At 65.2% G+C, this 57,671-nt stretch carries 46 protein-coding genes and 1 pseudogene (1 of these 47 running past the window's edge); 19 read left to right on the top strand and 28 right to left on the bottom strand.

Annotation, left to right across the window (positions count from 1 at the left end):
- Window positions 1-246, top strand: the end of a protein-coding gene (locus tag AWB66_RS25200; protein WP_087632805.1) for a phosphatase PAP2 family protein. It extends 438 nt beyond the left edge of the window; only the last 246 of its 684 coding nucleotides appear in the window; its start codon lies beyond the left edge, outside the window; it ends in the stop codon at window positions 244-246.
- A 21-nt stretch (window positions 247-267) separates the two neighbouring features.
- Here the strand turns inward: AWB66_RS25200 and AWB66_RS25195 are convergent, their stop codons facing one another.
- Window positions 268-1,098, bottom strand: a complete 831-nt coding sequence (locus AWB66_RS25195; RefSeq protein ID WP_087632804.1) for a TOBE domain-containing protein — start codon at window positions 1,096-1,098, stop codon at window positions 268-270.
- An 87-nt stretch (window positions 1,099-1,185) separates the two neighbouring features.
- Window positions 1,186-2,661, bottom strand: a complete 1,476-nt coding sequence (locus AWB66_RS25190; RefSeq protein ID WP_087632803.1) for a CHAD domain-containing protein — start codon at window positions 2,659-2,661, stop codon at window positions 1,186-1,188.
- A 168-nt stretch (window positions 2,662-2,829) separates the two neighbouring features.
- Here AWB66_RS25190 and AWB66_RS25185 point away from each other — a divergent pair, with 168 nt between their 5' ends.
- The 3 genes from AWB66_RS25185 (at window position 2,830) to AWB66_RS25175 (ending at window position 5,799) form a co-directional block, all read left to right on the top strand.
- Window positions 2,830-4,416, top strand: coding sequence for an inorganic phosphate transporter (locus AWB66_RS25185; RefSeq protein ID WP_087632802.1), 1,587 nt, complete (start codon window positions 2,830-2,832; stop codon window positions 4,414-4,416).
- Window positions 4,417-4,715: 299 nt separating this feature from the next.
- Window positions 4,716-4,874 (top strand): DUF3309 family protein, encoded by a 159-nt coding sequence (locus AWB66_RS25180; protein WP_087134915.1) that lies wholly within the window; start codon window positions 4,716-4,718, stop codon window positions 4,872-4,874.
- Between the two features lie 136 nt (window positions 4,875-5,010).
- Window positions 5,011-5,799: an SDR family NAD(P)-dependent oxidoreductase gene (locus tag AWB66_RS25175; protein ID WP_087632834.1), complete on the top strand. Its 789-nt coding sequence runs from the start codon at window positions 5,011-5,013 to the stop codon at window positions 5,797-5,799.
- A gap of 72 nt (window positions 5,800-5,871) precedes the next feature.
- On the opposite strand, the gene AWB66_RS25170 is transcribed toward AWB66_RS25175, so the two are convergent.
- Window positions 5,872-6,210: a hypothetical protein gene (locus tag AWB66_RS25170; RefSeq protein WP_087632801.1), complete on the bottom strand. Its 339-nt coding sequence runs from the start codon at window positions 6,208-6,210 to the stop codon at window positions 5,872-5,874.
- Window positions 6,211-6,229: 19 nt separating this feature from the next.
- Window positions 6,230-6,406: a hypothetical protein gene (locus AWB66_RS25165; RefSeq protein WP_235021226.1), complete on the bottom strand. Its 177-nt coding sequence runs from the start codon at window positions 6,404-6,406 to the stop codon at window positions 6,230-6,232.
- A 307-nt stretch (window positions 6,407-6,713) separates the two neighbouring features.
- On the opposite strand from AWB66_RS25165, the gene AWB66_RS25160 reads away from it, so the two are divergent.
- The 3 genes from AWB66_RS25160 (at window position 6,714) to AWB66_RS25150 (ending at window position 8,226) form a co-directional block, all read left to right on the top strand.
- A complete protein-coding gene (locus AWB66_RS25160) occupies window positions 6,714-6,977 on the top strand; it encodes a DUF2866 domain-containing protein (protein WP_087632800.1) in 264 nt (87 codons plus the stop codon).
- A gap of 83 nt (window positions 6,978-7,060) precedes the next feature.
- Entirely contained in the window at window positions 7,061-7,498 is a 438-nt protein-coding gene (locus AWB66_RS25155) for an MbcA/ParS/Xre antitoxin family protein (RefSeq protein WP_087632799.1), read from the top strand.
- Window positions 7,489-8,226 (top strand): RES family NAD+ phosphorylase, encoded by a 738-nt coding sequence (locus AWB66_RS25150; RefSeq protein WP_087632798.1) that lies wholly within the window; start codon window positions 7,489-7,491, stop codon window positions 8,224-8,226. Before AWB66_RS25155 ends, AWB66_RS25150 begins: the two co-directional genes overlap by 10 nt.
- 9 nt (window positions 8,227-8,235) lie before the next feature.
- Here AWB66_RS25150 and AWB66_RS25145 read toward each other — a convergent pair whose 3' ends face one another.
- Window positions 8,236-9,543 carry a DNA topoisomerase IB gene (locus AWB66_RS25145; RefSeq protein WP_087632797.1) on the bottom strand — a complete coding sequence of 436 codons (1,308 nt, stop codon included), beginning with the start codon at window positions 9,541-9,543 and terminating at the stop codon, window positions 8,236-8,238.
- 89 nt (window positions 9,544-9,632) lie between these two features.
- Complete coding sequence (locus tag AWB66_RS25140; protein ID WP_087632832.1) at window positions 9,633-10,370, bottom strand: metallophosphoesterase; 738 nt, start codon at window positions 10,368-10,370, stop codon at window positions 9,633-9,635.
- Window positions 10,371-10,658: 288 nt separating this feature from the next.
- Here AWB66_RS25140 and AWB66_RS25135 point away from each other — a divergent pair, with 288 nt between their 5' ends.
- The 9 genes from AWB66_RS25135 (at window position 10,659) to treY (ending at window position 32,675) form a co-directional block, all read left to right on the top strand.
- Entirely contained in the window at window positions 10,659-11,318 is a 660-nt protein-coding gene (locus tag AWB66_RS25135; RefSeq protein WP_087632796.1) for a DUF1345 domain-containing protein, read from the top strand.
- A 331-nt stretch (window positions 11,319-11,649) separates the two neighbouring features.
- Entirely contained in the window at window positions 11,650-13,263 is a 1,614-nt protein-coding gene (glgA, locus tag AWB66_RS25130; RefSeq protein WP_087632795.1) for a glycogen synthase GlgA, read from the top strand.
- 332 nt (window positions 13,264-13,595) lie between these two features.
- On the top strand, window positions 13,596-16,988 hold the full coding sequence (locus AWB66_RS25125) for a maltotransferase domain-containing protein (protein WP_087632794.1): 3,393 nt from the start codon (window positions 13,596-13,598) through the stop codon (window positions 16,986-16,988).
- Between the two features lie 735 nt (window positions 16,989-17,723).
- Window positions 17,724-21,101: a maltose alpha-D-glucosyltransferase gene (treS, locus tag AWB66_RS25120; protein WP_087632793.1), complete on the top strand. Its 3,378-nt coding sequence runs from the start codon at window positions 17,724-17,726 to the stop codon at window positions 21,099-21,101.
- Window positions 21,094-23,310, top strand: a complete 2,217-nt coding sequence (gene glgB, locus AWB66_RS25115; protein ID WP_087632792.1) for a 1,4-alpha-glucan branching protein GlgB — start codon at window positions 21,094-21,096, stop codon at window positions 23,308-23,310. The genes treS and glgB overlap by 8 nt, the downstream gene beginning before the upstream one ends.
- An 88-nt stretch (window positions 23,311-23,398) precedes the next feature.
- Complete coding sequence (gene glgX / locus AWB66_RS25110) at window positions 23,399-25,660, top strand: glycogen debranching protein GlgX (RefSeq protein ID WP_087632791.1); 2,262 nt, start codon at window positions 23,399-23,401, stop codon at window positions 25,658-25,660.
- Window positions 25,661-25,708: 48 nt separating this feature from the next.
- The gene (gene treZ / locus AWB66_RS25105) at window positions 25,709-27,622 is read left to right on the top strand and encodes a malto-oligosyltrehalose trehalohydrolase (RefSeq protein WP_087632790.1); all 1,914 of its coding nucleotides are present in this window, start codon (window positions 25,709-25,711) and stop codon (window positions 27,620-27,622) included.
- Window positions 27,623-27,651: 29 nt separating this feature from the next.
- Window positions 27,652-29,805 carry a 4-alpha-glucanotransferase gene (gene malQ / locus AWB66_RS25100; RefSeq protein WP_087632789.1) on the top strand — a complete coding sequence of 718 codons (2,154 nt, stop codon included), beginning with the start codon at window positions 27,652-27,654 and terminating at the stop codon, window positions 29,803-29,805.
- Entirely contained in the window at window positions 29,802-32,675 is a 2,874-nt protein-coding gene (gene treY / locus AWB66_RS25095) for a malto-oligosyltrehalose synthase (RefSeq protein WP_087632788.1), read from the top strand. The genes malQ and treY overlap by 4 nt, the downstream gene beginning before the upstream one ends.
- Before the next feature lie 9 nt (window positions 32,676-32,684).
- Here treY and AWB66_RS25090 read toward each other — a convergent pair whose 3' ends face one another.
- Both AWB66_RS25090 and AWB66_RS25085 read right to left on the bottom strand, forming a co-directional pair.
- Complete coding sequence (locus tag AWB66_RS25090) at window positions 32,685-34,049, bottom strand: hemolysin family protein (RefSeq protein ID WP_087632787.1); 1,365 nt, start codon at window positions 34,047-34,049, stop codon at window positions 32,685-32,687.
- Window positions 34,050-34,161: 112 nt separating this feature from the next.
- On the bottom strand, window positions 34,162-35,286 hold the full coding sequence (locus AWB66_RS25085; RefSeq protein WP_327355345.1) for a sensor histidine kinase: 1,125 nt from the start codon (window positions 35,284-35,286) through the stop codon (window positions 34,162-34,164).
- Window positions 35,287-35,539: 253 nt separating this feature from the next.
- Here AWB66_RS25085 and AWB66_RS25080 point away from each other — a divergent pair, with 253 nt between their 5' ends.
- Window positions 35,540-35,881 (top strand): FKBP-type peptidyl-prolyl cis-trans isomerase, encoded by a 342-nt coding sequence (locus AWB66_RS25080; RefSeq protein WP_087632786.1) that lies wholly within the window; start codon window positions 35,540-35,542, stop codon window positions 35,879-35,881.
- A gap of 9 nt (window positions 35,882-35,890) precedes the next feature.
- Window positions 35,891-36,634, top strand: a complete 744-nt coding sequence (locus tag AWB66_RS25075) for an AraC family transcriptional regulator (RefSeq protein WP_087632785.1) — start codon at window positions 35,891-35,893, stop codon at window positions 36,632-36,634.
- Between the two features lie 17 nt (window positions 36,635-36,651).
- Here the strand turns inward: AWB66_RS25075 and AWB66_RS25070 are convergent, their stop codons facing one another.
- The 17 genes from AWB66_RS25070 to leuC all read right to left on the bottom strand — a co-directional run bounded on the left by AWB66_RS25070 (window position 36,652) and on the right by leuC (window position 55,038).
- A complete protein-coding gene (locus AWB66_RS25070; RefSeq protein ID WP_087632784.1) occupies window positions 36,652-37,842 on the bottom strand; it encodes an O-succinylhomoserine sulfhydrylase in 1,191 nt (396 codons plus the stop codon).
- Between the two features lie 255 nt (window positions 37,843-38,097).
- Window positions 38,098-39,645 carry an amidophosphoribosyltransferase gene (gene purF, locus AWB66_RS25065; protein WP_087632783.1) on the bottom strand — a complete coding sequence of 516 codons (1,548 nt, stop codon included), beginning with the start codon at window positions 39,643-39,645 and terminating at the stop codon, window positions 38,098-38,100.
- Window positions 39,646-39,779: 134 nt separating this feature from the next.
- Window positions 39,780-40,304, bottom strand: coding sequence for a CvpA family protein (locus AWB66_RS25060; protein ID WP_087632782.1), 525 nt, complete (start codon window positions 40,302-40,304; stop codon window positions 39,780-39,782).
- Between the two features lie 14 nt (window positions 40,305-40,318).
- The gene (locus AWB66_RS25055; protein WP_087632781.1) at window positions 40,319-41,173 is read right to left on the bottom strand and encodes an SPOR domain-containing protein; all 855 of its coding nucleotides are present in this window, start codon (window positions 41,171-41,173) and stop codon (window positions 40,319-40,321) included.
- A gap of 51 nt (window positions 41,174-41,224) precedes the next feature.
- Complete coding sequence (gene folC, locus AWB66_RS25050; RefSeq protein WP_087632780.1) at window positions 41,225-42,535, bottom strand: bifunctional tetrahydrofolate synthase/dihydrofolate synthase; 1,311 nt, start codon at window positions 42,533-42,535, stop codon at window positions 41,225-41,227.
- Window positions 42,536-42,623: 88 nt separating this feature from the next.
- On the bottom strand, window positions 42,624-43,496 hold the full coding sequence (gene accD / locus AWB66_RS25045) for an acetyl-CoA carboxylase, carboxyltransferase subunit beta (RefSeq protein ID WP_087632779.1): 873 nt from the start codon (window positions 43,494-43,496) through the stop codon (window positions 42,624-42,626).
- Window positions 43,497-43,551: 55 nt separating this feature from the next.
- Window positions 43,552-44,355: a tryptophan synthase subunit alpha gene (gene trpA / locus AWB66_RS25040; RefSeq protein WP_087632778.1), complete on the bottom strand. Its 804-nt coding sequence runs from the start codon at window positions 44,353-44,355 to the stop codon at window positions 43,552-43,554.
- A 78-nt stretch (window positions 44,356-44,433) separates the two neighbouring features.
- Window positions 44,434-45,315: a DNA-methyltransferase gene (locus tag AWB66_RS25035; protein WP_087632777.1), complete on the bottom strand. Its 882-nt coding sequence runs from the start codon at window positions 45,313-45,315 to the stop codon at window positions 44,434-44,436.
- 11 nt (window positions 45,316-45,326) lie between these two features.
- A complete protein-coding gene (gene trpB / locus AWB66_RS25030; RefSeq protein WP_087632776.1) occupies window positions 45,327-46,520 on the bottom strand; it encodes a tryptophan synthase subunit beta in 1,194 nt (397 codons plus the stop codon).
- 49 nt (window positions 46,521-46,569) lie between these two features.
- A complete protein-coding gene (locus AWB66_RS25025; protein WP_087632775.1) occupies window positions 46,570-47,238 on the bottom strand; it encodes a phosphoribosylanthranilate isomerase in 669 nt (222 codons plus the stop codon).
- Entirely contained in the window at window positions 47,235-48,038 is an 804-nt protein-coding gene (truA, locus tag AWB66_RS25020) for a tRNA pseudouridine(38-40) synthase TruA (protein ID WP_087632774.1), read from the bottom strand. Before truA ends, AWB66_RS25025 begins: the two co-directional genes overlap by 4 nt.
- Before the next feature lies 1 nt (window position 48,039).
- A complete protein-coding gene (locus AWB66_RS25015) occupies window positions 48,040-50,070 on the bottom strand; it encodes a motility hub landmark protein FimV (RefSeq protein ID WP_235021224.1) in 2,031 nt (676 codons plus the stop codon).
- A gap of 127 nt (window positions 50,071-50,197) precedes the next feature.
- Window positions 50,198-51,319, bottom strand: coding sequence for an aspartate-semialdehyde dehydrogenase (gene asd / locus AWB66_RS25010; protein WP_087632772.1), 1,122 nt, complete (start codon window positions 51,317-51,319; stop codon window positions 50,198-50,200).
- Between the two features lie 387 nt (window positions 51,320-51,706).
- A complete protein-coding gene (gene leuB, locus AWB66_RS25005) occupies window positions 51,707-52,774 on the bottom strand; it encodes a 3-isopropylmalate dehydrogenase (RefSeq protein WP_087632771.1) in 1,068 nt (355 codons plus the stop codon).
- A 26-nt stretch (window positions 52,775-52,800) separates the two neighbouring features.
- Window positions 52,801-53,451 (bottom strand): 3-isopropylmalate dehydratase small subunit, encoded by a 651-nt coding sequence (gene leuD, locus AWB66_RS25000; protein WP_087632770.1) that lies wholly within the window; start codon window positions 53,449-53,451, stop codon window positions 52,801-52,803.
- Window positions 53,452-53,477: 26 nt separating this feature from the next.
- Window positions 53,478-53,600 (bottom strand): entericidin A/B family lipoprotein, encoded by a 123-nt coding sequence (locus AWB66_RS24995; RefSeq protein WP_087632769.1) that lies wholly within the window; start codon window positions 53,598-53,600, stop codon window positions 53,478-53,480.
- 28 nt (window positions 53,601-53,628) lie between these two features.
- The gene (leuC, locus tag AWB66_RS24990; protein WP_087632768.1) at window positions 53,629-55,038 is read right to left on the bottom strand and encodes a 3-isopropylmalate dehydratase large subunit; all 1,410 of its coding nucleotides are present in this window, start codon (window positions 55,036-55,038) and stop codon (window positions 53,629-53,631) included.
- 323 nt (window positions 55,039-55,361) lie between these two features.
- Here leuC and AWB66_RS24985 point away from each other — a divergent pair, with 323 nt between their 5' ends.
- Window positions 55,362-55,838, top strand: coding sequence for a mechanosensitive ion channel family protein (locus AWB66_RS24985; RefSeq protein ID WP_087632767.1), 477 nt, complete (start codon window positions 55,362-55,364; stop codon window positions 55,836-55,838).
- A gap of 63 nt (window positions 55,839-55,901) precedes the next feature.
- On the opposite strand, the gene gltA is transcribed toward AWB66_RS24985, so the two are convergent.
- The 3 genes and pseudogenes from gltA to sdhB form a co-directional block, all read right to left on the bottom strand.
- A complete protein-coding gene (gene gltA / locus AWB66_RS24980; protein WP_087632766.1) occupies window positions 55,902-57,203 on the bottom strand; it encodes a citrate synthase in 1,302 nt (433 codons plus the stop codon).
- A gap of 104 nt (window positions 57,204-57,307) precedes the next feature.
- Window positions 57,308-57,580, bottom strand: coding sequence for an FAD assembly factor SdhE (locus AWB66_RS24975; protein WP_087632765.1), 273 nt, complete (start codon window positions 57,578-57,580; stop codon window positions 57,308-57,310).
- A 14-nt stretch (window positions 57,581-57,594) separates the two neighbouring features.
- Window positions 57,595-57,671 (bottom strand): annotated as a pseudogene (sdhB, locus tag AWB66_RS24970) (succinate dehydrogenase iron-sulfur subunit); the annotation flags it as partial.

The following is a 57,671-nucleotide window of genomic DNA, read 5'->3' as shown; positions in this document are numbered from 1 at the left end:
TTCGCGCGCCTCGCCTGGCGTGCGGAGCCGGGACGGATCGCGCCCGCGCCGGTCGCGGCGAGCCTCGCCGTCGTCGCTATCACGTTGCACGGCGTTCCCGTTCCGACGCAGCAATGGATCACGCAGATCGCGCTCGGATTGTCGGGACATGAGCGCCCGTTCGTGCGCGCGCGCTGGAAAGCCGGCCATCACGACGCGCCGATGCAACGCACCGAGATTCCCGCGCCGCAGTCGACGGCCGCGTAAACGCGCGCCCTGTCGCGCGCCTCAGCCGCCGAAACCGGCGCCGAGAATCACGCTCGATGCCTTGAAAACCGCGACCGCGTGCTGCCCCGGCGCGAGCGCGAGCGTATCGACGCTCTCGTTTGTAACGATCGCGGTGACGGTCGTCGAGTCGTCGATCGAGAGCGACACTTCCGCGTTCACCGCGCCGCGCGTCACGCGCACAACCGTTCCCTCTAACTGATTGCGCGCCGAGAGCCGCGCCCGATCGTCCGTCATCAGCATGACCCACGACGCCTTGATGAGCGCGACCGCGTCGCGGCCGGGCACGAGCCCGAGCGCTTCGGTGCTTTCGTGCGTCACGACGGCGACCACCGTCTGACCGCCCGGCAGCGCGAGTTGCACCTCGTCGTTGACGGTACCGCGCGTCACCGTCGCCACCTTGCCGGCAAGCTGGTTGCGCGCGCTCGTCCGCATGCCGATCCGGCCGATCAGTTGCCAGTTTTCCGCGAATCCCTCGATGGCCGCGCCGGCCTGTTGCAGAAACGCGCGATGCGCGCGCTCGATGGCACGAAACGTATCAATGAGACGCAGCGCCGCCGGCGTGAGGGTGGTCCCGCCGCCGCCCTTGCCGCCGCTCGCGCGCACGACGAGCGGTTCGCCGGCGAGGTTGTTCATCGCGTCGATCGCGTCCCACGCGGCCTTGTAGCTCATGCCGACCGCTTTCGCCGCGCCGGTGATCGAGCCCGTCTCGCGGATCGCGGCGAGCAGCGCGATGCGCGCCGCGCCGCCGAGCGTCTCGGCGCCGCTTCGCAGCCAGACGGAGCCGCCGACTTCGAGCGTGTCGCCGGGTTGGTGCGCTGATTTTTCGGTCATGGGTGCAGACGTGAACGGGACGCGCGGATTATATCGGCGCCGCGTCGGGCGTCCCGGTCGCGGGTCGCGGGTCGCGGGCTCGCGCGCCTAATCCGGCGATTTCAGCCGTGGGGCGTCGATCGAGCGAAGAATGCGCTCGCCTTCCGCTGCGTCCTTCGCCTCCGACACCGCCGCCCACGCACGCGCGAAGCCGCGCTGGTAGTCGCTCGCGCTCGGCAAGGCCGCGAGCCGGTCGGCGGCGACCGCGGCATCGTTCGCCTCGCCAAGAACGGACTGCAAACGAGACAGACGCCTGGCGACGGTCTTGCGCGTGCGACGCGTCGCGAGCGAGCGCAAGAATTCGAGCGCATAGCGCAGCCGCTTCGCGTGGATGCGCACGCGATGCCGCGCGTGTGCATCGAGCGTCGTGAGATCGGCGACGTCGGCGATCTTTCGATAGTGCTTGCGGATGCGCTTCTTCGCATACTTCGCGAGGTCGACGTCATCGTGCGCGCCGTGCCCGCCGTGCGCTTCGAGCCGCGCGAGCCATTCGACGAAAGCAAGCGTCAGCCGCGCGTACCGCGTCGAATGCAGCGCGGCGTCGAGCCGTTCGCGCGCGCCGATGCGCTTCGCGTCGGCGGCATCGATGGCGTTGCGCCACGACGGCGCCCCTTGCGCGTCGGCCGTCGCCCAGGCGGCGAGCGTGGTGTCGGTGAAGACGTCCCAGTCGCGCGCGTCGGCGAGCAGGTCGCCGAACCATGCCAGCTCCGGCGCGATGGTCTCGTCCCACGCGGCATCGACGCAATCGGGGAACAGTTTCAGCAAGGTCTTCAGCCGTCGTTGCGCCACGCGCAACTGGTGCACGCGTTCGACGTCGAGCGCGCGCAGCGCGCCGGCTTCGTTGCCGAACCAGTGCGCCGCGATCGACGCCGCGATGGCGACGAACGCCTCGCGGGTCGTCGATCGCCACGGCACGTCGACCTTCGATGCGTGCACGACCGGCGCGCCGGACGTGTCTGCGTCGTTCGCGTCGTTCGCGTCGGCCAGAAGGTGGAACGGCGCGGCATCGACCGCCGCGCGCGCGACGTCGAAGACCGCGCCGAGCGCGTCCGCCGCGTCGGCGGGCGCGGCGAGCGTGAGCGTCGTGCGTTCGCCATCCTGCGCCGCGAGCACCGCCAGCACGCCGCCGGCGGGCGAGTCGACGCGCCATTGCATGCGCCTCGACTCGCGCGTCGGCGAGCGCACCGGCTCGACATGCTGGAGTGCCGAAGGCGCGTCGCCGGACGCCACGAGTTCGCTCAACGCCACGCCGGCGGCGTCCCCCACCGGCCGCGCGAACTTGCGGCAGCGCGTGACGCCCGGCAGCCCCGCCTGCTTGATCTCCACGGCGTGAAGCGTGCGCGCGTCGGCGTGCTGCTCGACCGACAGACACCAGCCGGGCGCATGCGTTTCGAGTTCCTGCGCGATCACAGCCAGACGCTCCACCTCGACGCCCTTGAAAGGCGGCGCCGCTTCGAGCGCTTCGGCGAGTTCGTCGAAAGTGTTCTGCGATGCCACCAGCGCTAATTCAATCCAAGCCGTCATCGAAACCTCACGAGTTACGCGCTCGGCCGCGTCTGTTCATACAAAAACCAGTCCGGCCCAGTCATCAAGTCGACACAAAACGCATGCAACCATGACTGCGTGCCGGGGCGCGAAACGCAGCGCATCGGACCTCCCGGACTCCCCGCCACGCCCATCCAAGGACGCTCCATGCCCGATCTCGCCTTTCCCCAGCCACGAGAAGGCCGTTCAACCGGACAACGGCTCGCGTTGCTGCTGTTCCTGCTCGTTATCGCCGTGGGCGCCATCTACTGCGTCACGCATCTGCTCCACGATCTGGAAGGCGTGCAGCAGTCGTCGCTGCTTCCTTATGTCCTGCTCGGCGTGGCGTTACTGATCGCGCTCGGCTTCGAATTCGTCAACGGTTTCCACGATACCGCCAACGCCGTCGCAACGGTGATCTATACCCATTCGCTGACGCCGAATCTCGCCGTCGTCTGGTCCGGCGCGTGGAACTTCATCGGCGTGCTGATTTCGAGCGGCGCCGTCGCGTTCGGCATCCTGCAACTGCTGCCGGTCGAGCTGATCATCGGCGTGGGAAGCTCGCAGGGCTTCGCGATGGTGTTCGCGCTTCTCATCGCCGCGATCATCTGGAATCTCGGGACCTGGGCGCTCGGCCTTCCTTCTTCGAGTTCCCACACGCTGATCGGTTCAGTGATCGGCGTCGGGCTGATGAACCAGATGCTTCACGGCACCAACGGCACATCGGGCGTCGACTGGAGTCAGGCGCTCTCGGTCGGCAAATCGCTGCTGTTCTCGCCGATCATCGGCTTCGTGCTTGCGGGCTTTCTGCTCTACGTGCTGAAACTCGTCGTGCGCGTGCCGGCGCTCTACAAGGAGCCGGAAAAGAACCAGCCGCCGCCGTTCTGGATTCGCTGCCTGCTGATCCTCACGTGCACGGGCGTGTCGTTCGCGCACGGCTCCAACGACGGCCAGAAGGGCATGGGCCTCATCATGCTGATCCTGATCGGCACGGTGCCGACCGCCTACGCGCTCAACAAGGCCGTGAACGCCGGCGAAACGCAGACGTTCCTCTCGGTCAGCCATCACGCCTCCGAAGTGCTGCGGAAATACACGAATGGCGCGGCGCCCGCCGCCGATCCGCGCGCCGCCGTCGAACACTACGTGCAGACGAAGACGCTCGCGCCGGACACGGTGATCGCCGTGAAGCAGGTCGTCGACATCATCGATTCGCAAGTGCGGCCAAACGGCGCGATCTCGGCGCTTCCGCAGGGCATCGTGAACAACGTGCGCAACAACATGTACATCGCGTCGGAAGCGCTGCGCGTGATGGCGAAACAGAAGGCGCCCGCGTTTTCCGCCGACGACGACGCCGTCCTCGGCAACTACAAAAGCCAGATCGATCACGCGACCAAGTTCATCCCGACGTGGGTCAAGGTCGCCGTGGCGGTCGCGCTCGGACTCGGGACGATGGTCGGCTGGAAGCGCATCGTCGTGACGGTCGGCGAGCGTATCGGCAAGACGCATCTGACCTATGGACAGGGCGCGTCGGCGGAACTCGTCGCGATGCTGACGATCGGCGCCGCCGACGTATACGGCCTGCCCGTCAGCACGACGCATGTGCTCTCGTCGGGCGTCGCCGGAACGATGGCCGCCAACGGCTCCGGCCTGCAATGGCGCACCGTGCGCAGTCTCGCGCTGGCGTGGGTCCTGACGCTGCCCGTCTCGATCGCGCTCGCGGGCGCGCTCTTCTGGGCATTTCGCGGCTTGTTCTGAGGAATCCGCGCGGCATAGCAAGCCGACATGGCCCCTACAAAACGCCGGCAGAACTGTGCAAGTTTTGCCGAACCTGCTCGCCCGCCGACACTTCGCCGCGCCCGCGCACGCGGCGTTCTCCCTTTTGCCACAAGGCTTTCGCTCCTTTGGCATGGGCCTTGCTCAAAGCTCACCGTCGATCGCAAAACACAGGGATTCGCGGCGGCTTGACATCTGCCGCGTGGCACGCCGTTATTCGCTTTTTGAACCAGCGTGCATTCCCATCCAAAGCCGCGATCTTTGTATAAGGAGAAGTCGACATGACGATCGGAACCATCTTGCTGATCATCCTGATCCTGTTGTTGGTCGGGGCCATTCCTTCCTGGCCGCACAGCCGTAGCTGGGGCTACGGTCCGAGCGGCATCCTCGGCGTCGTGCTGGTTGTAGTGATCGTCCTCCTGTTGATGGGACGTTTATAAGAACGTTCTTTACACACGTCTGATGCGCTCTGCATTGCACGCGGAACGGTGCTAAGTTTCCGAACTGGCTCGTTCTACACGAAACGGTTGACGGGCATCTCGCTCGTCAACCGTTCTTTTTTGGAGGATGGAATCGATGAAGCTGAATCTCGACGACAAGCTCGCCCTCGTCTCCGGATCGACGAAGGGGATCGGCTACGCGATCGCAGCCGGGCTCGCACAGGAAGGCGCGCGCGTGATCGTGAACGGCCGCACGCAGAAGTCCGTCGACGATGCGCTCGCGAAGTTGCGAGAGGCCGTGCCCGGCGCGAAGGCCGAAGGTTTCGCGGGCGATCTGGCGGAGCGCGCGCAGGTGGATGCGATCGCCGCGCGCTTTCCGGCCGTCGACATCCTCGTGAACAACCTGGGCATCTTCGATCCGAAGCCGTTCGAGGAGATTCCCGACGAAGACTGGCAGCGTTTCTTCGACACCAACGTGATGTCCGGCGTGCGGCTCACGCGCGCGTACCTGCCGAAGATGAAGGAGAAGAACTGGGGGCGCGTGGTGTTCATCAGCAGCGAGAGCGGCGTCCAGATTCCGGTCGAGATGATTCACTACGGCGTGACGAAGACGGCGCAACTCGCGCTTTCGCGAGGGCTCGCGGAGACGTGCGCGGGCACGGGCGTGACGGTCAACGCGGTGCTGCCGGGACCGACGCGCTCGGACGGCGTCGAGGAATTCGTCGACAAGCTGAGCGGCGGGAAATCGTTCGACGAGGTCGAGCACGAGTTCTTCGAAACGGCGCGTCCGAGTTCGCTCATCAAGCGGTTTGCGCAGCCCGAAGAAGTGGCGAATCTGGTGGTTTATGTGTGCTCAGAAGCGTCGTCGGCGACGACGGGCGCGGCGTTGCGCGTGGATGGCGGCGTCGTGCGATCCGCCTTCTGAGAGCGCGTTCGACATGCAAAAAGGGCGCTCTCGGAAGCGCCCTTCTGTCATGCGATGAAAGCGCGAGGCACTTCAGCCGCCCGAATAACCGACTCGCATCACTTGCCCGTCCGGCCCGATCTTGCGCGGCAGGTTCATCAGCGGATCGACCTGCCTCGGCGCCGGTTTCACGCGCGGCGCGGGAACGGCTTGCGACGGCGATTGCGCGACCGAAGTCTTGTCGGCGACTTTCTTCACCGACGTCACGTTCTTGTGCTTCTTTTTCGCCTGCACCGGCACGACGCCGCGCGTCTTTGCCTTGCCCTTCACGGTTTGCGCTTCGGGCGGATTCCAGACTTCGGTGTAACGCTCGGCAGCCAGCACGCTCGACGATAACGTCAACAGCAAAACAGTGAGGAATACGGGCTTCAAGACAGTCGCTCCAAATTGATTAGTGATCCGCAGCGCGCGAAAGTATAGCGTCGAGCGTGCGCTCGGACGTCTCCAGTTCCTGTAGCGCGGCATCCAGACGTTTCAACGCCCGCGCCACCGAACGACCGCCGCGTGCGAGATCGGGCTCGCCGCGCGTGGCGTCGAATGCAGCCGATACGGCTCGGGTCGCGCGCATGAAGCGCTCGAACGCTGCAGCTTCGGAAGTGCCATTGCGAGCATTGATCATTCGATGTGCCTCCGATCGTCTTTCCGGCGATTTAAGCTGTATGAATATACAGTAACCCGTGCCGGTGGCAAAGCCTGATGAAAAAGGCGTCGCAAAAATGCCAAACGTTTTCGTCCGACAATTCGCCCGCGCTTAAGTCGCTCTTAATTCTCGGACGCCACACTCAACCTCGCGGTTATGTCCGCCGCCGCGCAGCCCGCGCGGCTTCCCTGTCCGGCCCGTGGCGGACGCGCATCAACGTGAGTGAGGACGGATCATGTCTGCCAACGCATCGTTTCGCAATCTCGCATCGGAAATGAAATCCCAGCACGCGCTGGCGCTTCACGAGTGCCGTCTGTCGGCGCCATTCGATCAGCCTTGGGGGCCTTCGTACCGCCTCGTCGAATGGGTCGTGAAAAACGATCCGTGCATCCAGCGCCGCGCCGTCCCCGCTGACTGCACGACCTCCGACATCGCCGAAGTCCTGCGAAGCCACGTGCCCGGACGACGCTACGGTCCCGCAGACGGCGACGCAGAGTAACCCGCCGGATACTTGACAAAGCGCTTGACCCAATCCATATATGGACTATTATAAAAATCAAGTTCAAATGGAGACTCACTCACATGAGCAACGCCGCCCGCGCAACGCCAGCGGACCCGGGGCTAGCCACACCGCGACCGATGCCTCGCCTGGGTGATATGTCGGCGGCCGGTCTGCGAGCGTTTTTCAATATCGCCCGCGACTGGTCGCTTTCCACCGACGAGCAGATCGTCCTGCTGGGGTCGCCCGCCCGCTCGACGTTCTTCAAATGGAAATCGCAGCCGCAGAACGCGCGCCTCGGTCGCGACGTGCTCGAACGTCTTTCGCTGATTCTCGGCATCTACAAGGCGCTGCAGATTCTGCTGCCCAACGCCGACGCCGCCGATACCTGGATCAAACGTCCCAACAGCGCGTCGCCGTTCGGCGGCCGTCCGGCGCTCGAGCGCATGCTGGCGGGCAATGTGAGCGATCTCGTCGCGGTCCGGCAGTATCTCGATGCCATGCGAGGCGGATGGGCGTGACCGAAAGAGCAAGTGCCGCAACGCCGGACTGGCGCGCGACCTGGCCGCACGGCGAACTCGACTGGTCGCCGGCCTATCGCGTGATTCCCACCCGCTTTCCCGCCGTGAACCTGTTCGACCGCGTGGCGTCGCCCGGCGATTTCGATGCGCTCTACGCGCTCGAAGCGATGACCAACGACCGTCTGCGCACCGAGGTCGGCGAACTCGATCTCGTGCCGCCGGAAGAGCGCTGCTTCGGGCCGGGCTGCGGCCCGATCATGGCCGCGTTCACGCATCTGAATCCGAACGGCAGCCGCTTCTCCGACGGCAGTTACGGCGTGTTTTATTGCGCGCGCAGCCGGCAGACGGCGATCGCGGAAACGCGTTATCACTCGACGCTCTTTCTCGCCGCGACGAACGAAGCGCCGCTGCGCCAGCAGATGCGTCTTTACACGGTGATCGCGCAAGGCGAAGTGGTGGATTTGCGGGGCGCGCGCCTGAAGGACTCGGCGCTCGATCCGCGCATCCTCGATCCCGACGATTACGGCCCCGGCAAGGCGCTCGGGCGCGCGGCGCGCAAGGCGGGCGCGCCGGGAATCGCGTATCCGTCGGTGCGGGACGCAGAAGGCGAATGCCTCGCCGCCTTCCGCGCGACGATGCTGCGCGACTGCCGGCATGCCGCGCATCTCGAATACAACTGGAACGGCGAAACGATCGATTATGTGCTAGAGACGAGCCAGGTCGGCTGATGGATTTGGTCAGCCGATCGCGACCGCCGTAGGCGAGCGCGTGCGCGCCAGTTTCTTCGCGGCGGGCCGCGCGGCCTTCGGCGCGCCTTTCTTCCCCACGGTCCCAAGCGCCTGTGCCGCGGCATCCTTGCCGCTGTTCTTCAGCGCCCCGGCCCGCGCCTTCCTGCTCGACTTCGCCAGCAGCCCGGTGAGCCGCGCATCGCTCGCCTCCGCACCGTTCTTGCCCTTGCGGGCCGCCTCGCGCGCACGGCGCTTCGTATCCTTTTCGAGAAAGATCGCCAGCGCGGCTTCGTCCGTCTTGAGACCGTGACGGCGCGACGCGGGCAGCGCGTCGGCGAGTTCGCCTGCCTCGAAAGCCTCGATCACCGCCGGATGCACGTAACACTTGCGGCACACGGCGGGCGTGTTGCGCAGCAGCTTCGACACCTCCTTGATCGTGCCGACCACGTGCTTGCGCGCCTCCGTCACCGTCTCCCACGTGAGCCGCCGCAGCGCGGCGAGCGCGAACACGCTGCCCGCCCACGTGCGATAGTCCTTCGCGGTGAAATCCGCGCCCGTGACTTCGCGCAGATAGTCGTTGATGTCGGACGACGTGACGGCATGGCGCGCGCCGTCCGCATCGAGATACTGGAACAGATCCTGTCCCGCGAGATCCATGCAGCGCCTGACGATCTTCGCGACGCGCCGGTCGCTCACTGGCACGTCATGTTCGATCCCGCTCTTGCCGCGAAACTGGAAGCGCAGCGTGCCGGCGGTCACTTTCAGATGTTTCTTGCGCAGCGTCGTCAGGCCGTAGGAGCGGTTCTCACGCGCGTATTCCTCGCTGCCGACGCGGATCAGCGTCGTGTCGAGCAGACGCACGACCGTGGCGAGCACCTTGTCGCGCGGCATGCCGTCGAGGGCGAGATCGCGGGCCACGCGCGCCCGCAGCTTCGGCAGCACCGCGCCGAACGCGAGCATGCGCTCGTACTTGTTGGCGTCGCGCGTTTCGCGCCATTGCGGGTGATAGCGATACTGCTTGCGGCCCCGCGCATCGCGGCCCGTCGCCTGGAGATGGCCGCGCGCGTCGGGACAGATCCAGACGTTGATATAAGCGGGCGGAATCGCGAGCGCGTTGATGCGGCGGATTTCCGCCGGGTCGTCGATGCGCTTGCCTTGCGTGTTGAAGTACGCGAACGCGCCGTCGGTCCATTCGCGCGTATAGCCGGGCCGCGAATCATCGACGTAGCGAAGGCCGGGCGGCAGGTCTTCCGGACAGCCTTGCACGCCGCCGTTGCCGCTGGAACTGGATGGGTTGTCTCGTGTCGTGCCGGTCACCGCGCGCCTCGTTGTCCGTTTGGATTCGAGACGCAACGAGCAAAGCCTGTGCCGCCGCTGCGGCGGCGCTTCCGGACGCTTCGGGCTTTTCAGGGCAGCGCGAGTTCCCGCGCGCCTTCGGACGCGGCCCAGCGCTCCTTCACCGACCAGCGCCGGTCGGAACCCGGCTCGACGATCGTCAGGCGGCCATCCGAGGAAAATGCGCCGGTATCGATATAGACCTGCGAGCCGATCGTCCTGACGTTGCGCGTCGGCGTATGGCCGCAATAGGTGAGCGACAGGCCGGCCTGGCGCGACGGATCGGCGCTGCCGAGCGCGAGGCCGCGGCCCCACAGCAGCGTATTGCGGATTTCGCCGGGGAATTCCGCGACTTCGAGATCGGCGTCGGAACCGAAGAATTCGCCGTGCAGCACGTTGAAGCGCTCCGCGCCATCACCGACGATGCGCACGAGCGGCAGCACCGACAACCGCGCGGCAAGCTCCGACAGTTGATCGTCGGCGAGGGTTTCGGCCCACGCGCCGCCGATCGAATACCACGCCTGACGGCGCATCCTGCCCGACGCAACCGCAATCAGCGCATCCTCGTGGTTGCCGAGGACAGGAAAGAACCACGGCTTGTCGATCAGATTGATCGCGGCGAGCGAATCCGTGCCACGGTCGATCAGGTCGCCGACCGAAAACAGGCGGTCGCGCGCGCCGTCGAAACCGATTTCGGTGAGCAGATAGCGCAGGGCATCGACGCAGCCATGCAGGTCGCCGACCACGAAGTCGCGACCGAGCTTGTTGGCCGGATGCCAGCGAACGGCAGGATGAGTAGGAGCATTCATGCGAATGATCTTAACGCCGCAAAACGCCAGCATGTGCGCGTTTGGACTCTTTCGCAACGCGAATTTCGACGCGACTTTTTGCCGGAGACAGCACCGGCTTTCGGTAATCGGTTGCTTTCGAGTAAAACATGCCACGAAAAGGGCGTCATTCAGGGAAACCGTGAATTTATTGCGATACGACACGCCTTTTCGTATTCCGATATTACCACTGCGCTTCCGGAGCATTCGTGCAGCGCTTTGAAAGGCATCTGGACAATAATCCGCTGGCTTCGTCCCACTCTCGAAAACATGAACCTGATCCCGACCGTCTTCCGTTACCGTCCGCGCGCGCTGATCGCCCTTCTCATCGGCGTCGTCGCGGCGATCCTCGCGCCGCTGCCCGGCTCGGCCATCGTCCGCACGCTGCTCGGCTGGGACACGGCGGTCTGGCTCTATCTGATCCTGATCTGGGTGAAGATGGCGCGCGCGCAGCAGGAGCAGGTTCAGGAACTCGCCGAGCGCGAGGACGAAAACGCGGCCGCCGTGCTGATCATCGTGAGTCTCGCGGCGATTGCGAGCATCGTGGCGATCGTCGTCGAACTGTCGGCGGCGAAGAACGTGAGCGTCGCCATCGCGGCCGAGCACTACGCGCTCACCGGCGCGACGATGCTCGGCGCGTGGTTCCTCATCCCGACGATGTTCACGCTCCACTACGCGCGCCACTATTACCAGTCCGACGACAACGACACCGCCCTCGCCTTTCCCGACCGTCAACTGAAGCCCGGCTACTGGGATTTCCTGTACTTCTCGTTCACGATCGCAGTCGCCTCGCAGACCGCCGACGTCTCGCTGCGCTCCACCGAAGTGCGGCGCACCGCGCTTGCGCAATCGGTCCTGTCGTTCTTCTTCAATGTCGCCGTGCTGGGCTTAAGCGTCAACATCGCGGCGAGCCTCGTCGGCGGCAACTGACGGCGTTCGCAACGTCACTGTCACATCCGCGCCCTAAGCTCATTTCGACAAGACTTCGGAAGAGCATCCCGCAGGGCACCGTGTAAAAAGGCGGCGGCCGCCGCAGTCAGTTTTACACGCCGGGCGAACGGCCATTTTCGCGATCCGCTTAACAGCGCGCGGCGCCGTCCACTTTCCGCAGTTCAATCGAGCGTGTGCCGCGTGGCACACGCCTTGCTCTATAGAGTCCCGCCAAACCAAAAACAACCTGATGAAGCGCCGCGAACGTGCGGTCTGGAACTGTCCGGATACGCCATCGACGGGCTTCCTCTCTCGATCCGGGAGCCGAATTTTGTCCTTGAATGTTCTGCTTGTCGCCTCAGAAGCCGTCCCGCTCGCGAAGACCGGAGGCCTGGGCGATATGGTGAGCGCCTACGCCGCCGCGCTTCGCGAGGCGGGCGTCGATGCCACGATCCTGATGCCGGCTTACCCCGGCGCGATCGCCACGGCGGAAGGTCTGCACAAGGTTTGCGCGTTGCCGGGCCTTCCCGGTGGCGACGCTGCGCTGTTGCGAGGCAGGATGCCCGATACCGGTGTGCCGCTCCTCCTCGTGCGCAACGACGCGCTTTATGCGCGCACCGGCCTCTATCAAGACGAACACGGACGCGACTACACCGACAACGCCGTGCGTTTCGCCGCGTTGTCGACGGCTGCGGTGCGCATCGCGCAAGGCCTGCGCGGCGTGAAGAAGCCGCACGTCGTTCACGCGCACGACTGGCACTCCGGCCTCACGCCGCTCCTGATGAAGCACGCGGGCGTGCAGGCGAAGAGCGTCTTCACGATCCACAATCTCGCGTTCCAGGGCAACTACGCGCTCTCGCTCGGCGCGTCGCTCGGCGTGCCGGCGCCGTGGCTCGGGCCGGCGCTCGCCGAACCTAAGAGCATCGAGTTCTACGGCGCGCTGAGTCTGATGAAAGCGGGCATCGTCCACGCCGATTCGGTCACGACCGTGAGCGAAACCTACGCGCGCGAAATCCTCACGCCGCGCTTCGGGCACCTGATGGAAGGCGTGCTGCAAAGCTGCGCGGACAAACTTATTGGCGTCACCAACGGCATCGACGAAAAGACGTGGAATCCGGCCACCGATCCGCTGATCGCCCGCAATTATTCCTTCGACGACATGCGCGGCAAGCACGCCTGCAAGCGCGCGCTGCAGCAGATGTTCGGCCTGCCCGCCGATCCGTTCGCGCCGCTCGTCGCCATCGGCAGCCGGATGACGGGGCAAAAGCTCGCGGATGTGGTCGTCGAAGCCATTCCGCAATTGCTCGACAGGCACGCGCGTCTGCAGATCGCCGTGATCGGCAAGGGCGAAGCGTATATCGAACAGGGCTTCCGGCGGCTCGCGCAGGACTGGCCGGACCGCGTCGGCGTGCATATCGGCTATGACGAACGGCGCGCGCACGCGCTGCACGCGGGCGCCGACATCCTGCTGCACGGCAGCCGCTTCGAGCCCTGCGGCCTCACGCAGATCTACGCGATGCGCTACGGCACGGTGCCGGTGGCATCGCGCGTGGGCGGCCTCGCGGACACCATCGTCGACGCGGCCGACCTCTCTCTCGCGATGCCGCGCGAAGCCACTTACGACGCGCCCGTCGCGTACCCTCAAAACGCCGCACCGACGGGCTTCCTGTTCGACGGCGAGACGGCTCACGATGTGATCGCGGGCGCAACCCGGGCAATCGATGCCTTCATGCGGCCCCAACATTGGCGCACACTGCAACGCAACGCGATGTCGCGGGACTTCGGCTGGGCGCAGCCGGTCGCGCGATTCGTCGGACTGTATGCCGGGCTCGCCGGTGCCAGTGCGGCGAAGTCCGCGCTCGGTGTGCGGTCCGGACCTGCCCGGCCGGAACGCGCGCAACCCGCGACCGGCGTGTCCGCCGAGCGCGTCGCGCGCAGTGCCTGATCTTTCGTCTGAAAAAGAGCGCGGCTTTTCAGAAAACCGCCTGAACGAGCCGCCCGAAAACGGGCGGCTCGGCACTATCGCCGGCTCGCCGCCGGGTGCGGCACGCTACATGCTGCATCGGCCCGTGCGACCCTGGCGCCGCAACGAATGGCGTATCGCTCGAACGCGGTGCTCGCCGCATGCGTGACCCCGGAAAGGTGATGCTCCAAACACTCTGAGGCTCGTCTGCGGCAGCCGTCCGATGCGGATTGGCTCTTTGCCGCCCGTGAGCGTGATCGCGATTGTTGACCCGCATCCCCGCCACCGCAGGACGACTCTGGAAAAGACGAACGATGGAAAACCATCCCGCCCATCATGCGTACGCGCCGCGTATTTATTTCATCGACCCGCTGCTCGTCGGACCGCTTGCGCGATGGCCCGCTCACTTCGAGCACGCGGCCGCCCTCGGCTTCGACCACGTCCTGATCGGCTCGCCGTTCATGCCCGGCGCGAACGGGCACGGTCAGACCGTCTCGGATCATCACCGTCTGCATGCCGTCTTCGAATCCGATACGAGCGCAAGCGACGGCCTCGCGCGACTCGCCGCCGGGGCGAAGCAGCACGGCCTGACGCTGCTCGTGGATATCGTGATCGACCGGGTGAGCAGCGACGGCGGCCTCTATCACGAGAACAAGCACTGGTTCCAGCCGTTCGAGAGTGCCGAGGCGCGGCTCGATCCGCGTCATCCGCCGCGCGAGGAGAACGTCGCCCACGCGAATTTCAGTGACGGCGAAGCCGCGCATCAGCTCACCGAATGGTGGGCGCGCGAACTCCTGCTGCTCGCCGACGCCGGTATCGGCGGGTTTCGCTTCGACGCGCCGCACAAGGTGCCCGCGCATGTCTGGCGGCGGCTCGGCGCGGCGGTGCGGGAGCGGCATCCGGACACGAAATGGCTCGCGTGGACGGTCGGCATCAGCCGGCACGATCTGCACGGCCTGACGGACGCGGGCTTCGACGCCGTGTTTTCGTCGTCGCGCTGGTGGGATTTCAGGAGCGCATGGCTCGTCGACGAACACGCCGCGCTGTCGCACGTCGCGCCGCCGATCGCGTTTCCCGAAGAGCCTTACGGTGCGCGCCTTTTGTCCGACCTGCCCGACACGGGCGACACGGCGCTCGTCGAGCGCGCGTACCGCCGCGCGCTCTTCACGGCGACCGCGATCGGCACCGGCCTGCTCCTACCGATGGGGTTCGAATACGGCGTCGGACTGCCGATGTCGTACCAGTACGGCGTCGCGGCCGAGTTCGAGCGTGCGCGCGAACAGGCGCGCTTCGATCTGTCGAAGGACATCGCGCGCGCGAACGCGTTGCAGCGTGATGTCCCGACGCTCGCGACCGTCGGCGAAATGCGCGCGCTGACGGGCGCCGGCACGCCGTTCGCGGCGCTCGTGCGCGCGAACGGGCCGGATCTGCGTCTCGCCAATGCCGCCGCGCTGATCGTCGTCAATCCCGATCTTCACTCGCCGGTGTACGTCGATCCGCTGCATCTTCTCGAAGCGGTGCCGGGCAGCTTTACGCGCTTCGCACCGCTCGGCGAAACCGGCGCGACGCAGGCGCGTCTCGCCCCGTTCACGCTCGCTGCGGGCGAGACCCGGCTCTTTCGCGCCGCCGCCGAGCCGTTCGTGCTGCTCGCGCAGCCGCAGGTCAAGCGCGGCTCGAAGGCCGCCGACAAGAAGTCCGTCACCGAGGCCGTTTCCGCGCCGCGCGTCGCCATCGAGAGCGTGACGCCCTCGGTCGATCACGGGCGTTTTCCGGCGAAGCGCATCGTCGGCGAGGCGGTCGAGGTGCAGGCGGCGATTTTTGCCGAAGGTCACGACAAGATCGCGGCGGCCGTCCAATGGCGCGCCGCCGACGAAACCGACTGGCACGAAACGCCGATGGCACTCGTGCAGCCGCTCGGCCGCGATCTCTGGACGGCGCGGATTCCGCTCGATCGCGTCGGGCGTCACGAATTCACGGTGATCGCGTGGCGTGACGACTTCGCGTCGCTCGTCGATCACATGCAGAAGAAGCTGAACGCCGGGCAGACGGTCGAACTGGAGATCGAAGAGGCGCGGCATCTGTTCGCGCTGATCCTCGCCGAAGTGCAGACCGCCGAGGGCGCCTCGACCGAGCCGCTCGAAAGTCTCGTCAAGGAGTTCACGAAGGCGGCGCCCGAGCGCAAGCTCGAAATCGTGCTCGGCGCCGAAACCGCGAAGGCGATCGCCGCCGCGCGCCATCGGCCGTTTCTCTCGCGCGATCCGGTGACTTACCGCGTCGACGCGGAACGGGCGGCCGCGCGCTTCGCGAGCTGGTACGAGATCTTCCCGCGTTCGATGAGCGACGACGAAAGCCGCCACGGCACGTTCGTCGACGTGATCGGAAAGATGCCGCGCATCCGCGCGATGGGATTCGACGTGCTGTACTTCCCGCCGATCAACCCGATCGGCGTCGCGAATCGCAAGGGCAAGAACAACTCGCTGACGGCGCAGCCGGGCGATGTCGGCAGCCCGTATGCGATCGGCGGCAAGGAAGGCGGGCATACGGCCGTTCATCCGGAACTCGGCACGCTCGACGACTTCAAGCAGATGCTGGAAAGCGCGCACGCGCATGGCCTCGAAATCGCGCTCGATTTCGCGGTGCAGTGCTCGCCGGACCATCCGTGGCTGCAGGAGCATCCGACGTGGTTCGCCTGGCGGCCCGACGGCACGCTGCGTTACGCGGAGAATCCGCCGAAGAAGTATCAGGACATCGTGAATCCGGACTTCTACGCGAAGGATGCGAAGCCCGAGTTGTGGACGTCCTTGCGCGACGTGTTCCTGTTCTGGGTCGCGGCGGGCGTGAAGATTTTCCGCGTCGACAATCCGCACACCAAGCCGTTTCCGTTCTGGGAGTGGGCGATCAACGACGTGCGCGCGCGGCATCCCGATGTGATCTTCCTGGCGGAAGCGTTCACGCGGCCGCGCGTGATGAACCGGCTGGCGAAGCTCGGGTTCTCGCAGTCGTACACGTACTTCACGTGGCGCGAATCGAAGCGCGATTTCATCGAGTACATGCACGATCTCACGCAGACCGACGCCCGCGAATTCTTCCGCCCGAACTTCTTCGTCAATACGCCGGACATCAATCCGCGCTTCCTTCAGCGTTCGGGGCGCGCGGGGTTCGTGATCCGCGCGGCGCTTGCGGCGACGTTGTCGGGACTGTGGGGCGTCTATAGTGGCTTCGAACTGTGTGAAGCCGCGGCGCTGCCGAACAGCGAAGAGTATCTCGACTCCGAGAAGTATCAGTTGCGTGCGTGGGACTGGAACCGGCCGGGGAACATCGTCGGAGAGATTACGGCGCTCAATCGCGTGCGGCGGGCGAATCCCGCCTTGCAGACGCACCTGGGCGTGAACTTCCTGCCGGCGCATAACGACCAGATTCTGTTCTTCGAGAAGTCGAATGCGTCGGGCGATAACGTCGTGCTCGTCGCCATCAATCTCGATCCGTTCAACGAGCAAGGGGCCGACATCGAATTGCCGTGGCAGACGCTCGAACGCTGGGGCGTGCACGAGTGGGACGCGCTCGCGGTCGAGGATCAGATCACCGGGCAGCGATTCGAATGGCGCGGGCGGCGGCAGCACGTTCGGCTTGATCCGAATTCGTTGCCGTTTGCTATTTGGCGCATCGCGCCGGTTTGGGGCTTGCCGAAGCCTTCGGTTGAACTGTGAGGGCGCTGGCGCTTGGGGTGGGTTGTTCGTTTAGTGCTTGTGCGGTTCTGTCGTTGAACTTGATTTCGCGTCGGTCTGTTAGCTCTGCCCCTGTCCGGGGCGGGACTTACTTTCTTTGCTGCTGCAAAGAAAGTAAGCAAAGAAAGCAGCTTTTCTGGCAGCAGTCGCAGAGAGTCAACGCCTTTGAAGTACTGAGTGGACATACCGCCTAAGTGTCGCCCTCAAGGGTCTTAAGCGGCTTGGTGCGATTAACCACTGTGTCATCGTGCAGCGAATACAACGGTACAGCAATCATTCATCCGTCTTCGCTTCGCTCTGACGTCAGGCAGTTCAGGTCGCGGTTTCAAGGTTTGCGGTGATCGTGACGGACCGACGTTTTTGGTGTTCCTATCGTCCAAGCGAAGCGCGGACGGGTGGATGATGGCCTTACCACGTAGTGGGCTGTGCGAGGACACAGTGGTTAATCGCACCAAGCCCTGTCGAATTTTGAGGGCGACACTTAGGCGGTATGTCCACTCGGTGTTGCTCGTGCGTTGACGTATTGTGACTGCTGCCTAGAAAAGCTGCTTTCTTTGCTTACTTTCTTTGCAGCAGCAAAGAAAGTAAGTCCCGCCCCGGACAGGGGCAGAGCTAATAGACCACTAAGAAAGCAAGTTCCACCGAATCACGAGCGCCCGGACGGTGTTCATCACACCCCTACCCAAAGCGCCAGCAAAAACAACGGAGCGATACATTGTGAAACGCAACAAGTCCTCGACTCTCAGCAACGATCCGCTCTGGTACAAGGATGCGATCATCTATCAGGTCCACATCAAGTCCTTCTTCGACGCGAACAACGACGGCATCGGCGACTTCCCCGGCCTTCTCGCGAAGCTCGACTATGTGGCGGAACTCGGTGTCGACACGATCTGGCTGCTGCCGTTCTATCCCTCGCCGCGTCGCGACGACGGCTACGACATCGCCGACTACCGAAACGTCCACCCCGACTACGGCACCATCGCCGACGTCAAGCGCTTCATTCAGGAAGCGCACGCGCGCGGCATCCGCGTAATCACGGAACTCGTCATCAATCACACGTCGGATCAGCATCCGTGGTTCCAGCGCGCGCGTCACGCCAAGCCCGGCTCGAACCACCGCAACTACTACGTGTGGTCCGACACGGACAAGAAGTACGAAGAAACACGCATCATCTTTATCGACACCGAACCGTCGAACTGGACGCACGACCCGGTCGCCGGCCAGTACTACTGGCACCGCTTTTTCAGCCATCAGCCGGACCTGAACTTCGATAACCCGGCCGTCATGAAGGAAGTGCTGCAAGTGATGCGCTTCTGGCTCGACATGGGCATCGACGGTCTGCGGCTCGATGCCGTGCCCTACCTCATCGAACGCGAAGGCACGAACAACGAGAACCTGCCGGAGACGCACGCGATCCTGAAGAAGATCCGCGCGACCATCGATGCGGAGTACCCGAACCGCATGCTGCTCGCGGAAGCGAACCAGTGGCCGGAAGACGTGAAGGAATATTTCGGCGAAGAAGACGAATGCCACATGGCGTTTCACTTCCCGCTGATGCCGCGCATCTACATGTCGATTGCGAGCGAGGACCGCTTCCCGATCACCGACATCATGCGCCAGACGCCGGACCTCCCCGAGTCGAATCAATGGGCGATCTTCCTGCGCAATCACGATGAACTGACGCTCGAAATGGTCACGGACTCGGAACGCGACTATCTCTGGAACACCTACGCAAGCGATCGCCGCGCGCGCCTGAATCTCGGCATTCGCAGACGTCTCGCGCCGCTGATGGAACGCGACCGCCGGCGCATCGAACTGATCAACTCGCTCCTGCTTTCGATGCCGGGCACGCCCGTCATCTACTACGGCGACGAACTCGGCATGGGCGACAACATCCACCTCGGCGACCGCGACGGCGTGCGCACGCCGATGCAATGGTCGTCGGACAGAAACGGCGGCTTCTCGCGCGCCGATCCCGAACAGCTCGTGCTGCCGCCCGTGATGGGCTCGCTCTACGGTTACGACGCGGTCAACGTCGAATCGCAGAGCCGCGACCCGCATTCGCTGCTCAACTGGACGCGCAAGATGCTCGCGGTGCGCCGCTCGAAGCACGCGTTCGGACGCGGCACGATCCGCTTCCTGCGTCCGAACAACCGCAAGATCCTTGCGTATCTGCGCGAACTGGAAGGCGAGCCGCCCGTCCTGTGCGTGGCAAATCTCTCGCGCGCGCCGCAGGCGGTGGAACTCGACCTGTCGGAATTCGCGGGCTCAGTGCCGCTCGAAATGACCGCCGATTCGCCCTTCCCGGCAATCGGCCAGCTCACTTATCTGCTGACCTTTCCGCCCTACGGCTTCCTCTGGTTCCAGCTTTGCCCGGGCAACCTGCGTCCGGCGTGGAGCCAGGCGCCGTCCGAGCAACTGCCCGAATTCGTCACGATGGTGATCCGCGCGGGACAAACCGGCCCGACGCCCGAAAACGTGCGCCTGCTCGAATCGGAAGTGCTGCCGTCGTATCTGAGCAAGCGGCGCTGGTTCGCATCGAAGGATCAGAAGCTGCATCGCGTGCGACTCGCCGCGCTGACGACCATCGAAGGCGCGGGCTTCGCGTTCACCGAGATCGAAGCCGATGTCGGCGATCACACCGAGCGCTACGTGCTGCCGCTTGCCATCGCGTGGGGCAGCGAAACCACCTCGCCGCTCTATATGCAGCTCGCGCTCGCACGAGTGCGGCGCAACCGCAATATCGGTCATCTCACCGATGCGTTCGCCGTGCCGTTCTTCGCCTACGGCGTGCTGAGGAAACTGCACGAGCGCGCCGTCGTGCCGACCGTGCAGAAGAGCGAAATTCGCTTCATTCCGACCGAGCGTCTCGCCGAACTCGACTTCAATCCGCAATCGCCGCCCGAAATCCGCTGGCTCGCCGCCGAACAGAGCAACAGTTCGCTCGTGATCGGCGATCGCGTGGTGCTGAAACTCGTGCGGCGGCTCGTCGGCGGGATTCATCCGGAAGCGGAAATGAGCCGCTATCTTACGAAGCTCGGCTACGCGAACACCGGGCCGCTCTTCGGCGAAGTGGTGCGCGTCGATCCGGAGAACGTGCCGCACACGCTCGCGATTCTGCAGGGCTACATCGACAATCAGGGCGACGCCTGGAACTACGCGCTCGACTACCTGCGCCGCACCGTCGACGAACTCGCGGTGGCCGTCGATTCCGAAGAGCACGCGCCGAACCGCCTGAACGAAGTGCAGGGCTTCGAGGGCTACCGGGCGATTTCGGGCATCATCGGCCGGAGGCTCGGGGAACTGCACGTCGCGCTCGCCTCGCCCACCGACGACGAAGCGTTCTCGCCCACCCGCGCGACGAAGGAAGACGTGCACGACTGGATCGAAGGCACGCTCAAGCTGCTCACGACGGCGCTCGACATCGTCGAGCAGAAGAAGGGCGACTTCAACGAGCACGACCGTTTCCTCGCGCAAAGCCTGACCGACCGGCGCGACAGGCTGATCGACGCGGTGAAGAAACTCGTGCCGGACGACGCCGATGCGCTGTGCATCCGCATCCACGGCGACTTCCACCTCGGCCAGGTGCTGATGGCACAAGGCGATGCGTTCCTGATCGACTTCGAAGGCGAGCCGGCGCGTCCGCTCGACGAGCGCCGCAAGAAGACGAGTCCGCTGCGCGATGTCGCGGGACTTTTGCGTTCGCTGTCGTATGCGAGCGCCGCCGCGCAGCCGACGACGGAAAACGCCCCGCAGCAGACCGCCGACCGCAAGCGCGCGCTCTTCGAGCGTCTGCGCGTGCATGCCGAGGAGAGCTTCTTGCTTCAGTATCGCGAAGCGCTCGAACAGTCGCCGGAACCGATTGCGGGCGAGTCCGTCTACACGGCGCTGCTCGACCTTTTCCTGATCGAGAAGGCCGCCTACGAAATCCGCTACGAAGCGGCGAACCGCCCGACCTGGATCGGCCTTCCGCTGCGCGGCCTCGCATCGCTTGCGAGCCGCCTGCTCGGCGATACGGGCGCGCCGCCCGCGCCCGGCACGCGACACGTGATCGAAGCCAACAAGGATACGTCCGATGGAACCCAACATGAATAAGCGCAGTGATGCGAGAGACCCTGCGGAAGGGCTGCATTCGCTCGACATCGATGCTCTCGTCGAGGCTCGCCATCCCGATCCGTTTTCGAAGCTCGGCCTGCACCAGACCGACTCCGGTCATGTCGTGCGCGTGCTGCTGCCCGGTGCATCGGGCGTCATCGTGCTCGACCGCGAGTCCGGTGCGCCGCTCGGCCAGCTCACGAAGATTCACGACGCGGGCCTCTACTCGGGCTTTGTCGAGAAGCCCGGCGCCTACCGCCTGTCGATCGACTGGCACGGCACGCCGCAGGACACGCACGACACCTACGCATTCGGCCCGGTTTTGTCGGACGACTGGCTGAACCGGCTGACTCACGGCGATCCTTACGCGGTGATGCACGCGCTCGGCTCGCGTCCGTGCACGCACGAAGGCGTGGCGGGCGTGCGCTTTGCCGTGTGGGCGCCGAATGCGCGGCGCGTATCGGTCGTCGGCGACTTCAACTCGTGGGACGGGCGCCGCCATCCGATGCGTCTGCGTCACAACGCGGGCGTGTGGGAGCTGTTCGTGCCGGGGCTCGGCGCGGGCACGCGCTACAAGTACGAGATCGTCTCGCGCGACGGGCACACGCTGCCGCTCAAGGCCGACCCTTGCGCGATGCAGAGCGAGAAGCCGCCGGCGACGGCATCGGTCGTCGCCGATGCGGACGCCATCGACAGCTTCGCCTGGACCGACGACCAGTGGATGCAGGAGCGCGCCGCGCGGCAGACGCCCGCCGCGCCGATCACGATCTACGAAGTGCATGCCGAGTCGTGGCTGCGCGTGCCGGAGGAAGGCAACCGCGGCATGAACTGGCACGAGCTTGCCGAGCGCCTGATCCCGTATGCGAAAGGCATGGGCTTCACGCACCTCGAATTCATGCCAATCGCCGAACATCCGTTCGGTGGATCGTGGGGGTATCAGCCGCTCGGGCAGTTCGCGCCGTCGGCGCGCTTCGGCACGCCGGAGCAGTTCGCGGAATTCGTGAACCGCGCGCACGAAGCGGGTCTCGGCGTGATTCTCGACTGGGTGCCCGCGCACTTTCCGAACGACGCGCACGGTCTCGTTCAATTCGACGGCACGCCGCTCTACGAGCACGCTGATCCGCGCGAGGGCTATCACCAGGACTGGAACACGATGATCTACAACCTCGGCCGCAACGAGGTGAGCGCGTTCCTGATCGCATCGGGCCTGGCGTGGCTCAAGCGCTATCACGTCGATGGACTGCGCGTCGACGCAGTGGCCTCGATGCTCTATCGCGACTACTCGCGCAAGGCCGGCGAGTGGGTGCCGAACATTTATGGCGGGCGCGAGAATCTGGAATCGATTGCGTTCCTCAAGCGGCTCAATCACGAAGTCCGGCAGATTCCGGGCGCGATGACGATCGCGGAGGAATCGACGGCGTGGCCGGGCGTGACGGCTTCGGTGGAAAGCGGCGGGCTCGGCTTCGACTTCAAGTGGAACATGGGCTGGATGCACGACACGCTGCACTACATGGAGGAGGACCCGGTCTACCGTCAGTATCATCATCACATGTACACGTTCGGCATGGTGTACGCGTATTCCGAGCGCTTCGTGCTGCCGTTGTCGCATGACGAAGTGGTGCATGGGAAGGGATCGCTGATCGGCAAGATGCCGGGCGACCGCTGGCAGAAGTTCGCTAACCTGCGCGCGTATCTCGGCTTCATGTGGACGCATCCGGGCAAGAAGCTGTTGTTCATGGGCGGCGAGTTCGGACAGTTCGCGGAGTTCAATCACGATGAATCACCGCACTGGCATCTGCTCGACGATGCGTTCCACGGCGGACTGCAAAAGCTCGTGCGCGACCTGAACCGGCTTTACGGCGAAGAGCCCGCGCTGCACAAGCTGGATAGCGATCCGCGCGGCTTCGACTGGCTTGTCGGGGACGACAACGCCAACAGCGTCTATGCGTTCCGGCGCACGGATGGCGAAGGGCGCGAGCTGGTGGTGGCGTGCAACCTGACGCCGGTGCCGCGGATCGGATACCGGATCGGTTTGCCTCGCGGCGGACGGTGGAGCGAAGTGCTCAATTCCGATTCGTCGATTTATGGCGGGTCCAACATGGGCAATGCAGGCGTCATTCATGCCGATGACTTTGCCAGTCATGGGCGGGCTTTCTCTGCTGCGCTGACGTTGCCGCCGTTGGCTACGATCGTGCTTCGGGCTGATTGAAGGTGCGCTTGTGCTTCAATGAACGAGAAGCACGAGCGCACCAGCGGGTGTCCAACGTCCAACCTCAGAAAGCGCGAGCAAAAAACCAATGAACGCATTACCTGAGAGGTTGCTCCCGGGCGCGCCCTACCCGCTCGGAGCCAACTGGGACGGACTCGGTGTCAACTTCGCGGTGTTCTCGTCGAATGCGCACCGCATCGAGGTCTGTCTCTTCGACAGTACCGGCCGCAAGGAACTGATGCGCTTCGACCTGCCCGAATGCACGGACGAAATCTGGCATGGCTATCTGCCCGGCGCGCATCCCGGCACCGTCTACGGCCTGCGCGCGCACGGCCCCTATCAGCCGCAACACGGTCATCGCTTCAATCCGCACAAGCTCCTGCTCGACCCCTACGCAAAAAAGCTCGTCGGCCCGTGGCGCTGGTCCGATGCGCTCTTCGGCTACCGCGTGCACTCGAACCGGCTCGACATGTCGATGGATCGCCGCGACTCGGCGCCCGCGATGCCCAAAGCCATCGTCACCGACGACGCCTTCGACTGGTCCCGCGACGTGCGCCCCGACACGCCCTGGGGCGAAACCATCATCTACGAAACGCATGTGCGCGGCACGTCGATGTTGCGCAACGACATCCGCCAGCACGAACGCGGCTCGTTCGCGGCGCTCTCGTCGCCGTGGTTCATCGAGCATCTGCAAAACCTCGGCATTACCGCCGTCGAATTCCTGCCGGTCCACGCGTTCCTGAACGACCGCTTCCTCGTCGAGCGCGGCCTGCGCAACTACTGGGGCTACAACACGGCCGCGTTCTTCGCGCCCGAGCCGTCGTATCTCTCGACGCACCGGCTGAACGAAATGCGCATCGCCGTGCGGCAACTGCACGCGGCCGGCATCGAAGTGATCCTCGACGTCGTCTACAACCACACCTGCGAAGGCAACGAACTCGGCCCGACCGTCTCCTGGCGCGGACTGGATAACGCGAGCTACTACCGCCTCATCCCCGGCGACGAGCGTCACTACATCAACGAAACGGGTTGCGGCAACACGGTGAACCTGTCGCATCCGCGCGTGTTGCAGATGGTCATGGATTCGCTGCGCTACTGGTGCACGGCGTTCAACATCGACGGCTTCCGCTTCGATCTCGGCGTCACGCTAGGCCGCGAAGGCCACGGCTTCGACCCCGGTTCCGGCTTTTTCGACGCGATCCGCCAGGACCCGGTCCTCTCGACCCGCAAGCTGATTTCGGAGCCGTGGGATATCGGCCCGGACGGCTATCAGGTCGGCAATCATCCGCCGGGTTTCGCGGAATGGAACGACAAGTACCGCGACGGCGTGCGCCGCTTCTGGCGCGGCGACGCGGGCATGCGGCCGGACCTCGCCGCGCGCCTCACCGGATCGGCGGAGCTTTTCAACCGGCGCTTCAGGAAGCCGTGGGCGTCGGTCAATTTCGTGGCGTCGCACGACGGCTTCACGCTCGCCGATGTCACGGCCTATGAGCACAAGCACAACGAGATGAACCAGGAAGGCAACAACGACGGACACAACGAAAATTGCAGCGCAAACTGGGGCGTGGAAGGCCCGACCGACGACCCCGAGATCCTCGCCACGCGCGGCCGCGTCGCGCGCTCGATGATCGCCACGACGCTCCTGTCGCTCGGCACGCCGATGCTGCTCGGCGGCGACGAATTCGGACGCACGCAGCGCGGCAACAACAACGCGTACTGCCAGGACAACGAGATCTCCTGGATCGACTGGGAAGCGGCAAATTCGCCCGCCGGCCGCGCGCTGACGGAATACGTCGCGCGTGTCATTGCTCTGCGCAAAAACTACCCGGTGCTGCGCGAAACGCGCTTCCTGTACGGCGACCGGGAGGTCCTGCCGGGCCTCTACGACGTCAGCTGGTTCGACGAGCGCGGCATGGCGCTCACCATCGAGGCATGGCAGGACCCCGAAGGCCGCGCGCTGACGCTGCGCCGCGCCGGCCCGGGGCTGTCGGGCGAAACGGACGTGATCCTTTTGATGATCAACGCGTCGTCGCAAGCGCTCCTGTTCGCGCCGCCCCCGCCTCACTTGGAATGGAACGTGCTCCTGGATAGCGCGGCGCCCGATGGGCCGCAGCGGCCGCTCGTCGGCAGCGAACTGGAGGTGGCGGCGCACAGTATCGTCGTGCTGCTCGCCCAGCCGACCGGCGACGCCGACTGGCAGGCCGTCTGGATGGCGGGCGCCCATCAGGGTCCGCGGCTTCTGACGGCGCTGCCGCCCGACCCCGGCACGCTGCCGAGCCGCCGCCCGCCCGCCATTCCGTCGGAGCATGCGATCGGCGAGACGCCGGATGCACCGCAACGAACCACTTGAGACGACCCAGGCGCAGCTTTGCAAGGCAAACGAAAACGGCAGGAAACCATGTCCGAATGTCCTATCGATCCGCACCAGCACCACTACTCGTACTGCCTGCCCTTCGGCGCGCACGTGACGGGCGCGGCGCAGGAAACACCCCGGACGCGCTATCGTTTCTGGGCGCCTTCGCGCGACACGGTGCAACTCGAAATCCACGGTGACGCGAACACCGCGCCGACGCTCGTCGACATGGAACCGACCGGCGACGGCTGGTTCGAAGCCGAAGCCGACGGCGGCGCGGGCACGCGCTACCTGTACCGGCTCGACGAGAATCTCGCGGTGCCCGATCCGGCGTCGCGCTTCCAGCCGGACGACGTGCACGGCCCGAGCGAAGTGATCGATCCGCGCGCCTATCGCTGGACGCACACGAACTGGCACGGCCGGCCGTGGGAAGAAACGGTGCTCTACGAACTGCACGTCGGCGCGATGGGCGGCTATGCGGGCGTCACCGCGCGTCTTCCGGAACTCGCCGAACTCGGCGTGACGGCCATCGAACTGATGCCGCTCAACGATTTCTCCGGCACGCGCAACTGGGGCTACGACGGCGTGCTGCCCTATGCGCCGGACTCGTCGTATGGCCGTCCCGACGACCTGAAGAAGCTCGTCGATACCGCGCATGGCCTTGGTCTCATGGTGTTTCTCGATGTCGTCTACAACCATTTCGGGCCGGACGGCAATTACCTGAGCACGTATGCGAAGACGTTCTTCCGCGAAGGTGTGAACACGCCGTGGGGCCCGGCGATCGACTTCGAGCGCCCGCAGGTGCGCGATTTCTTCTTCGACAACGCGCTCTACTGGCTGCGCGAATATCGCTTCGACGGCCTGCGCCTCGACGCCGTCCACGCGATCAACGACGACGAATGGCTGCGCGAACTCGCGCATCGTGTGCGCAGCGGGGTCGAAACCGGGCGCCACGTGCATCTGGTGCTCGAAAACGAGCACAACACGTCGAACCTGCTGGAAACGCATTTCGACGCCCAATGGAGCGACGATTCCCACAACACGCTGCACGTCCTCCTGACGGGCGAGAGCGAGAGCTACTACGGCGCCTACATCGACAAGCCGATCGAGAAGCTCGCGCGCGTGCTGTCGGAGGGTTTCGTGTATCAGGGCGAACCGTCGCCGATTCACGACGGCAAGCCGCGCGGCGAACCGAGCGCGCATCTGCCGCCGACGCGCTTCGTGATGTTCCTGCAGAACCACGACCAGGTCGGCAACCGCGCGATGGGCGAACGTCTGCGCTCGCTCGTCTCCGACGAGGCGCTCTTCGCCGCGACCGGCCTTCTGCTGCTGTCGCCGCAGATTCCAATGCTGTTCATGGAGGAGCAGTACGGCTCGAAGCAGCCGTTCCTCTTTTTCACCGACTACCACGACCAACTCGCCGATGCCGTGCGCGAAGGACGTCGCCGCGAATTCGCGAAGTTCTCCGCGTTCACCGACGAAAAGCGCCGCGCGCAGATTCCCGATCCGAACGACGAAGGCACGTTCAGGATGTCATCGCCGCGTCCTCTGCAGGCCAAAAGCGAGGCCGAAAGCGACGCCGACCGCCTGGAATGGCTGCATTTCTACCGCTCGGGCCTCGCTGTGCGCGCGAAGCTGATCACGCCGCGCCTGAAAGACGCGAAAGCGCTCGGCGCGACCGTCATCGGCGAGAAGGCGCTCGTCGCGCGCTGGCGGCTGGGCGACGGCGAGACGCTCTCGATCGCGCTCAATCTCGGCGACGCGCCCGTCGCGCTCGGCGAGACGCCGGCCGGCAAGATCATCTTCGAGACGCCGGCGCGCGCGCAGGATCGCGTGAAGCGCGGCGAACTGGGCGAACGCACGTTCGTCGCCTGGCTGACGGGCGACGTCAACGACTACGCCATCGCCCACGACGCTCGCCGCTTCGAGCACACCACCACCGAGGGACACGCCTCGTGAGCCCGACCACCGCAAAACCGTCCGCGCCGATGAACGCGATCGAAACGCTCGCCGCGCGCGCGGGCTTCGAAGTCGAATGGCTCGACGCGCACAAGCACACGCAGCGCGTGCCCGAATCGACGCTGCGCGTCCTGCTCGACCGCCTCGGCCTGCCGTGTGGCAACGCCACGCAACTGAAGCACAGCATGTCGGCGCTCGACGCGGAACTGTCCGGCCGCAAGCTGCCGCCGCTCATCACCGCCGAAGTGGACCGCGCGATCGCGCTGCCGGTGTCGGCGGCGAAATCGGGCGCGCGCTACCGCATCGAACTGGAAAGCGGCTCCGTGATCGACGGACGGTTCACGTCGCCGAAGGGCGAGATCGCGCTGCTCTCGCCGATCTCGGAGCCGGGCTATCACACGCTCGTCATCAACGACCATCACACGACGCTCGCCGTCGCGCCGTCGCGCTGCTACACGATCGACGACGCCTGGCGCGCGCTGCACGAAGACGCCACCGGCGACGCGCCGCCGCTCTGGGGCGTCGCCGCGCAGGTCTACGGGCTGCGCCGTGTGGGCGACGGCGGCATCGGCGACTTCTCCGCGCTTGCGACGCTTGCCGTCGAAAGCGCGAAACGCGGCAGCCACGCGCTCGCGATCAGCCCGATGCACGCGATGTTCAGCGCCGAGCCGAACAAGTTCAGTCCGTACTCGCCGTCGTCGCGGCTCTTCCTGAACATCGCGCACGTCGATCCGGCCGCCGTCCTCGGCGCGCCCGCGGCCCGCGCGGCGATCGAGCGCGCGGGTGTCGCGAAGGACATGACGGAACTCGAAGGCCTGCCGCTGATCGACTGGCCGAACGCGACGAAGGCGAAGCTCGCCGTCTTGCGCGAGCTCTTCGCCTGGTTCTCGCAGGACGCGGAAACGCCCTTCGCGAAGGACTTCGCGTCGTTCGTCGAAAGCGGCGGACGGGCGCTCGAAGACCACGCGCGCTTCGAGGCCTTGCAGACCGACCAACTGGCGAGCACGGGTGAAGGCCACTGGCGCAACTGGCCCGACGAACTGCGCGACCCGCGCAGCGACGCCGTCGCGGCGTTTGCGGAAGCGAACCGGCGCGAAGTCGATTTCCATTTGTTCACGCAATGGCTCGCGGCGAAGGGCCTCGCGCACGCCCAGCACGCCGCGCGCGACGCCGGCATGGCGGTCGGTCTGATCGCGGATCTGGCCGTCGGCTGCGATAGCGCGGGCAGTCACGCGTGGTCGTATCGCGAGGAAATGCTCACGGGCGTTTCAGTCGGCGCGCCGCCCGATCTCTTCAACCAGGCCGGCCAGTCGTGGGGACTCACGACGTTCTCCCCGCGCGCGATGCGCACGCAGGGTTTCTCGGCGTTCATCGACATGCTGCGCGCGTCGTTCGCGCGCGCGGGCGGCATCCGCATCGACCACATTCTCGGGCTGCGGCGCCTCTGGCTCGTGCCCGAAGGCGAGCCCGCGAAGGACGGCGCGTACCTGCGCTATCCGCTCGACGATTTGCTGCGGCTCATCGCGCTGGAATCGTGGCGGCATCGCGCGATCGTGGTCGGCGAGGATCTCGGCACCGTGCCGCCCGGCTTTTCCGAGCGGCTGGAAGAACACGGGCTGCTCGGCATCCGCGTGCTGTGGTTCGAGCGCGCGGTCGAAGGCGACGGTTTCAAGCCGCCGTCCGACTGGGACCGCGGCGTGACCGCCACCACGACGACGCACGACCTGCCGACCGTCACCGGCTGGTGGCGCGGCGCGGACATCGAATGGCGCGCGAAGATCGGCCAGACGGCCGCGCGCGCGGACGGCCGCGATCCGGTCGCGCTCGCAATGGACGAACGCGCCGTGGACCGCGACCATCTGTGGCGCGCGTTCCAGGACGCCGGCGTCGCGCCGCCCGACGTCGCCGCGCCGCCGGTCGAGAGCGCGCCGGTCGACGAAGCGCTCGCGTTCGTCGCCGCGACGCCCGCGCCGCTCGTCACGTATCCGCTCGAAGACCTGCTCGGGCTCGCGGACCAGCCGAACCTGCCCGGCTCCATCGACGAGCATCCGAACTGGCGCCGGCGCCTCGCCGCGCCGGTCGACGAACTGTTTCTCGACGATGCGTTCGCCGACCGGCTGCTTGCCGTCGCCAGCGCGCGCGAGCGCTCCACGCCGAACCCTCCACCGAACGAAACACCATGACCGTACCGCGCTCCACGCTCCGACTGCAGCTTCACAAAGGCTTCACCTTCGACGACGCCGCCGCGCAGGTCGACTACTTCGCCGCGCTCGGGATCAGCCACGCGTACGCGTCGCCGATCACGACGGCGACGAGCGGCTCGACGCACGGCTACGACACCGTCGACTACACGCGCGTGAATCCGGAACTGGGCGGCGAGGAAGGGCTGCGGCGTTTCGTCGAGAAGCTGCGCGCGCACGAGATGGGACTGATCGTCGACGTGGTGCCGAATCACATGGGCGTGGGCGGCTCGGAAAACGCGTGGTGGCTCGACATCCTCGAATGGGGACGGCACGCGACGCACGCGCGCTTTTTCGACGTCGACTGGCATTCGCCCGATCCCGCGCTGCGCGGCAAGGTGCTCGCGCCGTTTCTCGGCGCGGCCTACGGCGAGGAACTGCACGGCGGGAAGATCAAGCTCGCGTTCCGGCCGGATGAAGGGCGCTTCGTGGTCGAGTACTACACGAACACGTTCCCGATTTGCCCGGTCGACTATCCGTCGATCCTGCAAGAAGCGCCCGAACTCGGGCAGCGCTTCACGGGCCTCACGACCCAGCCCGCCGATCAGCCGAAGGCCGCCGAGGCGCGCGCCGCGCTCGCGACGCTCGCCGCGACCGAGGGCGGTCAGGCCGCGATCGCCGCGACGCTCGCCGCGCATTCCGCCGATTCGCCGCAAGGCCGCGAGCGTCTGCACCGGCTGCTGGAGCGCCAGCATTTCCGGCTCGCGTGGTGGCGCACCGCCGCCGACGAAGTCAACTGGCGGCGTTTTTTCGACGTCAGCACGCTCGGCGGTGTGCGCGTCGAGCGTCCGGAAGTGTTCGAGGCGTCGCACGCGCTGATTTTCCGGCTCTTCGCCGAGGGACTCATCGACGGCGTGCGCATCGATCACGTCGACGGTCTCGCCGAGCCGCGCGAATATTGCCAGCGGCTGCGTCAGCGGCTCGAAGAACTCGCGCACGAGCGGCCGCCCGCCTTGCAGCACGGCAACGGCCGCACGTATTTCGTGGTCGAGAAGATTCTCGCGCGCGGCGAACCGCTGCGCGGCGACTGGCAGGTCGACGGCACGACCGGCTACGATTTCATGAACGACGTCGGCGCGCTGCTTCACGATCCGCGCGGCGCGGCGCCGCTCGCGCAGGCGTGGTCGGAATTGACCGGACGCAGCGCCGAATTCGCCGACGAAGCGCTCGTCGCGCGTCGGAAGATCCTGGCGGAAAACCTCTCGGCGGAACTGGATCGCGTCGCGCGCGCGCTCCACCGGATCGCCCGCGACGCGGTCACGACGCGCGACTTCACGTTTTCATCGCTGCGCCGCGTGGTAGGCGAACTCGTCGTGCAATTTCCGGTGTATCGCATCTATCCCGTCAACGCCGTGCGCAGCGCCGAGGACGAGCGCTATTTCTCGCAGGCGCTGGAGGGCGCACGCGCCGTGCTGGCGCGGGCGGATCACGTCGTGCTCGATCAGGTCGCGCAGTGGCTTGGCGGCAAGCTCGCCGACGAGGCGTCCGTCGCCGAGAGGCCGCGCGAGCGCGCAGCGGAGCGCGGCCGCAACCACGTAGCGCAGCAGAACGTGCCGGGCGCGAACGGTTCGCAACGGCGCAGCGCGCAGACGCTCTTCTCGCAACTGACGTCGCCGGTGGCCGCGAAGGCGGTGGAAGATACGGCGTGCTATCGGTACGGACGGCTGTTGTCGCGCAACGAAGTGGGCGCCGATCCGGGCGAGTTCGCGTTGTCCGTCGACGAATTTCACGAGACCAACGCCGAGCGCGCGAAGTCGTTCCCCCACGCGATGCTCGCCACCGCCACGCACGACCACAAGCGCGGCGAAGACGTGCGCGCGCGCATCGCCGCGTTGAGCGAAATCCCGGAAGAATGGGCGACGACGCTGCACAACTGGTCGACGCTCAACACGCCGCTGCGCCGGACAGTCGACGACGACGACGCCAACTGGGCGCCCGGTCCGGCTGCGGAGGCGATGCTGTATCAGACGCTCGTCGGCTGCTGGCCGCCGGACCTCTCGCCCGACGACGACGCCGGCGTGAAGGAACTGGCCGAGCGCGTCGCGCAATGGCAACTGAAGGCGTTGCGGGAAGCGAAACTGCGCACGAGCTGGTTCGCGCCCGACGAGGCCTACGAGAACGCGTGCCGCGACTTTCTGTTCGATATCGTCGCGCCGCAGCGACGCGACGGTTTCCTGCGCGAGTTGCCGGAATTCGCTGCGCGGATCGCGCGGGCCGGGGCGATCAACAGCTTCCAGCAGACCTTGCTGCGCCTGACGTCGCCGGGTGTGCCCGACCTGTATCAAGGCACCGAGCTATGGGATTTCAGTCTCGTCGATCCCGACAACCGGCGCCCCGTCGATTTCGAGAAGCGGCGCGCGTGGCTTGCCGAAGGCGAGGAAAAAGGTCCGCCATCCGAACAACTGGCGAACTGGCGCGACGGACGCGTGAAGCTCGCGCTCGTGCGGCGCGCGCTGGCGTTGCGGCATCACGCGGCGTCGCTGTTCGCGCAGGGCGAGTATCTGCCGCTCGAAGTGACCGGCGAGCATGCGGATCGTGTGATCGCCTATGCGCGGCATGCGGGCAGCGCGTATGCGATCGTCATCGCGACGCGGCTCGCCGAGCCGCTGCTCGCGAAGGACGGCGACGTGCCGCTCGTCGAGCCGGCGCGCTGGGGCGATACGGCGGTGATCCTGCCCGACGCGCTCGGCTCGCGCGCGCTCTTCGACTGGATGAGCACCGGCGCGCCGAAGGCGGAGGGACAGCGTCTGCTCGTGCGCGATACGCTCTCGGCGATGCCGGTGGCGTTGCTTGTGGAGGAAGGGGTGCGCTAAGCGCTGAGGCTAGTCCGCCTCCTCCAGCGCCTCCTCGCGCGGATACACCCGCACGAGGACGATTCGCGGCCCGTTCATCTTCTTCACGACGATATCGAAGCCGTCGAACTCCACACGCTGGCCTTCGCTCGGCAAGTCGCCGAGCGCGTTGATGACGAGTCCGCCCACCGACTCCGCGCGCCCCTCGTCGATATCGATGCCGAGCGCCCGCTCCAGCGACACCACCGGCAAGCTGCCCTTGCCCATCAGCGTGCCGTCGTCCATGCGCGACCAGTCGGCGTCGCCCTGGCGGAACTCGTCGTGGATCTGCCCGACGAGCGCGCCGAGCAGGTTGTCGAGCGTGAGAAAGCCGATCGGCTTCGAGCCCTTGCGTCCGACCAGCGCAAAATGCGGCGCGCCCTTGCGAAAGCGGCGGAACAGTTCCAAAGCCGACAGCGTCGGCGACACGTATTGCACCGGGCGCGTGTATTTTTCGAGCTTGTCGACCTTCACGGTCTGCTGCTTCGGGAAGCCGAGCGTGATGCCGCGCCCTTCGCTCTCGCGCGCGAGCAGCAGGTCCTTCAGATGGATCATGCCGAGCACGCGCTCGCCGGAAGCGTCGGCGAAAAGCGGATAGCGGCTGAAGCGATGACGCGCGATCACGGCAAGGTTCTCGCGCATCGACAGGTCGTTGCGCAGGCCGATCATCTCGTGCGCCGGCCGCATCAGGTCCGACACCGTCATGCGGCTGAAATCGAGCGAATGCGCGATGGTGTTCCACTCGTCCGCGTTATACGACGACGCCCCGCCAAGACGCCGGCCGCGCAGGATCAGCTTGAGCTCGTCGGTGGAATAGTGGGCGTCGTGGCCGTGCTCGCCCGACAGTCCGAACAGGCGCAGCACCCCGTTCGCGCTCGCGTTGAGCACCCAGATGAACGGATACATCAGCCAGTAGAAGCCGTAGAGCGGCATCGCGAGCCAGAGGCCGACCTGTTCGGCGCGGCGGATCGCCCACGACTTCGGCGCGAGTTCACCGACGACGATATGCAGGAACGAAATGACAGAAAACGCGAAGAAGAGCGAGATCGAGTCGATCAGCTTCTCCGAATCGATGCCGACGAGCGCGAAAAGGGGATGCAGCAGCATGGCGAACGCCGGTTCGCCGATCCAGCCGAGCCCGAGCGAAGCGAGCGTGATGCCGAGCTGACACGCGGAAAGATACGCGTCGAGCTGACCGTGGACCTTCGCGAGCAAACGGCCGGGCAGGCCATTGGTTCGCGCGATGGCCTTGACGCGCGTCGCACGCAACTTGACGAGCCCGAACTCCGCCGCGACGAAAAAACCGTTCAACGCGACGAGCAACAATGCGCCGATAAGCGCGACAACCTGAGCCAAAGCAACTCTCTCCGAAAATGGAAAGCGTCAGTATATGGGCGTAAGGCGATCCGGGCGCAAGACCGGCCTCAAGTTTCGGCCGGTTTCGCCTGTTGCTGCGCGGTGCGCTCCGCTACATGCCGGAGAGCGGCACGCGCAGGTTCATCGATACGGCGGCGCCGTCGGTGACGTCGGCGTGGTCGAAACTGCCGCCGTGCGCCTCCGCCACCCGCTTGCAGAGCGCGAGCGCCCACGCGATGCGCCCGGCCTCGCGCGGCTGCGTCGCCTGCCGGCGTGCGAATGCTTCGAGCGCATGCGGCAACTGCTTGTCGACGAGCGCGGGCGCCGACACCGTGTAGCGCACTTCCGTGCGCCACGTGCTGCCTTCCACCTGGCTCGCGAGCACGACCGAGCCGCCGCGCGCGCTCGCTTCCGTCGCGAACACGAGCATCAGCCAGATCGCCTGCGTGAGACGTTCGGCGTCGCCTTCGATCTGCTCTTCGGCAAGCGGAGAATCGACACTCAACGTGACGCCGCGCGCATTCGCGAGGCTCGCGCGCGCGAGCGCCGCACTGTGTTCGATGAGCGGCCGGATCGCGGCAGGCGCGAGCGACAGCGCGAGCGTCTTGGTTTCGGCGCGCGTCGTATCGACCGTCTGTTCGATCAGCTTGACCTGCTGCTCGACGCCCGAGCGGATGCCGGCGAGCGCACGCTGCGCGGCGGGATCGGCGGCGTCGATCTTGCGTTCGAGCACGTAGCCCCAGCTGTGGATCGCGTTGAGCGGCCCGCGCAGATCGTGCGACACCACCGAGAGCACGTTGTCGCGCATGAAGAGCGCCGCTTCGGCACGCAGGTGCGCGAGCCGCTCGGCGTTCGGTTCGCCCGTCGCGGCGTGGCTGGCGCACGGCCACACGATCAGCGTGACGGTGTCGGCGGCGGGCAACGCGAGAATCGTGAAGGTGCGCGTGAGCCCGCCATCGTCGATCGACGCCTGCGCGCGCTGCGCGCCGTTCGCGTTCTGCGCGGCGTCCGCAGCGGCCGTGAGCACCGCGACGAGCGGCTTCGGCAACGCGGTGTCGCCGAGCACGCGGCCTTCGAGCGCCTGTGAATCGAGATCGAAAAGGTGGGCGAAGACGGTGTCGGCGCTGATGCAGCGCTGGGCCGCATCGACCACGAGCACGCCATCGTTGCCGGCGGACGGTGCATCGCGAAACGTCGCGTGTTCGGGTTCGAGCGCGCCGCTAAAAGACGTTGTCACAGTCGGTATCCTTGCTGGTTCAAAGTTGCCAGGCCTTTTTCAGGACGCAAAGGCATTATATGTGAGCCCATGCCGGACTAGCGCCATCGGCATGATCGCGAATCGCGCATCTTTTATCGAGACAGAGCACCGGGAAAGTGAGCAAGTGCCGTGCGCGCTCCGCCCGGCCGATAGGACCTACAATACCCGTTCCAAAACACCGGAACGCCGCGGCGGGAAACCGCTCCGGCGCCGGATCAACCAGGGAGCATTCATGTCGACTGTCACGACCGATTCGGGCCTCAAATACGAAGACACCACCGTGGGCGATGGCGCGGAAGCCGTCGCCGGCAAGACGGTGAGCGTGCATTACACCGGCTGGCTGACGGACGGCCAGAAGTTCGATTCGAGCAAGGACCGCAACGATCCGTTCGCCTTCGTGCTGGGCGGCGGCATGGTCATCAAGGGCTGGGACGAAGGCGTCCAGGGCATGAAAGTGGGCGGCGTGCGACGCCTGACGATTCCGCCGCAACTCGGCTACGGCGCGCGCGGCGCGGGCGGCGTGATTCCGCCGAATGCAACGCTCGTGTTCGAAGTGGAACTGCTGGACGTCTGATTCGATGGCATGACACACGCGCCGCTCGTCGCCCCTTCCGTCGCGCTGCGCCGCTACGACGCGGTGCAGGCGTCGGACGTGCACGATTTCCACCAGATCGTGCTCGGCCTCGACGGCGCGATGGATATGGCCGTCGAGGGCCGCGAAGCGCGCATCGATTGCCGCGGCGCGTGGATCGTTCCGGCGGGCGCGCGCCACGACTATTCGGCGGCGGGCGAAAACCGGCAACTGGTGCTCGATCTGCCGTTCGCGTCGGTGGCGTTGCCGGAGCGGTTCTTCGAGCGCGCGCGGGCAATCGACGTCGATCCGCTCGTCACGCAACTGGTTCGAAACATTGCGACGCGCGCGCAAGCGCCCACGCGCTCGTTCGCCTGGCAGGCGGCAGCGCATCTCTGCGGCGCGCTGATGTCGGACGTGCGTCTCGACGAAGCGCGCGCACTCGATTTCGCGCGCATCGACCGGTGGCTGCGCGCGCATCTGGCCGAACCGTTGCGCATCGCCGATCTCGCCGCGCATTGCGGCTTCGGCATGCGGCGGTTCCATCAACTCTTCTGCGAAGCGTTCGGCGAGACACCGCATCGCTATCTCCAGCGCCTGCGCCTCGACGCCGCGCTCACGCTGCTCGCCGATCCGCGCGAGACGCTATCGGGCATCGCGCTGACAGTCGGTTTCGCCGATCAGAGCGCGTTCACGCACGCGTTCACGAAACGCTTCAGGATCGCGCCGGGGCAATGGCGCGGCGGCAAGCACTGAGCGCTCCGTGGAAACGGTCAGCCGTTCAGCCCGCGCTCCAGATCCGCGCGAATGTCCGCCGCGTATTCCAGCCCGACCGCGAGCCGGATCAATCCTTCCCGAATGCCCGCCGCTTCGCGCACTTCGGGCGTGAGCCGTCCGTGAGTGGTCGTCGACGGATGGGTGATGGTCGTGCGCGTATCGCCGAGATTGCCGGTGATCGAGCAGACCTTCGTCGAGTCGATCACGCGCCACGCATTCGCGCGCTGCTCCTCGCGCGTCGCGCCCTTCAGTTCGAACGACACGATCGCCCCGCCCGCCTTCTGCTGCTTCTTCGCGATCGCGTATTGCGGATGCGATTCCAGCCCCGGATAGAACACGCGCTCGATGGCCGGATGAGTTTCGAGCCAGCGCGCGATTTCCAGCGCATTCGCCGATTGTTTCTCGACGCGCAACGACAGCGTTTCCATTCCCTTCAGCAAGACCCATGCGTTGAACGCCGAGAGCGTCGGACCAGCGCTGCGCACGAACGGGAACACTTTCTCCATGATGAACTGCTTCGAGCCGACAAGCGCGCCGCCGAGCACGCGGCCTTGGCCGTCGAGGAACTTGGTTGCCGAATGCATGACGACGTCCGCGCCGAGCTTGAGCGGCTGCTGAAGCGCCGGGCTGCAAAAACAGTTGTCGACGACAAAGAGCGCGTTCACGGATTTGGCGATCTTGCCGATCGCTTCGATGTCGGCGATTTCGGTCAGCGGATTCGACGGCGTTTCGAGGAAGAACATCTTCGTCTCGGGGCGCACGGCGGTCTTCCATGCGTCGAGATCGGTCGGATCGACGAAGGTGGTTTCGATGCCGAACTTCGAGAAGATCTGCGTGAACATGCCGACCGTCGAGCCGAACAGACTCTTCGAACTGACGAGGTGATCGCCCTGCTGCATCGACGACATCACGACCGACATGATCGCGGCCATGCCGGACGCCGTCGCCATGCACGCCTCGCCGCCTTCGAGCGCCGCGAGCCGGTTCTGGAACATCGAAACGGTCGGATTGGTGAAGCGCGAGTAGGTGTACGCCTCTTCCGCGTTCTTGAAGCGCTCGGCGGCCTCCGCGGCGCTCGAAAAGCAGAAGCTCGACGTGAGGAAAAGTGCTTCGGAATGCTCGTTGAAGTCGCTGCGCAGCGTGCCGGCGCGCACGGCGAGCGTGTCGAGATGCAGGTTGTCGTCCATGTTCGTGATTTCCGTTCGTTGTTCCTGCCCTGCTCACCGAAAACAGGGCGCAAAAAAGCCCGCTTGTACGTCGACAGAAGCGGGCTTGTGCGGAAAAAGCGCAGGCGGTTGTTCGTAATTGAAAGACCACCGTTTCGCTTTAGCTGTTTGGGGTTCACGCCGATGAAGGCCGTGCCCCGCGTCCGCAAGCTGATCTCAAATCGACGCAAGTCCCGATGCTAACACGATGCGGGCCCAGCCCGCATCGTGCGCGGCTCACTCCATCGACAACTGCAAGTGCAATTGCGAGCGCGCCATGCCGCCTTCCTGCGCGTCGCTCGCGGCGTCGCGGTCCGACTGCGACTGCGGCGCAAGACGCGCGGTCTCGATGCGGTCGAGGTAGTCGGTCGTCACATCGCCGGTGATGTAGTTGCCGTCGAAGCACGAAGCCTCGAATTCGCCGAGCGCCGGGTTGATGTCGCGGATGGCCTGCTTCAGGTCTTCCACATCCTGGTACACGAGGTAATCGGCGCCGATCATGCGGGCCACTTCGTCGTCGGTGCGGCCGTGCGCGACGAGTTCGCCGCGCGTCGGCATGTCGATGCCGTAGACGTTCGGGAACTTCACCGGCGGCGCGGCCGAGGCGAAGATCACTTTGTTCGCGCCGGCATCGCGCGCCATTTGCACGATTTCATGCGAAGTCGTGCCGCGCACGATGGAATCGTCGACGATCAGCACGTTCTTGCCCTTGAACTCGATGCCCATCGCGTTCAGTTTCTGGCGCACCGATTTCTTGCGCACCGCCTGGCCCGGCATGATGAACGTGCGGCCAACGTAACGGTTCTTGAAAAAGCCTTCGCGATACTCGACGCCCAGCTTCGCCGCGACCTGCATCGCCGCCGGACGCGACGAATCGGGAATCGGCATCACGACGTCGATCGGCACGTCGGGCAGCACGCGCTTGATCTTTTCGGCGAGGTAGTCGCCCATGCGCAGACGCGCGTTGTAGACCGGCACGCCGTCGAGGCACGAATCCGGCCGCGCGAGATACACGAGTTCGAAAATGCACGGATTCAGCGACGGCTTCTCGGCGCATTGCTGGCTGTGCAGGTTGCCGTCGCTGTCGATGAAGATCGCTTCGCCCGGTTCCACGTCGCGCACGAACTCGAAGCCGATGCCTTCCACAGCCACCGATTCCGACGCCACCATCCACTCGACGCCCGTCGCCGTTTCCAGCTTGCCCAGCACGAGCGGGCGGATGCCGAACGGGTCGCGGAACGCGACGAGGCCGTAGCCCGCGATCAGCGAGACGATCGCATACGAACCCTTCACGCGCCGATGAACGCCTGACACGGCCTTGAAGAGCGCCGCCGGGTCGAGTTGCAGGCCGGAACTGGCGAGTTGCAATTCGTGCGCGAAGACGTTGAGCAGCACTTCGGTATCGGACGCGGTGTTGATGTGCCGGCGGTCGATGCGGAACATCTCGTCCTTCAGCTGCGTCCAGTTCGTGAGGTTGCCGTTGTGCGCCAGGATGATGCCGAACGGCGCGTTCACGTAGAACGGCTGCGCTTCTTCTTCGCTCGACGCGGAACCGGCCGTCGGATAGCGCACCTGTCCGATCCCCACGTTGCCCGGCAGGCTGCGCATGTTGCGCGTGCGGAACACGTCGCGCACCATGCCGTTGGCCTTGTGCATGTGGAAATTGTTGCCGTCCGCCGTGGCGATGCCGGCGGCGTCCTGACCGCGATGCTGCAGGAGCAGCAGGCTGTCATAGATGAGCTGATTGACGGGGCTTTGGGAGACTACACCTACGATGCCGCACATGGCATGTCCTTCAAAGAGTCGAAACGGGTCCAGAGGCGGTGTCGGAACGACGGATGCGCGACGACGGAACCGGAGTCGAAATCGCATCGGCAGCGCGCCGAGCCGTCGCGGTTCCTCGTGTAGCCAGCCTTGAGTTACTGCGCGGTGTCCGGAACGGTATCCGGCGCGGTGCGCACATACGCGGCGAGCGTAGCGGGAAGCAGCGGTTTCAATTCACGCACGCCTTGCTCGGCCGCGGGCCTGAGCAACGCATTGCGCCAAAAATCCTTTTGCGGCAGCTCGGTCAGGCCGGCAAGAGCGACCAGCACCACTACCAATATAGCCCCTCTCGCGAGGCCGAACAGCAATCCCAGCGACCGGTCGACGCCCCGCAGGCCCGTGACCTCGGTAATTCGCGTCAAAAGCGCGGACAGCACGCTCGACACCAGCAGCACGGCGCCGACCACCAGCAGGAACGCGACGACCCATTGCGTCAGCGCACCGCCCGGCCAGGTCGCCGGAATATAGGGCACGACGAAGCCGACGAAATGCCCGCCGATCAACAGCGCCGCGATCCAGCCGATCAGCCCGAACGCTTCGGCGAGCAGGCCACGCCACATGCCGCGCATCGCGGACAGCCCGATCACGGCCATCACCGCGTAGTCGAAAGTCGTGAACATCGGGTCGCGTTCGCCTACTTGCCCGCGCCGCCGCCGAGGCCGGCCTGGCGCACCTTCACGAGCGCCGCCGATGCCGCCGCGCGGTCCGCGAACGGTCCGGCACGCAAGAGCGAGCGCGTGGAGCCGTCGGCCTGCTTGCGATGTTCCACATATGCGGGCACGCCGGCCGCCTTCAACTTGGTCACCCAGTTTTGGGCGGCGGCTTCGTCGTCGAACGTGCCGATCTGCACGACGAAGCGGCTTCCTGCCGGCGACGACGGTGTATTCGCGGGGCTCGCCGCCGTATTCGCGGCTGCATTGCTTTCTTCCGCTTGCTCCGGCGCCTTCGCGTTCGGGCTCGCGACCGCCGCGGGCGGCGTGGCCGCGTTGGGTTTCACGTCGGCTCTGGCTTGCGGTTTCGGTTCCGGTTTGGCTTGCGCCGTGGCCGCCGCGCTGGAGGCAGGCTTCGATTGCGGCGCCGTCACACCGGCCGCCACGTTATCCGATGCGGCGGCGGGGCCGTCCGGCGCGACGCCCGCTTGCGTGTCGGCGTCCGTCGGTTCCTTGCTGGCGGACCTCGCAGCCGGCGCCGGGCGATTCGGAATGTCGATGGCGATGTCGTCGGTGACGGGCTTCGGGCGCGAATCGAGCACCATCGGCAGGACGATCACGGCGGCGAGCACCAGCGCAACCGCGCCGACGAGCCTGCGCCGGGCGCGCTGTTTTTCAGGAAGCGTGGGGTCGAGCATCATCGCGTCGGCGTCGGGACGCTCGGTGCGCCGGGTCCGGCGCTCCGTGCGGACGGTGTGACGCGTGCCGCGCGAGGAGTCGGAATATGCGTCGCGACCGTCAGGTGCGTCGTCTTTCTTGCCGAACGAGAAAAGTCCCATGTATGGCTTGGTGCGAGAGGCTTGCGGTCGTCCGTCTTAGGGCCGTCCGTCTCAGTGATGCTGCGATTTCCGGTAGGCCATCACGCCGGCCACCGTATAGAAACTGCCGAAAACCAAAATTCTATCATTTTCGGACGCTCTCTTTATTGCATCCTGAAAAGCTTCGACCGGCGTTTCGAACCGTGTGACGCTGCTGTCGGGGCCGTCCTCGACGCCCGCTTCGCGCAACGCCGCTTCGAGCGCTTCCGTCGATGCGGCGCGCGGCGTCGGTAGCGACGTGACGTTCCAGTGGTCGATTTCGCCCTTCAGTTGCTTCACGATGCCTTCGACGTCCTTGTCGCCCATCGCGCCGAACACCGCGTAGGTGTACGGAAAAAAACCCATGTTGCCGAGGTTTTGCGCGAGCACGGCCGCCGCGTGCGGATTGTGCGCGACGTCGAGGATGATCTGCGGCTTGCCCGGCAACACCTGAAAGCGTCCGGCCAGTTCGACGTTCGCGAGTCCCAGCCGGATGTCCTGCGCCGACACGGGAATGCGCTCGCGCAGCGATTCGAGCGCGGCGAGCGCGGCAGACGTGTTGATCAACTGATTGGCGCCGCGCAGCGCCGGATACGCGAGCGCCGAACGCCGCTGCGACCGGCCGATGTAGCTCCACTGCTGGCGCTCGTTGCCGGGCTGCGCCTCGTAGCGGAAATCGCGGCCGACGAGCCACAGATCCGCGCCGACGGCTTCCGCGTGGTCGATCAGCGTCTGCGGCGGGCTCGGGTCGCCGCAGACGGCGGGCTTGCCGGCGCGGAAGATTCCGGCCTTCTCGAAGCCGATTTTCTCGCGCGTATCGCCGAGATAGTCGGTGTGATCGATGTCGATGCTCGTCACGATCGCGCAATCGGTATCGACGATGTTGACCGCGTCGAGCCGCCCGCCCAGGCCAACTTCGAGAATCACCGCGTCCAGCTTGCGCGACGCGAAAAGCCGCAGGATCGCGAGCGTGGTGAATTCGAAATACGTCAGCGAAACGGGTTCGGACAAGCTCGCGCGCGCAGCTTCGACCGCTTCGAAGTGTTCGAGCAGCTCGGCATCCGTGGCGTCGGCGCCGTCGATGCGCGCGCGTTCGTTGAACGCCAGCAAATGCGGCGACGTGTGACACCCGACGCGGTATCCCGCGCGCAGAAGGATCGTCTCCAGGATAGCGCAGGTCGAACCTTTGCCATTCGTGCCGCCGACCGTGATCACCGGGCAGTCGAACGACAGCCCGAGCGCATCCTTCACGCGCCCGATGCGCGTCAAACCCATGTCGATGCCGACCGGATGCGCGGCTTCGAGGTGCGCGAGCCACGCGTCGAGGGTGGGAAAAGTGGTCATTTGTCTCGAAATCAGAAAAAACGGACGCCAAAGCAAAACGCCGCGCGGAACCTGGCGGGTTCGCGCGCGGCGCCGGATCGTCGCGGACTCAGGCGACCGAGTCGGCCGGCTGACGTGTCAAAAGCGCCATCAACTGCGCGATTTCTTCGCGCATCTTGCGACGATCCACGATCATGTCGATGGCGCCCTTTTGCATCAGGAATTCGGCGCGCTGGAAACCTTCCGGCAGCTTCTCGCGCACGGTCTGCTCGATCACGCGCGGACCCGCAAAGCCGATCAGCGCCTTCGGCTCGGCGATCACAACATCGCCCAAAAACGCGAAACTCGCGGAAACACCGCCCATCGTCGGGTCGGTGAGCACGGAAATAAAAGGCAATTTTGCGTCGGAAAGTTTGGTCAGCAGCGCGGTGGTCTTCGCCATCTGCATCAGCGAAAGCAGGCTTTCTTGCATCCGCGCGCCGCCCGATGCGGTGAAGCAGATGAACGGCACGTTTTGTTCGAGCGCATTGCGCGCGCCGCGCACGAAACGCTCGCCGACGACCGAGCCCATCGAGCCGCCCATGAACGAAAACTCGAAGCACGCCACCACGACCGGCAGCGTATGGATCGCGCCGCCCATGACGACCATCGCGTCGGTTTCGTCGGTGTCTTCCATCGCCTCTTTCAGGCGGTCCGGATACTTGCGGCTGTCCTTGAACTTGAGCGCGTCGACCGGCAACACTTCCTGGCCGATTTCGTAGCGGCCTTCCGGATCGAGCAGACCGTCGAGCCGCTCGCGCGCGCCGATGCGCATGTGATGGCTGCACTTCGGGCACACGTGCAGATTCGCCTCGACGTCGTTGCGATACAGCACCGCTTCGCACGCCGGACACTTGATCCACAAGCCTTCGGGGATGCCCTTGCGGCTTTTCGGATCGGTTTGCTTGATCTTCGGCGGCAGCAGTTTGTCGAGCCAGCTCATCGTTATTCCTTCCCTTTATTCGGCGGTCGCGACCCTCGGAGCCGCGACAGCGAGTTTATTGTGCAGAATCGAGCGCCGTGCGGATTTCGGCGATGAAGCGCGTCAACGACTGCGCGGCCATATCGGGCGATGCCTCTTCGAGCAGTTGCACGAGCCGGCTGCCGATCACGACCGCGTCCGCGACTTCGCCGATTGCGCGGGCCGTTTCGGCATCGCGGATACCGAAACCGACGCCCACCGGCAGGGACACATGCGACTTGATGGCCGGGATTTTACTCGCGATGCTGGAAACGTCCAGATTTGCCGAACCGGTCACGCCCTTCAGCGACACGTAATAGACGTAGCCGCTCGCCACCTTGCCGACTGCGGCGATGCGCTCGTCCGTGGACGTGGGCGCGAGCAGGAAGATCGGATCGATGCCCGCCTGCTGCATCGACTTGCCGAATTCCACCGATTCCTCCGGCGGATAATCGACGACCAGAACGCCGTCGACGCCCGCTTCCTTCGCGGCCGCGGCGAACGCCTCGGTGCCCATGCGCTCGATCGGGTTCGCGTAGCCCATCAGCACGACGGGCGTCTTGTCGTCGGTTTCGCGGAAGCGTTTCACGTCCGCCAGAACGTGTTTCAACGACACGCCGCGCGCCAGCGCACGCTCCGACGACCGCTGAATGACCGGACCGTCGGCCATCGGATCGGAAAACGGCACGCCCAGTTCGATCACGTCCGCGCCGCCACGGGCGAGCGCGTGCATGAATTCGACCGTCTGCTCCGGATTCGGGTCGCCGGCCGTGATGAACGGAATTAGCCCTTTCTTGCCCTGCGCGGCGAGCGCCGCAAAAGTATTCTTGATACGGGACATGAGAATTTTCTCGGTAATCGAAGAAGCCCGAGAGCGCGTTGACCGCGCAATCGGGCCGGAATCAGCGACGCACAGACGTTATTCGGCTTCGGTGGCAGGGCTTTGCGCGGGCTCGGCGTGCGCGACGTCCGCTACGGCGATCGCGGGCGCGAGGCGCACGACTTTCGCCCCGGCGACCCGTTCTTCCGCGATCGCGCAGTAATCGGCGTTGATCTCGTAGCCGGTGAACTGGCGCCCTTGGCGCGCGCATGCGACGGCCGTGGTGCCGCTGCCCATGAACGGATCGAGCACGCGGCCGCCCGGCGGGCAGCTCGCGAGCACCATGCGCTCGACGATTTCCAGAGGCTTCTGAGTCGGGTGATCGACGCGTTCGGCGTGTTGCCGATGCAGCCGCGACACCGACCAGACATCCTTTGGATTATAGCCAAGCTCCAGCCACTTACTTCCTTCGAAGAGTTTGCGCGAGCGCGCCTTCTTGGTGACTGCGTCGTAGGGGATGCGCACCGGATCGAGATCGAAGTAATAATCCCTCGATACCGCGAAATAGCCGATGTTGTCGTGCACTGACGAATATTTGCGCGTCGTTCCGCCCATGCTCGGCACGCGCCGGTCCCAGACGATCTCGTTAACCATCATCAGCCGGCGCTTGAGGAACACGAAGAGTTCGGGCGAATACTGCCAGGTGCAGAAGATATACAGCGAACCGCTGGGCTTGAGCTTCGGAATCACGAGGTCGAGCCACGCATAGGTCCAGTCGAGGAAAGCCTCGCCCGAGAGCATGTCGGAGTCGTTACCGTAGTTCTTGCCCAGACCATACGGCGGGTCCGCCACGATCAGGTCGATCGAGGCGTCCGGCATGTTCACTGCATCGGCCAGGAAATCGCGGTTGCGAATGTCGATGTCGGGTTTGCCTTGCTGCAGGGCGCCCACCGACAGCGATTCGTCGATCACGTTGCGCATCGTCCGGGCGCTCAGAACTGGATGCCCGATCGCTCGGCGACCGTGTGCATGTCCTTGTCGCCACGGCCCGACAGGTTGACGAGCAGCACCTTGTCCTTCGGCAGCGTCCGCGCGAGCTTGGCGCCGTAGGCGAGCGCGTGGCTCGATTCCAGCGCGGGAATAATCCCCTCGATGCGGCAGCAGTCGTGGAAGGCCTTGAGCGCTTCTTCGTCGGTGATGCCGACGTATTCCGCGCGGCCCGCGTCCTTCAGCCACGCGTGCTCGGGGCCGACGCCCGGATAGTCGAGGCCCGCCGAAACCGAATGGGTCTCGATGATCTGGCCGTTTTCGTCTTGCAACAAGTACGTCCGATTGCCGTGCAGCACGCCCGGACTTCCACCCATCAGCGAGGCCGCGTGACGGCCGGTATCGATGCCGTCGCCGGCTGCTTCGACGCCGATCAAGCGCACGGCTTTATCGTCGATATAGGGGTAAAAAATACCCATCGCGTTCGATCCGCCGCCAACGCACGCGATCACCGCATCGGGCTGACGACCGGTCATTTCAGGCATCTGCACCTTGCACTCGTCGCCGATTACGCGCTGGAAGTCGCGCACCATCATCGGATATGGATGCGGGCCCGCCACGGTGCCAATGATATAGAACGTATTTTCGACGTTCGTGACCCAATCGCGCATCGCTTCGTTGAGGGCGTCCTTGAGCGTCTTCGATCCGGACTCGACCGGAATCACCGTCGCGCCGAGCAACTTCATGCGGTATACGTTGGCGGCCTGACGGCGCACGTCTTCCGAGCCCATGTAGACGACGCACTCCATGCCAAAGCGCGCGGCGATCGTGGCCGTCGCCACGCCGTGCTGGCCCGCGCCGGTCTCCGCGATCACGCGCGGCTTGCCCATCTTGCGCGCGAGCAGCGCCTGGCCGATCACGTTGTTGACCTTGTGCGCGCCGGTGTGATTCAGGTCTTCGCGCTTCAGATAAAGCTGCGCGCCGCCAAGCATCTGGCTCCAGCGCTTCGCGTGATAAATCGGCGAAGGCCGGCCGACGTAATGCTTCAGCTCATATTCGTATTCGGCGATGAAGGCCGGATCCTGGCGCGCGACATCGTAGGCATCGCGCAGTTCTTCGAGGGCGTGGATCAGCGTTTCGGAGACGAACACGCCGCCATATTGGCCGAAATGGCCTCTTTCGTCGGGTAAATTGTACATTTGCGTCACTCTCTCGGTGGTCGTGACGGACTGTGCCGCCACGTTCGATTCACCCGGCGTCCGCCGCGCGCACTGCGCGCACGAACGCCGCCATGCGGGCGTGATCCTTCACGCCCTTGGCGCCCGGCACTTCGATGCCGCTCGAGACATCGACTGCGAACGGGCGCACTCGCTGGATTGCGTCAAGGACGTTTTGAGCGTTCAACCCACCACTCAAAACGGCCCGATGCCCGAGATCTGTTGGGATAAGTGACCAATCGAATACCTTTCCACCGCCGCCGTAGCCGTCGACGAGTGCGTCGAGCAGAAGGCCACCGGCTGCTGCATATTTGAACGACGATTCTACCAAATCGGCTGCCGTCGCATCAGGGCCAACACGCACCGCGCGCCAATAGGACAAACCCGCAATCGCGGCAAGTTCAGCGCATTCCTCGGGCGTTTCGTCGCCGTGAAACTGCAAGAGTGACAGCCGCACGCTCGACGTGACTTCGCGCACCCAGTCCGCGCTCGCGTTCACGAACAATCCCACCGACGACACCAGCGGCGGCACGTGACGGGTGAGTCCGATGGCCTGCTGCACGCTCACCGAACGCGGGCTTTTCTCGTAGAAGACGAAGCCGACCGCATCGGCGCCGAGCGCGACGGCGTGTTGCACGTCTTCCACTTTCGAAAGGCCGCAGAGCTTGATGCGCGTGCGATGGAGTGTCGGGTCGTTCATGTCGGGTCTGCCCAGACCGCGCTCCACGGCAAGCTGCCGAGCTGGGGCGCCGGTACGGCGAAGTTTTCAGGATAACCGACCTCGGCGAGATAGAGGCCGTCGGGCATGAAGGTCGGCGCGGCGATCTTGCGGTCGCGCGCTTCGAGGACGTCGGCCATCCACGACGCCGGATGGCGAGCTCGGCCGATCGCGACGAAGCAGCCCATCAGGTTGCGCACCATGTGATGCAGGAACGCGTTCGCGCGAAGGCGAAAGTGGATGAAATCGCCCTGTTCGCGAATGTCGATCTGGTGAAGATGCTTGACCGGCGTCTTCGACTGGCAATCGGCGGCGCGGAACGACGAAAAATCGTGCTCGCCGATCAGGACCGGGACGGCTTCGCGCATCGCGTGGACGTCGAGCGGCGTGTGGACCCAGCCGGCGCGGCCCGTGAGCATCGGCGAGCGCACCGGGTTCGCGTACAGCACGTAGTAGTAGGTGCGTTCGAACGCGGAGAAGCGCGCGTGGAAATCGTCGGGCATCGGTTTCGCCCACTGCACCGCGACGGTCGGCGGCAGAAACGCGTTCGTGCCGCGCACCCAGGAGAACGGCGCGCGGTCGAGGTCCGTATCGAAATGCAGCACCTGCCCGAGCCCGTGGACGCCCGTATCCGTGCGGCCCGCGACAACCGTCGTGAGGCGCGTCTGCGCGAATTCGGCGAGCGCGCGCTCGAGCGCGTCCTGCACCGTGTTGCCGTGCGGCTGCGATTGCCAGCCGCAAAACGCCGATCCGTCGTACTGAATGCCTAACGCGATCCGCATGTCAGGAATGCGGCGCGAGCGTCGACAGGAGCGCGGCGGCTTGCTGGCGCGTGGCGGCATCGTTCGAGTCGATCACTTCCTGCAAGAGCGTGCGCGCGCCCGACAGATCGCCGAGATCGATGTATTCCGCAGCGAGTTCGAGCTTGTTGCGCGCGATGGTCGCGATTTGCTCCGGCGTGAAGGCGGGCAAGGGCTCGGTCTGGCTGGACGGCAGATCGAGGCTGAAATCGAGGCGCATCGGGCCGAACCGCGATGCGCCGAGCCCCGCCACCGACGCCGCCCCGGCCGTTCCCGATTCGATTTCCCGCCCGGCGAAACGCGGTTCGGCCAGATCGGCGATCGGTTCGGACTGGCGCTTCAGGACGTCGGTTTCCGCGACGGGCTGCGGCCGCATCGGCTCGGGTTCGATCGAAGGCGCGATGTCTGGTGCGGGCGCGGCGTGCGGTTCCCTGTGCGGCTCCACGAGCGGTTGCGGCGTGGCCGGTTGCTGCGCGATCGGCGGCGGCGCGGGCGGCAATTCACGGCGCGGCGGCAGGCCGAGGTCGAGCGAATCGAGCGCCTCGATCGCCTCGCGTGGGAATTTCGGCTGCGGGAAGCGCGCGGCGGGCGTGGGTTCGTCGTCGTGCTCTTCATCGACGGCGGATTCGGGCTGTAGCGCCGGCGTCTCGCGAATGGCAGGTTCTTGGAGCGCGGGTTCAACGGCTTGAGCTTGACGCGCGGCGTCTGCGTGAACTTCGGCCTCGCGCGCTTCGGCTTCGAGTTTCATGGCGGTCTGGCGGCTTTCACGTTCCGTCGCTGCACGGGCGTCCGCAGCTTGCGTCTCGACGGTGCGCCGCTCCATTTCGCGAGCCCGCTCTTCCCATTGCGCTTCTCTCGCCGCGGCTTCCTGGGCGGCAGCCTCCTTGGCCGTTTCTCGGGCTTCCGCTTCCCGAGCCTCCGCTTCCAGCGTGGCAACCGTCGGCAACGGCGGTACGAAATCGCGATGCCGTGCCGCCGGCGCCTCCGGCATGAACGGCGCCGGACGCGGCGCGCTTTCGCGCGCGGGCCCGGACGCCTCGTCCGCAGCGGCTGACGGGACGCTCGCTGGCGCAGCCGGCCGGGCGTCGGCAACGGGACGCGGCTCTTCGTCGGTCGGCGTTTCGAATGACTGAGCGGCATCGTAGTCTTCCATGCTCGCCGCTACCGCGTTCAATTCGGCCTCGTCGCGTTGCACGGCGGCGCCGTCGAGATTCCCGGCTGCCGCAGCAGCAGCGACAGGCGTCGCAGGCGGAGCGGTATCGCGGGAAATCGCATCGGACTCCCGCGCGCGACGCCGCTTCGACGCGCGCAACGCGAACAGCGCGAGCAACACGACAAGCACGCCCACACCGGCGATGATCCCCGTCGAACCGCCTCGGGACGCCGTCGCGGGCGCCGGGACCGGTGCAGGAGCCGGAACACTGTCCGGCATCGGCGCGGAAGCAACGGGCGTGGACGCCGCAGCCGCGCCACCGCCGACCGCCGATGCTTCGCTCGCGGCCGACGCCGGCTCGACGGGCTGCGTCGGCGTAGCGGCACTTGCGCTCGGCGCGGGCGTGACAGCTTCACTGGATGCTGGCACCTGAACGGCGGCACTCTCGGCAGGCGCCGAAGCAGCCGCACTAGCCGCCGCCGCAGCCGACGCCGCGCCGCCATCCACGGCGGGCACCGTCAGCACCGATCCGAGCCTGAGCCGGCTGGGGTCCTTCCCCATGAACGCGTTGGGATTTGCTTCGAACAAAGCGCGCGCCATCTTCTCCCGGGTCGCGCGGTCTTTCGAACCGGTGAGTTCGCCCGCGATGTCGTTAAGCGACTGGCCCGGCTTCACGGTGTATTGCGCGCCCGCAGCCGCCGACGACGACGCCTCCGCCACCGCCGCGGCACCGCTGGCCTGCGCCCGCGCTTCATCCGCGTGCGTCCCGGCGAACACGCACGCGGCAGCGAGCCAGGCCGCGAACGCAGCGCGCGGCGCGCATGACGAAAGGACGTTAGGCCGACGGTGTCGAAGGGTCATTGAGGCTCCAGGCGCGTCGATAAAGATAAACAGCGGGAAAAAGCGTAATCGGTCGCACAAAACAAAAAGCGCCGCGGAAAACGCGACGCTTTTCATGACTCCGCGCGTCGTTGGCGCGTAGTTTACTTCACTTGTCGAGCAGAATGCGCAGCATCCGGCGCAGCGGCTCGGCGGCGCCCCAAAGCAACTGGTCGCCGACCGTGAACGCCGACAGATATTCGCCCCCCATCGCCAGCTTGCGCAGACGGCCGACCGGAACCGTCAGCGTGCCCGTCACGACAGCCGGCGACAGATCGCGCATCGACGCTTCGCGCTCGTTAGGCACGACCTTCACCCAGTCGTTCGCCGAGGCCAGGATGCCGTGCACTTCGTCGAGCGGCACGTCCTTTTTCAGCTTGATCGTGAGAGCCTGCGAGTGGCAACGCATCGCGCCGATCCGCACGCACAGGCCGTCGACCGGCACCGAGCCCGGCTCGCCCATCGCCGGCTTGCCGAGAATCTTGTTGGTTTCGGCGCCGCCCTTCCACTCTTCCTTCGACATCCCGTTGCCGAGATCCTTGTCGATCCACGGAATCAGCGAGCCGGCGAGCGGCACGCCGAAGTTGTCGGTCGGCATGGCGTCGCTGTTCATCGTGGCGAGCACGCGGCGATCGATGTCCAGAATGGCCGACGACGGATTCGCCAGTTCGTCCTTCACCGCGCCGTGCAGGGCGCCCATCTGGCTCAGCAGTTCGCGCATGTTCTGCGCGCCCGCGCCCGACGCGGCCTGATAAGTCATGGCCGTCGTCCATTCGACGAGGTTTTCGCGGAACAGGCCGCCGAGCGCCATCAGCATCAGGCTGACCGTGCAGTTCCCGCCGATGAAATTCCGGCCGCCCGCAACCAGCGAATCCTTGATCACGTTCAGGTTGACCGGATCGAGGATGATGACCGCGTCGTCCTTCATGCGCAGCGAGGAAGCCGCGTCGATCCAGTAGCCGTTCCAGCCCGCTGCGCGCAGCTTCGGGTAGACCTCGTTCGTGTAGTCGCCGCCCTGGCACGTAATGATGGCGTCGCACTTCTTCAAGTCGTCGATGCTTGTCGCGTCTTTGAGCTTCGTCTCGTTTTTAGCGAAAGACGGCGCATTGCCGCCCGTATTGCTGGTGCTGAAGAACACCGGTTCGATCAGGTCGAAATCGCCTTCCTGCTGCATGCGCTGCATCAGGACGCTGCCGACCATGCCGCGCCAACCAACGAGACCTACGTTCATGACTAACCCTTGAAGTGGACGCTTCCCCGCATCCTTACCCGCTGTGACCGCGCGGGGAAGATGGGCGGACACGACGGACGATCAGCGAATCGTGATCGTTTTGTGGGAGATTTTCGTAATACGCTTGGACGCGAGCAAAGCGCCGATGCGCGTACCGATGGCGAGACGAATCGCGCGGGCCGTTTCGCCGCGTGAAATCGAGTCCAGAGAGATGTGAGAGATCTTCGCCATAACAATAGAGTCTACACGATAACGCGCTATTTCCGCCGCGCCTCGCGCGCGTTTCACCGAATTTCACGCGGATCGTGCGCGATAAACGGCGAAAAGAGATGATTTCACGCGTTCGGCGGCTTCTGGAAAATGCCGCCGAATCGCGTGTTGGGCGCCTTACAGCGCGGCGAGAACCGCGTCGCCCATTTCCTTCGTGCCGACGGTGCGGCCGTCCTGCGTGGCGATGTCGCCGGTGCGATAGCCCTGCTCCAGCACCTTTTTCACCGCGCTTTCGATGCGGTCCGCCTGCTCCGTCTTGCCGAGCGAATAGCGCAGCATCATCGCGGCCGAAAGGATGGTGGCGAGCGGATTCGCCACGCCCTTGCCCGCGATGTCCGGCGCCGATCCGTGCGACGGCTCGTACAAACCCTTGTTGTTCTTATCGAGCGAGGCCGACGGCAACATGCCGATCGAGCCGGTGAGCATCGCGGCTTCGTCGGAGAGAATGTCGCCGAACATGTTGCCGGTCACGACCACGTCGAACGCTTTCGGCGCCTTCACGAGCTGCATCGCGGCGTTGTCGACGTACATGTGCGACAGCTCGACGTCCGCATATTCCTTCGACACGTCGATCATCACGTCGCGCCACAGTTGCGACGTTTCCAGCACATTTGCCTTGTCGACGCTCGTCAGCTTCTTCTGGCGCTTTTGCGCGGCCTGAAACGCGACGTGCGCGATGCGGCGCACTTCGGGTTCCGAATAGCGCATCGTGTCGAAGCCTTCCTTCGCGCCTTCGAACAAGCCATCCGGCGACGACCGCACGCCGCGCGGCTGACCGAAATAGATGTCGCCGTTCAGTTCGCGGATGATGAGGATATCGAGCCCCGCGACGATCTCCGCCTTCAGCGACGAAGCCGCCGTCAGTTGCGGATAGCAGATCGCCGGACGAAAATTCGCGAAGAGTTGCAGGTGCTTGCGCAGGCCCAGAATGGCCTGCTCGGGACGCAGCGCGCGTTCGAGCGAATCGTATTTCCAGTCGCCGACCGCGCCGAACAGGATCGCGTCGGCTTCCTTCGCGAGCGCGAGCGTCGAATCCGGCAGCGGATGGCCTTTCGCCTCGTAACCCGCGCCGCCGACCGGCGCCTCTTCGAGCTCGAACTTCTCGCCGAGCGCGTTCAGGACCTTGACGGCCTCGTTCATGATTTCCGGACCGATGCCGTCGCCGGGCAGCACTGCAATCTTCATGTTCTTTCCCTGATGAGTTGGATGGATTAGCGCACGAGGCGGTTATTCAGCCACGGCTGCTTCGCGAGGCGCTCGGCTTCGAACTGGCGAATTTTGTCCGCGTGACGCAGCGTGAGGCCGATGTCGTCGAAACCGTTCAGCAGACAGTACTTGCGAAAGCCCGGCACGTCGAACGCGTACTCCGTGCCGTCGCCGGCGCGCACGACTTGGCGCTCCAGATCGACCGTGAGCGAGTAGCCCACGAACGCGTAGGTTTCGTTGAAGAGCTTGTCGACTTGCTGCTCGGTCAGCGGGATCGGCAGGAGACCGTTCTTGAAGCAGTTGTTATAGAAGATGTCGGCGAAACTCGGGGCGATGATCGCGCGAAAACCGTATTGATCCAGCGCCCACGGCGCGTGCTCGCGCGAGCTGCCGCAGCCGAAATTCTTGCGCGTCAGCAGAATCGATGCGCCCGTGTAGCGCTCCTGGTTCAGCACGAAATCCGGATTCAGCGGACGCTTGCTGTTGTCCTGGCCGGGCTGGCCCACATCGAGGTAACGCCATTCGTCGAACGCGTTCGGGCCGAAGCCGGTGCGCTTGATCGACTTGAGAAACTGCTTCGGAATGATCGCGTCCGTATCGACGTTTTCGCGATCCAGCGGCGCCACGAGCCCGCTGTGAACAATGAATTTTTCCATGTCGCTTTACCGGTTTGGTGTTTGGCCTACTTCGACGCCTTGTTGCTGATCGCGTTGCCGAGGTGCTGCATGTCCTCGCCGAAGCCGTGGACCGTGTTGCACCCCGCCAGAACGAAGAGCGATGCCATCAAGAGTGCGATGCGCTTCATAGTGACGTTGAATGTTGTGCGGGCGCGTTCAGGCGAGCTTGCGGATGTCGACGAAATGGCCTTCGATGGCCGCCGCCGCCGCCATCGCCGGGCTCACGAGGTGCGTGCGTCCGCCCGCGCCCTGACGCCCTTCGAAGTTGCGGTTCGAGGTCGACGCGCAGCGCTCGCCCGGCTCCAGCCGGTCGGCGTTCATCGCGAGACACATCGAGCAGCCCGGCTCGCGCCATTCGAAACCGGCGTCGGTGAAGACCTTGTCGAGCCCTTCGCGCTCGGCCTGCGCCTTCACGAGACCCGAGCCCGGCACGACCATCGCGAGCCGGATATTCGACGCGACGCGCCGTCCGAGCGACTTCACGACGTACGCGGCGGCGCGCAGGTCTTCGATACGCGCGTTCGTGCACGAGCCGATGAAGATCTTGTCCGGCCGGATCGATTCGATCGGCGTGTTCGGCTGCAACGCCATGTAGGTGAGCGCGCGTTCCATCGCGTCGCGCTTGACCGGGTCTTTTTCGCGCTCGGGATCGGGCACGCGGCCGTCGATGGACATCACCATTTCCGGCGACGTGCCCCACGTCACCTGCGGTACGATTTCAGCGGCGTTCAGTTCGACGACGCGGTCGAACTGCGCATCCGGGTCCGACTTGAACTGGCGCCAGTATTCCGCGGCCTGCTGGAACTCCGTGCCCTGCGGCGAGAACGGACGGTCCTTCAGATAATTGATGGTGGTGTCGTCCACGGCGACCATGCCGGCGCGCGCGCCCGCTTCGATCGCCATGTTGCAGACGGTCATGCGGCCTTCCATCGAGAGCGCGCGAATGGTCGAGCCGCCGAATTCCATCGCGTAGCCGGTGCCGCCCGCCGTGCCGATCTTGCCGATGATCGCGAGCACGATGTCCTTCGCGGTGCAGCCGCGCGGCAACTGGCCTTCCACCTTGATGAGCAGGTTCTTGCTCTTCTTTTGCAGCAGCGTTTGCGTGGCGAGCACGTGCTCGACTTCCGACGTGCCGATGCCGTGCGCGAGCGCGCCGAACGCGCCGTGCGTGGACGTGTGCGAGTCGCCGCAGACGATGGTCATGCCCGGCAGCGTCGCGCCCTGCTCCGGCCCGATGATGTGCACGATGCCCTGGCGCAGGTCGTTCATCTTGAACTGCGTGATACCGAACGCATCGCAGTTGGAGTCGAGCGTGTCGACCTGCAGCTTCGAGATGGGATCGGCGATGCCGTGCGAGCGGTCGGTGGTCGGCACGTTGTGGTCGGACACCGCGAGGTTCGCGCTGATGCGCCACACCGGACGTTCCGCCAGCTTCAGGCCCTCGAACGCCTGCGGGCTCGTCACTTCATGCAACAAATGACGATCGATATAGAGGATGGACGTGCCATCGTCCTCGGTGTGGATCACATGCGAGTTCCACAGTTTGTCGTAGAGAGTCTGGGCCATGGTGAGCGCTCGAGTGGTGACTGCGGGGTGTGTTCTAGGTGTCGGTCGATTATGCCACGCGAAGCGCGCGCGTGTTTCGGCCAGACTGGAAAAAACCGATAAAAAACAGGGAGTTGGGTGGTAGTCGCGCTACCTGTATCGACGCTACCCGGATGGATTTTTGCAGCGTTCTCTCACGCGACTTTTCGCGGACGCCATCGCGGAAAAGTGTTTTCTTTCGCGGGCTTGTGTGATTCTCGGCACAACGGACATGAAACGGAACAGCGGCTTGAACCGACGCCGCAAACAACCACACCGAACAAAGCGCCCGGACGACTCACGACATGTCGACGATCGTCCGCTCGATTCCGATGCCCGCACGTGCACTGGCGGCGTTCTGGACGGCGCTGGTGCTTCTCTTCGCGGCGCCCGGTGCCGGAGCGCAATCGGCCGCGTCGGTGACGCTGCCGAACTTGCTCGTCGTGAACAGTCCGATCCAGAATTTTTCGCGACTCGAGGACGAACGCGGCGCGCGCATCGGCGTATCCGTGACGATCGGTTATGACGCGTCGTGGCGCCCTGTGCACGCGATGCTCGAAGCCGCCGCCCTGAAGACGCCCGCACATCGAGCCGGACCCGGCGCCGTTCGTGATGCAGCGCTCGCTTTGCGATTTCTATGTGGAATATCAGCTGATCGCCGCGCTCGACGATCCGGCGCGGCGGGCGTGCAGATCATGTCGCCGCACTTCCAGACGCAGCCGGATCAGCGCGTGTTCGTGCCGAAGGAAAACTCGTTCACGCAGCCGGCGGCGAAAAGCTGACGCCCAAAGAAAAACCCCGGCGAGCCGGGGCTTTTCGTGAGGACAAACGGCCGGACGAAACGCTTAGCGCTTGTCGATCGGCTTGACCTCGCGCGGCGTCTCACCGATGAACAACTGGCGCGGACGGCCGATCTTCTGCTCGGGATCGGCGATCATCTCGTTCCACTGCGCGATCCAGCCGACGGTACGCGCCATCGCGAAGATGCAGGTGAACATCGACGTCGGGATGCCCAGCGCGCGCTGCACGATGCCCGAGTAGAAATCGACGTTCGGATACAGCTTGCGCGACACGAAGTATTCGTCTTCCAGCGCGATCTTTTCGAGTTCCATCGCGAGCTTGAAGAGCGGGTCGTCGTGCAGGCCCAGTTCTTCCAGCACTTCGTGACACGTTTCGCGCATCAGCTTCGCGCGCGGATCGTAGTTCTTGTAGACGCGATGGCCGAAGCCCATCAGCTTCACGCCCGAGTTCTTGTCCTTCACCTGCTTGATGAACTCGGGGATGTTGTCGACCGAGCCGATCTCTTCCAGCATGTTCAGCGCGGCTTCGTTCGCGCCCCCGTGCGCCGGGCCCCACAGACATGCGATACCGGCCGCGATACACGCGAACGGATTCGCGCCCGACGAACCCGCGAGACGCACCGTCGACGTCGACGCGTTCTGCTCGTGGTCCGCGTGCAGGATCAGGATGCGGTCGAGCGCGCGCACGAGCACGTCGTTGACCTTGTACTCTTCACACGGATTCGAGAACATCATGTGCATGAAGTTCGCGCTGTACGACAGGTCGTTCTTCGGATACACGAACGGCTGGCCGATGCTGAACTTGTACGCCATCGCGACGAGCGTCGGCAGCTTCGCGATCATGCGGATCGCGGAAACTTCGCGGTGACGCGGATCGTTAATGTTGAGCGAGTCGTGATAGAACGCCGACAGTGCGCCGACCGCGGCCACCAGAACCGCCATCGGATGCGCGTCGCGGCGGAAACCGCGGAAGAAGAAATGCATCTGCTCGTGCACCATCGTGTGGCGCGTGACCGTGTCGACGAACTCGGCCTTTTGCGCCGCGTTGGGCAGTTCGCCCTTCAGGAGCAGGTAGCAGGACTCGAGGAAGTCGGCGTTGACGGCCAGTTCCTCGATCGGGAAGCCGCGATAGAGCAGTTCGCCCTTGTCGCCATCGATGTAGGTGATGGCGGAATTGCACGCCGCCGTAGACATGAAGCCCGGGTCATACGTGAACTTGCCGGTCTGACCGTACAGCTTGCGGATGTCGATCACATCCGGACCCATCGAGCCCTTGTAGATCGGCATTTCGACGCTCGGCGAGTTGTCGCTGAACGATAGCGTGGCTTTAACATCTGACGGGGTCATAGCACATCCTCAATCGAAGTATGGAAACAGGTTTTCGATAATTTGCACGACGGCGCTGCGCGGCAAAGCTGCAGTTTCGGGGCTTTTGCGAATTTCCGCCAAGATCAGGCGGATCGAAGCATCCCGAGCACGCGGATCACATCCGGCGAAGCCAGTTCGCCTTCCGGTTCCTTGCGCGCGAGCAGCAAGTCCATCAGGTCGTTGTCGCTCAGCTCAAGCAGGCGGGTCAAGGCGGCCACGTCGGCGTCACTGAGGTCATGCTCATATCGGCTGAAAAAACGTTCGAAGATCAGATCGTTTTCCAGCAGGCCGCGCCGGGCGCGCCAGCGAAGGCGCGCACGGCGTAGAGGGTCGGACTGATGCGGGGTATCACCCATGACAGTAGTCCATCTCAGACAGCGCGGCGCACCATCAATTCCTTGATCTTGCCGATCGCCTTTGTCGGATTGAGCCCCTTCGGGCACACAT

The organism is Caballeronia telluris, from assembly GCF_001544495.1.
GTDB lineage: Bacteria > Pseudomonadota > Gammaproteobacteria > Burkholderiales > Burkholderiaceae > Caballeronia > Caballeronia telluris.
Note: the sequence above shows the minus strand (reverse complement) of the source record. Positions and strands in the feature narration are given on the sequence as shown.

Excerpts from the sequence above, each read along its gene's own strand:
- AWB66_RS25195 (WP_087632804.1), bottom strand. The coding sequence starts at position 1,098 with ATGACCGAAAAATCAGCGCACCAACCCGGCGACACGCTCGAAGTCGGC.
- AWB66_RS25190 (WP_087632803.1), bottom strand. The coding sequence starts at position 2,661 with ATGACGGCTTGGATTGAATTAGCGCTGGTGGCATCGCAGAACACTTTC.
- AWB66_RS25185 (WP_087632802.1), top strand. The coding sequence starts at position 2,830 with ATGCCCGATCTCGCCTTTCCCCAGCCACGAGAAGGCCGTTCAACCGGA.
- AWB66_RS25180 (WP_087134915.1), top strand. The coding sequence starts at position 4,716 with ATGACGATCGGAACCATCTTGCTGATCATCCTGATCCTGTTGTTGGTC.
- AWB66_RS25175 (WP_087632834.1), top strand. The coding sequence starts at position 5,011 with ATGAAGCTGAATCTCGACGACAAGCTCGCCCTCGTCTCCGGATCGACG.
- AWB66_RS25165 (WP_235021226.1), bottom strand. The coding sequence starts at position 6,406 with ATGCGCGCGACCCGAGCCGTATCGGCTGCATTCGACGCCACGCGCGGC.
- AWB66_RS25160 (WP_087632800.1), top strand. The coding sequence starts at position 6,714 with ATGTCTGCCAACGCATCGTTTCGCAATCTCGCATCGGAAATGAAATCC.
- AWB66_RS25155 (WP_087632799.1), top strand. The coding sequence starts at position 7,061 with ATGAGCAACGCCGCCCGCGCAACGCCAGCGGACCCGGGGCTAGCCACA.
- AWB66_RS25150 (WP_087632798.1), top strand. The coding sequence starts at position 7,489 with ATGGGCGTGACCGAAAGAGCAAGTGCCGCAACGCCGGACTGGCGCGCG.
- AWB66_RS25140 (WP_087632832.1), bottom strand. The coding sequence starts at position 10,370 with ATGAATGCTCCTACTCATCCTGCCGTTCGCTGGCATCCGGCCAACAAG.
- AWB66_RS25135 (WP_087632796.1), top strand. The coding sequence starts at position 10,659 with ATGAACCTGATCCCGACCGTCTTCCGTTACCGTCCGCGCGCGCTGATC.
- AWB66_RS25125 (WP_087632794.1), top strand. The coding sequence starts at position 13,596 with ATGGAAAACCATCCCGCCCATCATGCGTACGCGCCGCGTATTTATTTC.
- glgB (WP_087632792.1), top strand. The coding sequence starts at position 21,094 with ATGAATAAGCGCAGTGATGCGAGAGACCCTGCGGAAGGGCTGCATTCG.
- glgX (WP_087632791.1), top strand. The coding sequence starts at position 23,399 with ATGAACGCATTACCTGAGAGGTTGCTCCCGGGCGCGCCCTACCCGCTC.
- treZ (WP_087632790.1), top strand. The coding sequence starts at position 25,709 with ATGTCCGAATGTCCTATCGATCCGCACCAGCACCACTACTCGTACTGC.
- malQ (WP_087632789.1), top strand. The coding sequence starts at position 27,652 with ATGAACGCGATCGAAACGCTCGCCGCGCGCGCGGGCTTCGAAGTCGAA.
- treY (WP_087632788.1), top strand. The coding sequence starts at position 29,802 with ATGACCGTACCGCGCTCCACGCTCCGACTGCAGCTTCACAAAGGCTTC.
- AWB66_RS25080 (WP_087632786.1), top strand. The coding sequence starts at position 35,540 with ATGTCGACTGTCACGACCGATTCGGGCCTCAAATACGAAGACACCACC.
- AWB66_RS25075 (WP_087632785.1), top strand. The coding sequence starts at position 35,891 with ATGACACACGCGCCGCTCGTCGCCCCTTCCGTCGCGCTGCGCCGCTAC.
- AWB66_RS25070 (WP_087632784.1), bottom strand. The coding sequence starts at position 37,842 with ATGGACGACAACCTGCATCTCGACACGCTCGCCGTGCGCGCCGGCACG.
- purF (WP_087632783.1), bottom strand. The coding sequence starts at position 39,645 with ATGTGCGGCATCGTAGGTGTAGTCTCCCAAAGCCCCGTCAATCAGCTC.
- AWB66_RS25060 (WP_087632782.1), bottom strand. The coding sequence starts at position 40,304 with ATGTTCACGACTTTCGACTACGCGGTGATGGCCGTGATCGGGCTGTCC.
- AWB66_RS25055 (WP_087632781.1), bottom strand. The coding sequence starts at position 41,173 with ATGGGACTTTTCTCGTTCGGCAAGAAAGACGACGCACCTGACGGTCGC.
- folC (WP_087632780.1), bottom strand. The coding sequence starts at position 42,535 with ATGACCACTTTTCCCACCCTCGACGCGTGGCTCGCGCACCTCGAAGCC.
- accD (WP_087632779.1), bottom strand. The coding sequence starts at position 43,496 with ATGAGCTGGCTCGACAAACTGCTGCCGCCGAAGATCAAGCAAACCGAT.
- trpA (WP_087632778.1), bottom strand. The coding sequence starts at position 44,355 with ATGTCCCGTATCAAGAATACTTTTGCGGCGCTCGCCGCGCAGGGCAAG.
- AWB66_RS25035 (WP_087632777.1), bottom strand. The coding sequence starts at position 45,315 with ATGCGCAACGTGATCGACGAATCGCTGTCGGTGGGCGCCCTGCAGCAA.
- trpB (WP_087632776.1), bottom strand. The coding sequence starts at position 46,520 with ATGTACAATTTACCCGACGAAAGAGGCCATTTCGGCCAATATGGCGGC.
- AWB66_RS25025 (WP_087632775.1), bottom strand. The coding sequence starts at position 47,238 with ATGAACGACCCGACACTCCATCGCACGCGCATCAAGCTCTGCGGCCTT.
- truA (WP_087632774.1), bottom strand. The coding sequence starts at position 48,038 with ATGCGGATCGCGTTAGGCATTCAGTACGACGGATCGGCGTTTTGCGGC.
- AWB66_RS25015 (WP_235021224.1), bottom strand. The coding sequence starts at position 50,070 with ATGACCCTTCGACACCGTCGGCCTAACGTCCTTTCGTCATGCGCGCCG.
- asd (WP_087632772.1), bottom strand. The coding sequence starts at position 51,319 with ATGAACGTAGGTCTCGTTGGTTGGCGCGGCATGGTCGGCAGCGTCCTG.
- leuB (WP_087632771.1), bottom strand. The coding sequence starts at position 52,774 with ATGAAGATTGCAGTGCTGCCCGGCGACGGCATCGGTCCGGAAATCATG.
- leuD (WP_087632770.1), bottom strand. The coding sequence starts at position 53,451 with ATGGAAAAATTCATTGTTCACAGCGGGCTCGTGGCGCCGCTGGATCGC.
- AWB66_RS24995 (WP_087632769.1), bottom strand. The coding sequence starts at position 53,600 with ATGAAGCGCATCGCACTCTTGATGGCATCGCTCTTCGTTCTGGCGGGG.
- leuC (WP_087632768.1), bottom strand. The coding sequence starts at position 55,038 with ATGGCCCAGACTCTCTACGACAAACTGTGGAACTCGCATGTGATCCAC.
- AWB66_RS24985 (WP_087632767.1), top strand. The coding sequence starts at position 55,362 with ATGTCGACGATCGTCCGCTCGATTCCGATGCCCGCACGTGCACTGGCG.
- gltA (WP_087632766.1), bottom strand. The coding sequence starts at position 57,203 with ATGACCCCGTCAGATGTTAAAGCCACGCTATCGTTCAGCGACAACTCG.
- AWB66_RS24975 (WP_087632765.1), bottom strand. The coding sequence starts at position 57,580 with ATGGGTGATACCCCGCATCAGTCCGACCCTCTACGCCGTGCGCGCCTT.